Source organism: Acidocella sp. (assembly GCF_027352905.1).
GTDB lineage: Bacteria > Pseudomonadota > Alphaproteobacteria > Acetobacterales > Acetobacteraceae > Acidocella.
Window position 1 is genome coordinate 112782 of the sequence record NZ_DAIEIF010000029.1, and the last position, 55388, is coordinate 168169.

Genomic DNA, 55388 nt, shown 5'->3' on the forward strand with positions numbered 1-55388 from the left:
CTATGCTGCTCAGCTGAGCGAGCAGCGCCGCCGTGTCGAAATCCTCCGCCTGAACCGCTGTCAGCCGCATGGTCAGCCACCGGTGAAGGGGGGGAGAAACGTGAGGTCCCTGGCGGCGCCGAAGGGGGTGTCGAGGTCGTGGAAATCGTCGCCGATGACGCAGCGGATCAACGTTTCGTCGGCGAAGGCGTCGGCATGGGCTGCGCTCTGCCCGCGCAGCCAGGCGATGAGCTGGCGCGGCGTTGCCACCCCGGCGGGCGGTTCCACCTCCTCCGCGTTCAGCCCCACGCGCTCGCGCAGCCAGGCGAAGTAGCGCACGCGCATCGGCTAGCGGGCGTCGCCCGGCACGGCGAGCACGGGCTGGGGCGCGCCGTTCACGCTGGGGTAGAGATCCCCGCCCGCCGTAATGCCCTCCGCGCCATTAACCTGCGGCCCCTGGCCCGGCGGGTAGGGCGAGGGCAGGGAGGGGGTGTAGCCCTGGCCCAGCGGCAGGTCAGAATTCTTCTCCACCTCGCTCAGCGTCGGCATGGGCTGCACCGGCCCGGGCCAGACATTGCCGGGCTGCGGCTCCAATGGCGGTACTTGCGGATTCTTGCCCAAAGCGCGCTGCGCCGTCTCGCTGGTTCCTTGCGGCGTGTTGGGATTGCCGAAAGGCCACAGCGCATGATCGGCGAACTGGCCGCCTCCCGCGCAGCCGGTCAGGCAGAATGCCGTCATCACGGCCAGGGGGATGCGCAAGCTGTGGCTCCTTGATACGATAACCCGCCCCACGTTAGCGCAAGCGCCGCGTCCGGGAAACTGATTCGCTGCGGCGGGTCACTGGCCGGACCCGGCATGGCGCAGCCCGGCGGTGAGATAATCCCAGCCGGTGATCAAGGTGAGTCCGGCCGCCAGCCAGAGCAGGACGAAGCCGGCGCCGCTCGCGGGCACAAAGCCGAGGCCCAGCCAGCGCGCGCCGGAATTGCCCAGCAGCAGCAAAATGAGCGACACCATCTGCACGCCGGTCTTCCATTTCGCGAGCCGGGTCACCGGCAGGCCGACACGGATGCCGGCCAGATATTCCCGCAGGCCGGAGACCAGAATCTCCCGCAGCATGATGACGATGGCGGGGTAGATGCCATAGGCCGGCATATGGCCGAAGCCGACCAGGCACATCAGCGTGGCGCCGATCAGCAGCTTGTCGGCGATGGGGTCGAGCATGCGGCCGAAATCGGAAAGCTGGGACCATTCCCGCGCCAGCTTGCCGTCGAGATAATCGGTGATCGCCGCGAGGGTGAAGAGCAGCGCCGCGCCGAAACCCGCCCCTGGCGTGCCCACCGCCTCCAGCACCACCAGCAGCGGAATGGCGGCGATGCGCGAAAGCGTGAGGAGGTTGGGCAGGTCGGTGAGCATCGCGCCGGTTCTAGCCGGAATCGGGGCCGGGCGGAACCTTCAGGCGGCGCGGGTGAGGCGTTTGACCCAGGCGGAGAGATGGTGGCGGCGCAGCTCGGCCCGGGCCTTGGCGCTGGTGGTCATGTAGTTCATCTGCACCACATAGCGCTGGCCGATGAAGCGTTTATGGCCGTGCCAGCTGGTCGGGCCGTTGGGGAAGACCAGCAGCGTGCCCTCCACCGGCGGCACCTCCACCGCGTAGTTCTCAAGGTCATGGCCATCCCGCAGCAAACGCAGGCAGCCCTCCTGCCGGGCCCAGGCGGCGCCCTCCGCGGGGTTGAGATAAAGCAGGATGGTGACGCGCTTGGCGCTGCTATCGGTATGGATCTGCCCGTCCTGCGCGCCGGAATTGCCGCGCAGCGTCGTCATCAGTGGCGCGTCTTGAAGGTCGAGCCCGAGTTTTTCGGCGATGATGGCGCGGAATCGCGGACTTTCCAGCGCGGCGATCGCCTCCTTGGCCGCCGGGCCGAGCCGCAGCGCCCCGATGGGAAAGCTGCCCCGTCCCTTCATCGGGGGTAGATCAGCCACCACGCGGGGCAGGCTCTCAGGTTTGATGAAGCGTTCCAGCAGGAGATGGGGAAACGGCTCGGAGGAGACCGGGGCCGCCCCCAGCGCGGCGAAATCCGCGAGATCCATGACAAACCATTCCGCGTTGGGTTGAATATGGCGGCTAGGTAGGCGCTCCGCGTGGGCCATGCAAGCCGTCATGCGGGGCGGGCTTGTTGCGCCGCTCCGGCGCGGGGGCTATCCGCGCCGCATGGCAAGTCCTCAGGAACCGGGCGTGATGCCCGCCTATCGCGCCCGCCTCGCCTCGGGCCAGTTGAGATACGACGCCGCCCAGGCGGCGGCGGTGGAGCATCTGCAGGACCTTTGGGCCAAGCTGCGCGGGTATGACCCCAACCCCCAGCAGCCCCCCAATGGCTGGTTCGGCCGGCTGCTGCGGCGCAAGCCGGTGGATGAGGTCCAGGACCACCCCAGCGGGCTTTATATCGTCGGCGAGGTCGGGCGGGGCAAATCCATGCTGATGGATCTGTTCTTCGCCGCGGCCGAGGTGCCGCGCAAGAAGCGCATCCATTTCCACGATTTCATGCAGCAGGCCCACCGGCGCTTCCACCAGATCAAGCGCGAGCATCCGGAGGTGGACGACCCGATCCCGCCGCTCGCGGATATGATCGCCGGCGAGGCGGCGCTGCTCTGCTTCGATGAATTCCAGGTTCATGACATCGTCGACGCTATGATCCTGGGCCGGCTGTTCGAGGCGCTGTTCGCCCGCCAGGTCGTGGTCGTCGCCACCTCCAACACGCTGCCGGACGATCTTTATAAAGGCAAGCCGGGGCGGGACGCCTTTCTGCCCTTCATCGAGCTGCTCAAAAAAAATCTGGACGTGCTGGTGCTGGACGCCGAGCGGGATTACCGGCGCGGGCGCGAGCATGGGCTGAAAGCCTGGGTCGTGCCCGCCGATGGCCGGGCCGACGCCGCGCTCGACCGGGTGTTCGCCCATCTGACCCAAGGCCAGGCCGCGCGACCCGAAACGCTGCTGATCCAGGGGCGCAAGCTGACCGTGCCGTTGGCGGCGAACGGGGTGGCGCGGTTCGATTTCCATGCTCTGTGCGGGGTGCCGCTGGGGCCGGGCGATTATCTCGCCATCGCCACCCATTACCATACCCTGCTGATCGACGGGATTCCCCGCCTCTCGCCGGAGAATTTCGACGAGGCGCGCCGCTTCGTCACCCTCATCGACGCGCTGTACGAGCATCGCTGCAAGCTCTACGCCTCCGCCGCCGCCTATCCCGATGATCTCTACCGCTCCGGCGAGGGCTCGCGGATATTCGAGCGCACCGCCTCGCGGCTGGAGGAAATGCAGAGCGAGACCTATCTCGCCCTGCCGCATCTCACCTGAGGGGTGATGAGCGAGATGCAGGATATTGCCTTGCCGGAGAAGCGGAATGGGAGTAGCACCGCCGCCGGCGCCCCTCATAACTTTAGAGACAGGTAGGCTGAACCCGCATGAATATACATGAATATCAGGGCAAGGAATTGCTGAAAGCCTATGGCGTGGCGGTTCTGGACGGTTATGTGGCCTGGACGCCCGAGGAGGCGGTGGACGCCGCGAAGAAACTCCCCGGTCCGGTCTATGTGGTGAAATCCCAGATCCATGCGGGCGGGCGCGGCGCCGGCCGGTTCAAGGAGGACCCCAGCGGCAAGGGCGGCGTGCGCCTGGCCCGCTCCCTGGATGAGGTGCGCGAGGCCGCCGCGGCGATGATCGGCCACACGCTGGTGACCAAGCAGACCGGCCCGGCCGGGCGGCTGGTCCGGCGGGTCTATGTGGAGGCGGGCTGCGACATCAAGCGCGAGCTTTATCTCTCCCTGCTCATCGACCGCTCGGTTTCCGAGATCGTCATCGTCGCCTCGACCGAGGGCGGCATGGAGATCGAGGAGGTGGCGGAACAGCACCCTGAGAAAATTCTCCGCGCCCCGGTGGATCCGGCCTCCGGCGTCTCGCCCTTTCATGCCCGCAAGCTCGCCTTCGGGCTGGGGCTGGAGGGAAAGCAGGTCGCCACCTTCGTCAAATTCGTCACCGCCATCTATAACGCCTTCGCGGCGCTGGACGCGGCGATCATCGAGATCAACCCGCTGGTGGTCACCGGCCAGGGTGAGATCTACGCGCTCGACGCCAAGGTGAGCTTCGATGACAACGCCCTCTACCGCCATCCCGAGATCGAGAAGCTGCGCGACGAGGGCGAGGAGGACCCCAAGGAGCTGGAAGCGAATAAATACTCGCTTTCCTACGTGGCGCTGGACGGCAATATCGGCTGCATGGTCAACGGCGCTGGCCTCGCCATGGCGACGATGGACATCATCAAGCTGTACGGGGCCGAGCCCGCCAACTTCCTCGATGTCGGGGGGGGCGCCACCAAGGAGCGCGTCACCGCCGCCTTCAAGATCATCCTCTCCGACCCCAATGTCGAGGGCATTCTGGTCAATATCTTCGGCGGCATCATGCGCTGCGACGTGATCGCCGAGGGCGTGATCGCGGCGGCGCGGGAGGTTTCGCTCTCCGTGCCGCTGGTCGTCCGCCTGGAGGGGACGAATGTCCAGCTTGGCAAGGATATCCTGGCCAAGTCGGGCCTGCCGATCATCCCCGCCGACAATCTGGCCGACGCGGCCGAAAAAATCGTCAAAGCCGTGAAGGAAGCCGCCTGATGGCCATTCTCGTCAACAAGGAAACCAAGGTCATCACCCAGGGCTTCACCGGCGCCCAGGGCACCTTCCATTCCGAACAGGCGCTGGCCTACGGCACCAAGGTGGTGGGGGGCGTCACGCCGGGTAAAGGCGGCACCACCCATCTCGATCTGCCGGTGTTCAACACGGTGGGCGAGGCCGTGGCCAAGACCGGGGCCGATGCGTCCGCCATCTACGTGCCGCCGCCCTTCGCCGCGGATTCCATCCTGGAGGCGATCGACGCCGGGGTGGAGCTCATCGTCTGCATCACCGAGGGGATTCCGGTGCTGGACATGGTGAAGGTGAAACGCGCCCTGTCCGGCTCCAAGTCGCGGCTGATCGGGCCGAATTGCCCTGGCGTCATCACGCCCGATGAATGCAAGATCGGCATCATGCCCGGCCATATCCATAAGCGCGGCTCCATCGGCATCGTCTCCCGCTCCGGCACCCTCACCTATGAGGCGGTGGCCCAGACCACGGCCGCCGGGCTTGGCCAGTCGAGCTGCGTGGGCATTGGCGGCGACCCGGTGAAGGGCACGGATTTCATCGAGGTGCTGGACATGTTCCTGCATGACGACGAAACCCAGGCGATCATTATGATCGGCGAGATCGGCGGCCCTTCCGAGATCGACGCTGCGGATTTCCTCGCCCGTCACAAGATCAAGAAGCCGGTGGTGGGTTTCATCGCCGGGGTCACAGCCCCGCCCGGCCGCCGGATGGGCCATGCCGGGGCGGTGATTTCCGGCGGTAAGGACACCGCCGCCGCCAAGATCGCGGCGATGAAGGAGGCGGGAATTCTCGTGGCGGACAGCCCGGCCTCGCTCGGCAGTACGATGCTGAAGGCCCTGAACGGCTGAACGCGGCGGGCAATGTTCGTAAAAGGTTCAAAAAACCCGCAGGCGCGCCTGCGGGTTTTTTTCAAAAGGGGCGACCATGCACGCTTGGCAACCCAGCCCTGGCTTGGCAGGTAACGGTACGATAAGCAGTTGGGCCTATATGCGCCTGAGGCATAAAGGGTGGGGCGCGCGGCCTTGGGGCCTCATGCCGGGCTCGTGAGGGCCGGCTTTAAATAGAGGGGATTGAGTATGGCCAGTATGGACGTGGTTGCAACCGCGATGAACGGGGCGAATGCCCAGTTCATCGAGCAGCTCTATGCGAAATGGGTGGAGGCGCCCGATTCCGTCGATCCGGATTTCGCAGCCCTGTTCGCGGCGCTGGATGACGATACCCGCGCCATCCTGTCCGATGCTTCCGGAGCTTCCTGGGCGCCGCGCCCCTCGGTCTTCGAGACCGTTAGCGCCGATGCCGCCCCCAAGCCGGGCCAGCCCTCCCCCCGCGCCGCGGTGCCGGTGGAAACCCGCACGGCGACGCTCGATTCCATCCGCGCCCTCATGCTCATCCGCGCCTACCGGATGCGCGGCCATCTGGAAGCGGATCTCGACCCGCTGCATTTGAAGCCCAAGGGCTACCATTCCGAGCTGGACCCGGCCACTTACGGCTTTACCGAACCCGCCGATTTCGACCGTCCCATTTTTCTCGATGGCGTCCTGGGCTTTGAGACCGCGACCCTGCGCGAGGTGATGGCCGCGCTGCGCAAGAGCTATTGCGGGCATATCGGCGTCGAGTTCCTGCATATTCAGGACCCCGCCCAGAAAAGCTGGATTCAGCGGCGGATCGAGGGCGCGCCCTGGCTTGAGGCGTTCGACAAGACGGCCAAGTCCAAAATCCTCAACCAGTTGACCGAGGCCGATAGTTTCGAGACCTTCTGCCAGAAGCGTTTCGTCGGGACCAAGCGTTTCGGCCTAGAGGGCGGTGAGAGCTCGATCCCGGCTTTGCATACGATCATCGAGACCGCCGCGGGCCATGGCGTGCGCGAGGTCGCCATCGGCATGCCCCATCGCGGCCGGCTCAACACGCTGGTCAATATCGTCAAAAAACCGCTGGTGGCGCTGTTCTCGGAATTCGGCGGCGGCTCGCCCAACCCCGATGACGTGCAGGGCTCGGGCGATGTGAAATACCATCTCGGCACCTCGACCGACACGGTAATCAACGGCAACCAGGTTCATATCTCGCTCCAGCCTAACCCGTCCCATCTCGAAGCGGTGGACCCGGTGGTGGTCGGCAAGATCCGCTGCCGCCAGGACATGGCGGGGGACACCACCCGCCGCTCCGCCATGGCGATTCAGATGCATGGCGACGCCGCCTTTGCCGGGCAGGGTCTGGTTTATGAAACGCTGGCGATGAGCCAGCTCATCGGTTACCGCACCGGCGGCTCGGTGCATCTGGTCATCAATAATCAGATCGGTTTCACCACCGTTCCCGCTCACGCCTTCTCCGGCCTCTATTGCACCGATGTCGCCAAATCCGTGCAGGCGCCTATTTTTCACGTGAATGGCGACGACCCCGAGGCTGTCGCCTATGTGGCTCAGCTTGCCGCAGAGTTCCGCTGCGAGTTCGCCACCGATGTGGTGATCGATCTCGTTTGCTATCGCCGCCACGGGCATAACGAGATCGACGAGCCCTCCTTCACCCAGCCGATCATGTATAAGGCGATCAAGGCCCTGCCGACGACGCGCGCCCTTTACGCGGAACGGCTCGCCAAGGAGGGCTCGGTTTCGGAAGCCGAGGCGGCCGCCATGGTGGAGGCCTATACCAAAAAGCTGGAGGCCGCGTTTGAGGGGGCCAAGGATTACAAGGTCAACAAGGCGGACTGGCTGGAAGGTCATTGGGCCGGGCTGAAACAGGCCGGCGATGACGGCGAGAAACTGGATGGCATCACCGCCGCGCCACTCGACCAGCTGCAACTGGTGGGCCGGGCGCTGTATACCCCCCCGCAGGATTTCGATCTCAATCCCAAAATCGCCCGTCAGCTCGAAGCCAAGCAGCAAATGTTCGAGACCGGCGAGGGGGTGGATTGGGCGACGGGCGAGGCTCTGGCTTTCGGCACGTTGCAGCTCGATGGTCACCGCGTGCGGCTCTCGGGCGAGGATGTGCAGCGCGGCACCTTCTCCCAGCGCCACGCCGTGCTAGTGGACCAGACCAACCAGAACGAATACGTGCCGCTGAACAATATCAAGGAGGGGCAGGCGCGTATCGAGGTTTTCAATTCTCTGCTCTCCGAGGCGGGGGTTCTGGGCTTCGAATACGGCTTCAGCCTCGCCGATCCTTCCAACCTCGTGCTGTGGGAGGCGCAATTCGGTGATTTCGCCAATGGCGCCCAGGTGATCATCGACCAGTTCATCGCCTCGGGCGAGAGCAAATGGTTGCGTATGAGCGGCCTCGTGATGCTGTTGCCGCATGGCCAGGAGGGTCAGGGGCCGGAACATTCCTCCGCCCGGCTGGAACGCTACCTGCAACTTTGCGCGGAAAATAACCTCATAGTCGCCAATCTCTCGACCCCGGCCAATTATTTTCACGCCCTGCGCCGCCAACTTAAGCGGAACTACCGCAAGCCGCTGGTCCTGATGACGCCCAAATCCCTACTGCGGCACAAGCTGTGCGTCTCCCCCCTTGCCGATTTCGCGGAGGGCTCCAGCTTCAAATTCGTCATTTCTGAAATTGACGAGCTGGTTCCGGCGGAAACGGTCAAGCGCGTGGTGCTCTGCTCCGGCAAGGTCTATTACGACCTGCTGGCCGAGCGCCGCGAGCGGGGCGTCAAGGACGTCGCCATCGTCCGGCTAGAGCAAATCTATCCCTTTCCCGCCAAGGCGCTGAAAACGGTGATCGGGGCCTATAAAAATGCCGAGATCGTCTGGTGCCAGGAGGAGCCGGAAAATAACGGCGCCTGGTTCTTCGTGGATCGCCGGATCGAGGCCGTGCTCAACTGTCTGGATGGCGCGGCCAAGCGGGCGCGCTATGTCGGCCGTCCGGCCATGGCCTCTCCCGCCCCCGGCCTTGCTAAGATGTACGTCGCCCAGCAGGCCGCGCTGGTCAATGAGGCGCTCTCGGTTTAACCAATCCGTCTCCCGTGGCAACAAAAACAGGAGTTACCATGCCGGCCGAAATCAAGGTTCCCCCGCTGGGCGAGAGCGTCAGCTCCGCCACCGTCGCCCGCTGGATCAAGAAGGTAGGGGAGGCGGTGGCCGCTGACGAGCCCATCGTCGAGCTTGAGACCGATAAGGTCACGGTCGAGGTCAACGCGCCGGAAGCGGGGGTGATCGCCGATATCGCCGCCGATGAGGGCGCCGAGGTGGCCCCAGGCGACGTGCTGGGCCATGTGGACGCCAAGGGCGCGGCTGCGCCGAAAAAAGAGCCGGCCGAGGCCGCCGCGCCCCCTACCGGGGTGCGCGCCCAGCAGGAGCCGCCCGGCCCGGTGGCCCGGCCAGGCGTGGGCGCCTTGCCCGCCGCCGCCAAGATGATGGAGGAGAAGGGCGTCAACCCCGCCGAGGTGGAAGGCACAGCCAAGGGCGGCCGCATCTCGAAGGGTGATGTTCAGGCATTTCTGCAAAAATCCGAGAGTCCGGCCAGCCCGGCTCAGCCTGCGGCCGCCGCCAAGGCGCCGCGCCCCACCGGGCCGCGCGAGGAGCGGGTGAAGATGACCCGGCTGCGCAAGACCATCGCGGCGCGGCTGAAGGAGGCGCAGAACACCGCCGCCATGCTCACCACCTTCAACGAGGTGGATATGAGCGCGATCATCGCGCTGCGCGGCGCCTACCGGGACGCGTTCGAGAAGAAACACAATGGCGTGCGCCTTGGCTTCAATGGTTTCTTCGTCAAGGCGGTCTGCGCGGCGCTGGCAGAATTCCCGGCGGTCAATGCCGAGATCAGCGGCGATGACATCATCTATAAGCACTATGTGAATATGGGCATCGCCGTGGGCGGGGCGAACGGGCTGGTCGTGCCCGTTATCCGCGATGCCGACCAGAAGAGCATCGCCGAGATCGAGGCGGAGATCGCCGGCTTCGCCAAGCGCGCCAAGGAAGGCACGCTGAAGCTGGAAGAACTTACCGGGGGCTCGTTCTCGATCACCAATGGCGGCGTCTATGGTTCGCTGATGAGCACCCCCATCCTCAACCCGCCGCAATCCGGCATTCTCGGCATGCATAAAATTCAGGACCGCCCGGTGGCGGTGGAGGGCAGGGTGGAAATCCGCCCGATGATGTATCTGGCCGTCTCCTACGATCATCGCATCATCGATGGCCGTGAGGCGGTGTCCTTCCTGGTGCGGGTCAAGGAAAGCATCGAGGATCCGCGCCGTCTGCTGCTGGAAATCTGATCCCGCATAAAAAAGCCTTCAACCGCCCGGTTGAAGGCTTTTTGGTGGTGGTGGGGAGATGTCAGGCGGCGCGCTTCTCGACCTCTTCCGGGGCCATCTGCACCAGCGCCTCGTAATCGTCCTTGAGCGTCTCGGTCAGGCGGGAGGGCTCGAAATTCAGCTCGCCGATCTGACGGATGGGGGTAATCTCGGCGGCGGTGCCGGAGACAAAGGCCTCACTGAAATTCGCCATTTCCTCGGGCTTGATATGGCGTTCGATCACCTCGATCCCGCGCGACTTGGCCAACGCCATCACCGTGCGGCGGGTGATGCCATCCAGGAAGCAATCCGGAATTGGGGTATGCAGCTTGCCGTCCTGGACAAAGAACACGTTGGCGCCCGTCAACTCACCCACGAAGCCGTCCCAGGTGTACATCAGCGCGTCGTCGAACCCTAGATCCTCGGCCTTGTGCTTGGAGAGCGTGCCGATCATGTACAGCCCGGCGGCCTTGGCGGCGGTGGGTGCGGTTTGCGGATGCGGCCGCCGCCACTCGGCGATGTCCAGCCGCACTCCCTTCATCCGGTCGGCGCCGAACAAATTGGGCCATTCCCAGCAGGCGATGGCGAGATGGATCTTGGTGTGCTGGGCGGAAACCGCCAGCTGTTCCGAGCCGCGCCAGGCGATTGGCCGCACATAGGCGTCGGTGAGGTTGTTGGCCTTGATCACCTCCTGGCTGGCCTTATTGATCTGCTCACGGGTGAAGGGAATTTCATACCCCAGGACCCGGGCGGAGTTGAGCAGGCGCTCGCTATGCGCGTCGAGCTTGAAAATGTTGCCGCCATAGGAACGCTCGCCCTCGAACACGGCGGAACCGTAATGCAACCCATGGCTCAATACGTGCAGCTTCGCCTCACGCCAGGGGATCAGCTTGCCGTCCCACCAGATGAAGCCGTCGCGGTCATCGAAAGGCACGAGTGCCATGGTCAAAATACTCCGTTTGGGTTAACGTTCCGGTACAATGCCATCTTGCGAAATAGTCAGTGTCCTCACCATATCATTGCGGCCCATGACCGGTTCTTGAAATTGCCATGCCTGACGCGCCGACTCAACCCTATGTGACCAGCAAACGGGAAACCCTGCCCAGCGCCGGGTACGCGGCCGCGGGGGCCGGTCTGCTCTTTTTGCGCGAGGACGAGATCAGGACCGCCCAGGATCTGCTGTTCTTCGCCTTCCGTGACCTGAATGGCCGGTCGGATGCGATCCTGGAGGAGCTGGGATTCGGCCGGGCGCATCATCGTTGCCTGCATTGGATTGGCCGACGGCCCGGATTGAAAGTGGGCGAATTGCTGGCCATTCTCGGCATCACCAAGCAAAGCCTTACCCGGGTGCTGGGACCTTTGATCCGCGCGGGCTACGTGGCCCAGGTTCCCGGCACGCGGGACCGCAGGCAGCGCCTGCTCACCCTCACCGAGAGCGGAGCCGCGCTGGAACGGCGGCTGTTCGAGGCCCAGCGGGAACGGATGCTGGCAGCTTATCGCGAGGCGGGCGGACCGGCGGTGGAAGGATTCAAGCGTGTGATGCGCGGGCTTATCGGCGAGGCGGGCCGCCAGTGCCTCGAAGGCAAGGAGCTGGTCGGGCCCAAGCCCCGCCAGGGGTGAGGCGCGCATGGGGGCTGAGGCATTGCCGGCGGAGGATGCGCCGCACGTGCTGCTGGTGGATGACGACACGCGCCTCGCCGCTCTGGCGGGGCGCTATCTCGCCGAGCAGGGATTTCGCGTCACCCGCGCCGCCTCCGCCGCCGAAGCGCGGGCCCGGCTGCGCGCCATGGAATTCGATCTGTTGGTGCTGGATGTGATGATGCCGGGCGAGAACGGGCTGGAACTCACCCATAGCCTGCGGGGCGAGCGCGCCCCCACCACGCCCATATTGCTGCTCACGGCGCGCGACACGCCGGAGGATATTCTCGCCGGGTTCGAGGCCGGGGCGGATGACTATCTCGGCAAGCCCTTCGACCCGCGCGTGCTGGTGGCGCGGCTGCGCGCCATGCTGCGCCGTGCCCACCCGACCGCCGCCAGCGCCGCCCCCGTGCAGCTCGGCGAGGCGGTGTTCGACGCCGGGCGTGGCGAGCTGGCCGGCCCAGCCAGCCGGGTGCGCCTCACCGGGGCGGAGCTGGCCCTGCTTTCCGCCCTCGCCGCCCGCCCGCATGAAATTTTCTCCCGCGAGATGCTGGCGGCCGCGCTGGGGCTGGATGACGTGAATGAGCGCGCCATAGACGTGCAGGTGACACGTCTACGCCGCAAGATCGAGCCGGACCCGCGCGAGCCCCGCTTTCTCCAGACGGTGCGCGGCAAGGGCTATGTGCTAAAGCCCGGTCCGTGAGGCCGCGTTGAGGCTGCGCATGGGACCGCTGCAGCCGGAACGGCTGTTGCGCAAATTCCTGCCGCGCGGACTGTTCGGCCGCTCGCTGCTTATCGTGCTGGTACCGATGGTGGTGCTGCAGGGGGTGGCGCTGCAAATCTTCTACGGCTCGCATCTGGAGACGCTGTCGCGGCGGCTGGCCGGAGCAGTGGCGGGAGAGATCGCGTTCATGATCGACCAGATCGAGCGCGATCCCACCCGCCGGGGCCTGGTGATGCAGGAGGCCAACATTCACTTCACCTTCGGCACCGTCTTTCTCAGGAACGAGACGCTGCGCCATCTGCCGCCGCCGGACGCGCCCGGCCCGGTGGACACCGACCTCGCCGCCGCCCTCGCGCAGGATCTGCACCGCCCGTTCAACGTCGCCTGGCATACCCATCCCGGTCTGTTGCGCGTCAATATCCAGATGAGCGACGGCGTGCTCAGCATCGACGTGCCGCGCAAGCGCCTGTTCGTCGGCACGTTCTATATTTTCCTGGTCTGGCTCATTGGCTCGGCCCTGCTGCTATTCGTTCTCGCCGCCTTGTTTCTGCGCACCCAGGTGCGGGGAATCAAGCGGCTGGCGGAGGCGGCGGAGGCGTTCGGCATGGGGCGGGATAACGGGCCGATCCGTCCGGAAGGCGCCATCGAGGTGCGGCGCGCCGCCAGCGCCTTCAACCGCATGCAGGAGCGGCTGCTGCGTTTTCTCACCCAGCGCACCACCATGCTGGCCGGGGTGAGCCATGATTTACGCACGCCGCTGACCCGGCTGCGCCTCGCCCTGGCCATGCAGCCTGGCATTCCGCAGGAGGATATGCGGGACATGGAGGGCGATATCGCGGAGATGGAGCGGCTGATCGGCATCTATCTAAGTTTCGCCCGGGGGGAAGGAGAGGAGCAGGCCGTACCCACGGACCTCACGGAATTGCTGGAGGAGGTTTGCGCGGCGGCGCGGCGGGCGGGGGCGCGGGTCAGCCTCGCCGCGCCTCACGGCCTCACCGTGACCCTGCGGCCCGAGGCGATGCGCCGGGCACTCACCAATCTCATCGATAACAGCCGCCGCCATGCCGCGGAGATCATGGTCGGCGCCGCGCGGGCGGGGCGGAACGTGCAAATCTTCATCGATGATGACGGTCCTGGCATTCCCGCCGGCAAACGCGAAACCCTGCTGAAGCCGTTCGAGAGCGATGACCCCGGCGGGACCGGGCTGGGGCTTTCCATCGCGCGGGACATCATCATCGCCCATGGTGGCGCGATCCGCCTGCTCGACCGGCCGGGCGGCGGGCTGCGGGTGGCGATCGAGCTGCCATTGTAGCCACCCGCTAAAATTCAGGCGGCAGGGCGCTCCGCCGCCTCCAGCGCCGCCGCGGCCTCCAGCCAGGCGCTCTCGGCGGTCTCGACCTCATGCTTCAGCGCGCCCAGCCGCAGCGTTATCTTCGCGAGCTCCGCCGCCCGCGGCGGGGTGTAGAGGCTGGCATCCGTCAGCCGGGCTTCCAGCGCCGCCTTTTCCGCAAGCAGCCGGTCCAGCGCCGCTTCGGCCGCCTTGGCCGCCTTTTGCAACGGGGCCAGCCGGGCCCGCGCCTCGGCCCGCGCGGCCCTGCCGCCCTCCCGCTTCTCCGCGCCGTTCCTCACTGGCGGCGGGGCGGCGCGCTCGCCCAGGCTGGCGGCATAGGCGGCGAGGTCACCGGGATAGGGCGTCACTTTGCCCTCCGCCACCAGCAGCAGCCGGTCCGCCGCCAGCTCCACCAGATACGGGTCGTGCGAGATCAGGACCACCGCGCCCGTATAGTCGGTGAGCGCCCGGATCAGCGCGTCGCGCGCGTCGATGTCGAGATGATTGGTCGGCTCGTCGAGAATCAACAGATGCGGGGCGTCCCGCGTGGCCAAAGCGAGCAGCAGCCGCGCCTTCTCGCCCCCCGACATCTCTCCCACCGGCGTGTTGACGCGGTCCGCGTCCAGGCCGAACCGCGCCGCCTGGGCGCGGATCGCCGCCGGGCTGGCCTGGGACAGCGCCCGCGCCAGATGGTCGAAGGGCGTCTCGGTCAGCACCAGATCATCCTCCTGATGCTGGGCGAAATAGCCGACCCGCAGCCCTTTCGCCCGGAATTCCCGCCCGCGTAGCGGCGCCAAACGCCCGGCCAGCAGCTTGGCCAGGGTGGATTTGCCATTGCCGTTCTGGCCGAGCAGGGCGATGCGGTCTTCCATATCGATGCGCAGGCTCACGCCGGAGAGCACAACCCGGCCCTCATAGCCCGCCGCCACGCTCTCCAGTTGGAGCAGCGGCGGCGGCAGCTCCTCCGGCGAGGGAAAGGAGAAGGCGGCGGGCCGCGCCTCCACCACCGATTCGATCTGCGGCAGTTTTTCCAGGGCTTTCAGGCGGCTTTGCGCCTGGCGCGCCTTGGTGGCCTTGGCGCGGAAACGGTCCACGAAGGCCTGCATATGCGCCCGCTGCGCCGCGATGCGCTCCGCCGCCCGCGCCTGTTGCAAGGCGCGCTCCGTCTTGATGCGGATGAATTCCGAGAAGCCGCCCGGCGTGAGGGTGAGCTTGCCGTTCTCCAGCGCCGCGATGGCGTCCACCGTTTTGTCGAGCAGCTGGCGGTCATGGCTGACCAGCAGCATCGCGCCGGCGAATTTGCGCAGGAACCCTTCCAGCCAGAGCGTCGCTTCCAGGTCGAGATGATTGGTCGGCTCGTCCAGCAGCAGCAAATCGGGCGCGGAGAACAGCGCGGCGGCGAGAGCGACCCGCATGCGCCAGCCGCCGGAGAAAGAGGACATGGGGCGGGCCTGGGCGGCCTCGTCAAAACCAAGCCCGGCGAGGATGGCCGCGGCGCGGGCGGGGGCGGCATCGGCCTCGATGATGAGCAGGCGCTCGTGGATTTCTCCCAGCCTCTCGCCCGGCGTCGCCGGGTCCGCCGCCGCGGCCAGCAGGGCGGCGCGCTCGGCATCGGCGGCGAGCACCACCTCCAGCGGCGTGATCTCCCCGGCGGGCGCCTCCTGGGCGACATAGCCGAGCCGCACCCGCGGCCCGAGACTGATCCTGCCGCCATCGGGGCGGAGCTGGCCGGAGATGAGCCGCAGCAAGGTTGATTTACCAGCGCCGTTGCGCCCGATGAGGCCAACATGCCGCCCATCCTCCAGCACCAGATCAGCATGGTCCAGCAAGGGCCGCCCGGCGATGGAATAAGACAGCTCCTCCAGGCGCAGCGCACTCATGCGCCCTTCTCTATATAACCACCCGGCTCTTGCCCAGCCCGGGCGGCCCGGCTATGGCCCGCCAAACCCTGACAGGAGAGCTTGGACCATGGCCATCGAACGCACCCTCTCGATCATCAAACCGGACGCCACCCGCCGCAACCTCACCGGCAAGATCAACGCCAAATTCGAGGAAGCCGGGCTGACGATCGCCGCCACCAAGCGCCTGCATCTCACCCGCGCCCAGGCCGAGGCGTTTTATGCCGTGCATGCCGCGCGCCCCTTCTTCAACGACCTCGTCTCCTTCATGATCTCCGGCCCGGTGGTCGCGCAGGTTCTGGCGGGGGAGAACGCCATCGCCCGCAACCGGGAGATCATGGGGGCCACCAACCCCGCCAACGCCGCCCCCGGCACCATCCGGGCGGAATTCGCCGAATCGATCGAAGCCAATTCCGTGCACGGCTCCGACAGCCAAGAGGCCGCGCAAGCCGAGATCGCCTTCTTCTTCGCGGAGATCGAGATCGTCGCCTGATCCGGCGATAAATCCATGGTCAAACGCCCATTGATAATTATACTGCCTCCTACCCGCTCCGGACGCCCGCCAGGGAGACGCCATGCTGATTGATACCGAAGCCGAGGCCGAGGCGCTGCCGCTGGACGAGATCGACCGCAAGATCATCGCCGAGCTGCAAGCGGATGGACGGCTGACCAATGTCGAGCTGGCGCGCCGGGTCGGCATTTCCCCCCCGCCTTGCCTGCGGCGGGTGCGCCGGCTGGAGGAAACGGGCTATATCAATGGCTACCACGCCGATACGGACGGCCAGAAGCTCGGCTGGCAGATCATTTTTTTCGCCATTGTCGGGCTGGAGAGCCAGAAATTATCGGTGCTGGAGGCGTTCGAGGATCTGGTGGCCACCTGGCCGGAGGTGAGGGAATGCCATATGATTCGCGGCGGCGGCGATTTCCTGCTCAAGCTGGTGGCGCGCGACGCCGGGCATGAAAACCGCCTGACCCAGCGCCTTACCAATGCCCCCAACGTGGCCAGGGTGCAGACCTTGCAGACCATCCGCACCAGCCGCTGTCTCGCCGGGGTGCCGATAGACCGGCCGCATGGCTGAGGCCGGGCTCGTTCTTCTCACCCTCCTCGTCGGAGGGCTGTGTGGTTTCGTGCCCGCCCGCCTGCCTTTCATCTTTCCCTTCGTCTTCAATCCTGTCGTCTTTCTCGGCTGCCTGCTCTTCGCCCTCTGGTACTGGCGGGGATGCCGCCGGCTGGGCGCGGCGGGGCCGGGGCCGGTCCGGCGCGGCTTTTATTATACCGGCGTCGCCGCTCTCTGGTTCGTGCTGCAGACGCATTTCGAATATCTCGCCCAGCACATGTTCTTTCTCAACCGGGCGCAGGCGATGACCCTCGGCATGGTCACCCCTTTTTGCGCGGGCATTTCCTGGCCCGGCGCGGCGCTGGCGGCGGGCGCGCCCGGCTGGCTCGTCCGCGCGGCGGTGGGGGCGTGGCGGCCCTGGCGGTGGCTTACCCATCCGCTCGCCGCCATGGCGGTCTTTCTCGTCACCTCCGATATCTGGCTGTGGCCGCCGGTGCATTTCGCCGCGATGATCGACCCCGTGCTTTATGCGGTGATGAACCTCTCCTGCCTCGCGGGCGGGCTGCTGTTCTGGATGGTGGTGCTGGACCCCCGGCCCAAGCCGCCTTGCCGCTTCTCCTACCTCGCCCGGGCCGGAACCGGCTTTTTCGTGATGTTTCCGCAAATCGCCCTGGGCGCCTATATCGCCCTGACGGGACGGGATCTGTTTTCCTTCTACGCGCTTTGCGGACGGCTGTTTCCCAGCATCTCTCCAGCGGGGGATCAGCTTCTTGGCGGGTTGATCCAATGGATTCCCCCCGGAATGATGAATGTGGCGGCCCTGATCATCACCCTGAACGCGCTCCGCTTGGCCGAGGCGCAAGCGGATGCCGGCTTGGTGCCGCCACCCGGCGCCAAGGTGTATGAAGCGAAATGGACGGGGCGCTGACATCCCGCCCACCGGATGAAACGGCGCGTGCGGGGCTGGACGCCGCCCCGGGCCGGGTGGCCCTGCGGGGCGCCTTGACGGCGCGCACGCTGGGTCCCCTCTGGCCGCAAGCCCTGCGCGCCAGCGCGGCGCAAGGCGGCGCGCTCAGCCTCGATCTCTCGGGCGTGGAGCGGATGGACGGCTCCGGCGCGGCGCTGATTCTAGCGATGGAGCGCGCCCATGGCGGCCAGGTGGAGATCGCCGGCGCCGCTCCGGCCGTGCAGGCCTTGCTGAACCAGCTGCGCGCCGTTGCTCCGCCCAAGCCGACGCCGAAAAAAACCGCGCCGCCGCCCGCTTTGCCGTTTGCCGGATTATGGCAGGCGGCCCGCACGCGAACCGCCTTTCTTGGCGCGACGGTGCTGGCGGTGATCTCGCTGCCCGTGCGTTTACGCATGTTGCGGCGGTCGGATTTCGCCGCCATCGCCCACCGGGCGGGCGCGCAGGCGCTGGGGCTGGTGCTGATGCTCGGCTTTCTCATCGGCATGATTCTCGCGTTCCAATCAGCGGTGCCGATGCGCCAGTTCGGCGCTGATCTCTATGTCGCGGATCTGGTGACCATCGCCCTTTGCCGGGAGCTGGGGCCGCTTTTGGTGGCGGTGATCCTGGCCGGGCGCACCGGCTCCGCCTTCGCGGCGGAACTTGGCACCATGCAGGTGAATGACGAGATCTCCGCCCTCGTCACCATGGGCATCAGCCCGGCGGTGATGTTGGTGCTGCCGCGTATCGCCGCGGCGATGCTGGTGATGGCGCCGCTCACCGTCGCCATGGATGGGGCGGGCCTCGCGGGCATGGCCGCGGTGCTCAACGCCTTTGGCTACCCTTTCGCGGCGATCAAGGGCCATATCGCCTCGGGTTCGGCCGCGAAGGATTTTGTTGAGGGGCTGGTCAAGGGCGTGATCTTCGCCGCGGCGGTGGCGCTGATCGGCTGCCGGGCGGGGCTGACGGCCAAAGGCGGCCCGCGCGCTGTGGGCGAGGCCGCGACGGCGGCGGTGGTGGGCGGCATCGTCGCCGCCGTGGCGCTGGATGGGCTGTTCGCCGTCATGCTATACCGGCTGCGGCTGTGAGCGCGGTCATCGAGGTCAAGGGCGCTACCCAGAGCTTCGGCGCGCGGACCATTTTCCGCGATGTCAGCTTCGAGATCGCGGCGGGCGAGGTCTTCGTCATTCTCGGCGGCTCGGGCTGCGGTAAATCAACCTTGCTGAAACAGATGATCGCCCTGCTGCCGCCGAGCGGGGGAGATATCATCGTCGCCGGGCATAGCGTGCGGCGCGAGCCGGAGGCGGTGCGCAACGTGATCGGCGTGATGTTCCAGTCTGGCGCGCTGTTCGGCTCTATGACCCTTCTCGACAACGTCTCGCTGCCGCTGGCGGTGTTCACCGATCTGCCCGCCAGCGCCTGCGCCGAGATCGCCCGGCTCAAGCTGGGGCTGGTGGGGCTGGGAGATGCCAGCCTGCTTCTGCCCTCCGAGATCTCCGGAGGCATGAGCAAGCGCGCCGCCATTGCCCGCGCCCTGGCGCTCGACCCGCCGATTTTGATGCTGGATGAGCCCTCCGCCGGGCTGGACCCGGTGACCTCCGCCGGGCTGGACAAGCTGATTCTCAGCCTGCGCGACACGCTGGGCACCACTTGCGTGGTGGTGACGCATGAATTGCCCTCGATCATGGCGATCGCCGACCGCTGCGCCATGCTGGATGCCAAGGCGCAGGGGTTGATCGCGCTCGGCACCCCGCAGGACTTGGCGCGGGATGAGACGCATCCGATGGTTCACGCCTTTTTTCACCGGGAGACGCTCTGATGGAGATGAACCGCGCGAGCTTGCGGGTCGGCGTCTTTGTGCTGGCGGGCGCGGCCTGCGTAGTGGCGCTGTTTTTCTTCCTCTCCGGCGGGTTTTCCCAGAACGGGGTGATTTATGAAAGCTATTTCAGCGAATCTGTGCAGGGGCTCGATATCGGCACCGCGGTGAAATATCGCGGCGTGCCGGTGGGCAACGTCACCTATCTCGGGCTGGTGGCGATGGAGTATGGCGGCTCGTCCGAGGCGGTGGAGCGCCAAAAGCAATACCGGCAGATTCTCGTCCGCTACCGGCTGAATTTCAAGAAGGTCGGATCGGTGGATATAGGCAGGGCCGTGGCGGCGGGGCTGCGCGCCCAGATCAAGCCGCAAGGCATCACCGGCCTCTCCTACATCGATCTCAGTTTCGTGAACCCCAAAACCTACCCGCCCGAGACGATCCCCTGGAAACCGGCCTATCCTGTCATCCCCACCATTCCCAGCACGCTCACCCAGGTGCAGGACGCGGCGGAAAAATTCTTCAGTTCACTCGATCAGGTGGATCTCGCGCGGTTGAGCGAAAACGTCACCGAACTCCTGGCGACGCTGAACAAGCAGATGAGCTCGGGCGACGCGCATGAGGCGCTGGCCAATCTCAAGGCGCTTCTGGCCAATCTCAATGAGGCCGTGCGCCAGAGCGATCTGCCCGCCACGGCGGCCAGCATTCGCAACCTCGCGGGCGGGCCGCAGACGCAGCAGATCCTCGCCAGCCTGGATCGGACCTCGGCCCAGCTCGCCCAGGCCAGTGCCCAATTGCCGGCGCTGGTGGCGTCTTCCCAGGCCGCCATCACCCAGGCCAACGAGACCACGGCCGATGTGCAGGCGCAGCTCGGGCCGATTTTGCAATCCATGCAGGCGACGATGAACAATCTGCGGGATCTTTCGGCCAGCCTGGCCGCTAATCCTGGCCAAATTCTCGCCGCGCCGCCCCCGCCCAAGGAGAGCCCATGATGCGATCCCGCCGCCTCGTTCTCGCCGCGCCGCTCGGCCTGGCTGGTTGCTCCCTGCTGCCCGCCCAAAAATATATTCCCCGCGCCAACTGGCCCTTGCAGCCTCCGCCCCCCGCGTTTCGCCCAACCCCGCCCACCGGGCCCGTGCTGCTGGTGCGCGCCATCGCTCCCGCCCCGGGGCTGGAGGGGCGCGGCCTGCAAACCTTGGGCGCGGATGGCAGCCTGCATAGTGATTTTTACAATCTCTGGGCCGTGCCGCCGGCTGAGGCGGTGACCCAGGCGCTCATCTCCTGGGCGCAGGCGAGCGGGTTGTTCGCGGCGGTGGTGACGCCCGGCTCGCGCCTGAATCCGGATCTGATCGTCGAGGGTGAACTCACCCAGCTTCTCGCCGACCTCCCCGCCCGGACCGCCCGTGCCGCGCTGACCCTCACCATTATCAAACCCTCCGGCGCGGTGGGCGGCTATCCGCAGCCTTTGGCCCAGCTGACCCTGGCGGCCCAGGCGCCGCTGCCAGCCAGCGATCCGGCGGCGCAGGCGGCGGCGGAAAACCAGGCCCTCGCCAATTTGCTCACGCAAGGACTCGCGGCGCTGGCGCGTTACGCCCGCCCTTGAGGCGGGGTGGTCAAGAGCGCCAGGGTTCCTCCGGCCAGTCGTGTTTCGGGTAGCGGCCCCGCATGTCGCGCCGCGCATCGGCCCAGCCGCCGCGCCAGAATCCGGCGAGATCGGCCGTGATGGCGATGGGCCGCCCCGCGGGCGAGAGCAGGGCGATTTGCAGCGGGACCCGTCCGCCGGCCAGCGCCGGGATGGCGTCCGTGCCATAATACATGTGCGCCCGGGCCGCCGCGACGGGCACCGGGCCGGAATAGTCGATCCTCACCCGCCCTTTTTTCAAAGGCAGCTCGGCGGGGAGGTCACGGTCCAGCCGCGCCGCCTGGGCGGGGGTGAGCCGGGCGCGGAGGATCGGGTAGAGATCGAGCTGCTTCACGTCTTTGAGATTGGTCATGCCCGCGAGATAGGGGGCCAGCCAGTCCTGCACGGTCGCGGCCAGGGCCGCGCGTGAGAGATCGGGATAATCCTGGTCGAGGCCGCGCATCACCGCCACCCGCGCGCAAAGGGCTTCCGCCGCCTCGCTCCATTCGAGCTGGTCGAGCCGGGTGGAGAGCGCCCGGGCGAGGGTGGTCTGGATTTCCTCCGGCGCGGGCGGGGCGTGGCGGTCGCTTAGCACCAGAGTGCCGAGCCGTACCCGCTCGCGCACATGCACGGCGCCGCTCACCGGGTCGAAGCCCGTCTCGCGGGTGGTCTGGCAGCGGGCGCGCAGGAAACCGGGCAGGTTTTCCGCGTCCAGCGCCGCGCCGAGGCGGATTTGCGCGCCGCGCCCATCGAGCGAGGCGACGGCGAGAAGGCGGGAGCGGGCCAGCGGGTCGGCGGGCGAGAGATGGCCGGAGCCGCCGCCGGAGAGACGGTAGGAGCCGGGCTCGCCCCGTGCCTGAGCGATACGGTCGGGAAACCCGGCCGCCACCACTGGGCCGGGCGAGCCGGCGGCGGGCAGCGCGCCGAGGCCAAGACGCTGGCGGTAGAGCCGCGCCGCCTGACGCACCCGGGCGAGGACCGCGCGGTCGCCCGCGCTTTTGCCGGCCAAGGCATCCAGCCGCAACTGCAGCTCGGCCGAGGCGCCGGGCGGCAGCACGTCCCGGTCTTCCAGCAGGGCGGCGATGTCGGCGGCAAGGGCGCGCGTGGGCGCGTCCGGCGCCGCCAGCATCATCGCGGCGAGACGGGGCGCGGCCCGCAGCCGCGCCATTTCCCGGCCCAGCGGGGTGATGCGCCCCGCCATGTCCAGCGCTCCCAGCTCCCTCAGCAGGGCCTGCGCCGCTTTCAACGCCCCAGCGGGCGGCGGCTCGGGGAAGGGCAGGGCGGCGGGCTCCTCGCCCCAGGCGGCGCAGGCGAGGGCGAGGCCGGACAGCTCGTCGGCGGTGATTTCCGGCGGATCGAAGGGGGGCAGGCCGCGATGCAGCGCCTCCGTCCATAGCCGGATGGCGACACCCGGCCCCAGCCGTCCCGCGCGCCCGGCGCGCTGGGCGGCGGCGGCACGGGAGATGCGGCGGGTGACGAGGCGGGTGAGGCCTGAGGAAGGGTCCAGCGCCGGGGCGCGGCGATAACCGCCATCGATGACGATGCGCACGCCCGGCACCGTGAGCGAGGTTTCGGCGATGGAGGTGGAAAGCACCACCCGCCGCTCCCGATGCTCGCGCAACGCCAGGTCCTGCGCCTCGCGGGGGAGGTCTCCATGCAGCGGCAGAACCAAGCAGGGACAACTCGCCAGCGCCTGGGCGGTGCGGCGGATCTCGGCCATGCCGGGGAGAAAGACGAGAATGTCGCCCTCATGCGCGCTCACCGCCTCGCGCACCGCCTTGGCCGCCGTCTCGGGCAGGTCGCGCGGGGAGGCGATATCCCGCCGGGCATGGATCTGCTCGACAGGATGGACCCGCCCCTGGCTCTCCAAAACCGGCGCGGCGAGGAGGGAGGCGAAGACCCGCGTATCGGCGGTGGCGGACATGGCGAGGATACGCAATTCCGGCCTCAGGCCGCGTTGCAGGTCACGCGTGAGCGCCAAGGCGAGATCGGCTTCCAGGCTGCGCTCATGCACCTCGTCGAAGATGACGAGATTGATGCCGGTAAGACCCGGATCGGCGAGCAGCCGGGCCGTGAGCAGGCCCTCGGTGATCACCTCGATCCGGGTTTGAGGCCCGGCTGCGCTTTCCAGACGGGTACGGAAGCCGACGCGCCCGCCCACCGGCTCGCCCAAGAGTTCGGCCATGCGCATCGCCGCGGCGCGCGCGGCGAGGCGGCGAGGTTCCAATACCAGAATTTTACCGAGCCCGGCCTCCAGCGCCGCCAAGGGCACCAGGGTGGTCTTACCCGTTCCGGGCGGAGCCGCCAGCACCGCGTTTCCGCCCTCTTTTCGTAAGATGTCGAGAAGCTCAGGCAAAATTTCATGGACGGGGAGCTTGGTCATGCCGCGTCCGGATACCAGAACGCGCAATTTTGTGCGATAATTCTGGCCATGGGTAGGAACGTATTGCTTCTTTTGCTGCTGGCGCTTGCGCCACGCCTGTGCTGGGCCGCCGCCAGCCCGCCATTTTCCTCTCCGCGCGACGAGGTGCGGCTGATTTCCGCCACCAATGAAACCAAAGACGGCAAGATCAAGCTGGCGCTGGAATTCAATCTCAAACCCGGCTGGCATATTTACTGGCGCAACCCCGGTGATGCCGGCTTCCCGCCCACGGTCAGCGCGAAGCCGCCGGTTGTGCTTGGACCTATTGCGTTCCCACCCCCTGAGTTTTTGTCTCAGAACGGAGTGGGCGCTTACGTGCTTTCCGGCCATGTGGTGCTGCCCTTCACGGCCAGCCGCGTGGCTGAGAACGGGGTGGCGGTGGAGGCCCGCTGGCTCGCTTGCGCCGATGTCTGTGTGCCCGAACATGCGAGCTTCACCCTGGCGCTGAGCGGCGGCGCCTCGGCCGAGGCCGGGCTGTTCCCCACCGCGCCCGCGAGCATCCCCTCTCCTTATGCCGCGCATCTGGCCCCGGATGGCACGCTCACCCTCGCGGGGCTCACGCCCCGTCAGGTCAAAACCGCCCGCTTTTTCCCGGATGCCCCCACGGTGCTGGTGAATGACGCGCCGCAGAGGCTGAGCTTTGGCCCGGAGGGGATGAGGCTGCGCCTCAAGCTGGCCGGGACGCCACCGCCAACCCTTACCGGCATTTTGGAACTCACCGACCCAAGCGGGCAGACCCAGGCCCTCAACCTCACGGCTGCCCCGGCGGCGCCCGCCCATGTGCCCTGGTGGCTGCTGGCCCTGCTGGGCGGCCTCGTGCTGAATCTCATGCCCTGCGTGTTTCCCGTATTGGCGATGAAAGGGCTGGCCTTCGCCCGGCTGGGCGGCGCCGCCTATGGCTATATCAGGCGTGAGGCGCTGGGCTACGCGGCGGGGGTCATGGTCTCGATGGCGACGCTGGGAGGGCTGTTGCTGGGCCTGCGCCAGGCTGGAGAACAGGTGTTTTGGGGCTTCCAATTCCATTCGCCCATTTTTGTCGCGGCGGCGGGCTGGATGATGCTGGCCGCGGGGCTGAGCCTCGCGGGAGCGTTTCATGTCTCCGTGCCGGGCTTCATCGGTCGCCTGCCGGCCCAGCATAGTTTTTTCACCGGATTGCTGGCGGTGCTGGTCGCCACCCCCTGCACCGCGCCCTTTATGGGCGCGGCCTTGGCCGCCGCCTTCGCCTTGCCGTTTTTGCCCGCCTTTACCTTGTTTCTCGCTCTTGGGGCTGGTCTCGCCCTGCCCATTCTCATTTTGGCGTTTCTGCCGCAATTGGCGGCCTTGCTGCCCCGGCCCGGGCGCTGGATGGCGGTGGCGCAGAAAGTCCTGGCCATCCCCATGTTCGGCAGCTTCGCCTGGCTGGTCTGGGTGCTTTATCTCCAGGCTGGGCCGCAAGGGCTGATTTTGGCGTTGGTGGGCGCCGCGATTCTTACCCTGGCGGTGCCGCGCCGCCCGGCTTTCGCACTGGTGCTGGTGGCGCTGCTGCTGTTTCTCCGCCCGGGCGCGGCTGACCAGCCGGGGCTCAGCCTGCCGAACGCGCGGCCCTATAGCGCCAGCACGCTGGCCGATTTGCGCGCCGCGGGACGCCCTGTCTTCATCGACCTCACGGCCGCCTGGTGCATCACCTGCCAGGTCAATGAACGCACCACCCTATCCGCCGCTCCGGTCCAGACCCTGTTCCGGAACCAGCACGTGGCGGTTCTGGTGGGCGATTGGACGGATCGCAATCCGGACATCACCGCATTACTGGAGGAAAATCACCGCGCCGGCGTGCCGCTTTACCTTTATTATCCGCCTGGCGGGGCGCCCAAGCTGCTTCCGCAGATCCTCACCCCTGGTATCGTCGCGGCAGCGCTTTCCGGTTAAAAACCCGTAAGCCCCATTGCGCCCTGTCCGGTTACGCCGCAAGTTCTGTTGTTTTAAAATGACAGTTCTCTAAGGAATTTAGAATGCAAGATGGCTCCGGCGCGGCGCTGGGCGGACCGCGCGCGAAACTCGACGCGGATTCCATTCGCGCCACCTATTCACGATACGCCAAATCCTATGACAGCTGGTTCGGCATGGTCTCCCGCCCGGCCCGCAAACGGGCGGTGGCGGCGGTAAACGCCGCCGCGGGTGATACGGTGCTGGAAGTGGGAGTGGGAACCGGTCTCGCCCTGCCGCTCTACGCGCCGCAGAAACGCGTGACCGGTATCGACCTCTCGCGGGAAATGCTGGAGGTGGCGCGCCAGCGCGTCGCGGCGCTCGGCCTGCGCCACATCGAGGGGCTGATGGAAATGGACGCCCAGGCCACCAGCTTCGCGCCGGGCAGTTTCGACGTGGCGGTGGCGATGTTCGTCGCCTCCGTGGTGCCGGACCCACGCGCCCTGGTGCGCGAATTGCGCCGGGTGGTCAGGCCCGGCGGCACCATTTTGTTTGTCAACCATTTCGCCCGGGAATCCGGCCCGGTATGGTGGGTGGAGCGGGCGATGGCCCGCGCCTCGCAACGGCTGGGCTGGCACCCGGATTTCCGGCTGGAGCATATGTTCGGCCCTGGCGATTTAACCCGGGCCAGCATCCAGCCCACCCCGCCGCTCGGCCTCTTCCGGCTGGTCGTGCTGCCCAATTAAGGGCGGCAGTCTTCGCTTGACGAAGAGCGGGGTTTCGCGAAGATGAAAGAGAACCCGAGGGAACCGTAATGCGCTTTGAAGGAACCAGGAATTTTGTCGCCACCGAGGATCTCAAAGTCGCGGTCAACGCGGCGGTGGCGCTACAGCGCCCGCTGTTGATCAAAGGCGAGCCCGGCACGGGCAAGACGGTTCTCGCCCAGGAGATCGCGAACGCTTTCGGGCGGAAGCTGATCTCCTGGCACATCAAATCCACCACCAAGGCTCAGCAGGGGCTTTATGAATATGACGCTGTCTCTCGCTTGCGGGATTCGCAGCTTGGCGATGAGCGTGTGCATGACATTTCCAATTATATCGTCAAAGGCAAGCTCTGGGAGGCTTTCGAAGCCGAGACCGCTCCGGTTTTGCTGATCGATGAGGTGGATAAGGCGGATATCGAATTTCCCAACGATCTGCTGCTCGAACTCGACCGCATGGAATTCCATGTCTACGAGACGCGTCAGACGATCCGCGCCCGCCAGCGCCCGATCATCCTCATCACCTCGAACAATGAGAAGGAATTGCCGGACGCCTTCCTGCGCCGCTGTTTCTTCCATTACATCAAGTTCCCCGACCGCGAGACGCTGGCCCGTATCGTCGACGTGCATTATCCCGGTATTTCCCAGCATCTGCTGCATGAGGCGCTGACCAGCTTCTTCGCGCTGCGCGATCTGCCGGGGTTGAAAAAGCGGCCCAGCACCTCGGAGTTTCTCGACTGGCTGAAGCTGCTTCTCGCCGAGGATATCGGCCCGGAGGCGCTGCGCGAGAGCAACGCCGCCAAGGTAATCCCGCCGCTCTACGGGGCGCTGCTGAAGAACGAGCAGGATGTGCATCTGTTCGAGCGCGTCGCCTTTCTGGCCAAGCGCGGCGGCTGAGCCTTGTTTTTCGGGTTCTTCCTGGCGTTGCGCGCGGCGGGGGTAAAAGCCTCCTTGCGCGAATTCCTGCTTTTACAGGAGGCGATGCGGGAGAATCTGGCTGATTTCAGCCCGGAGCATTTCTATTATTTGGCCCGCGCCGTTCTGGTGAAGGATGAGCGATTTCTCGACCGGTTCGATACGGTGTTCGCCCAGCATTTCAAGGGAATTCTGGCGGAAACGGCGGAATTGCCCGGCGAGGTCGCGGTGCGGGAATTGCCGGAGGAATGGCTGCGGCGGCTCGCGGAGAAATATCTGACCGAAGAGGAAAAGGCCCAGGTGAAGGCGCTGGGCGGGCTGGATAAGCTGATGGAGACGCTGCGCCAGCGCCTGGCGGAGCAGAAGGGCCGCCACCAGGGCGGCAGCAAATGGATCGGCACCGCCGGCACCTCGCCTTTTGGCGCCTATGGGTACAATCCGGAGGGCGTGCGCATCGGCCAGGAGGGCACGCGCAGCAAATCCGCCGTTAAGGTATGGGACAAGCGGGAATTCAAGAACCTTGCCGGGGACGCGGAGCTGGGCACCCGCAACATGAAGATCGCGCTGCGCCGCCTGCGCCGCTTCGCGCGGGAGGGGGCGGCCTCCGAGCTTGATCTTTCCGGCACCATCGGCGCCACGGCGCGCAATGCCGGTTATCTCGATTTGCAGATGGTGCCGGAGCGCCATAACGCCGTGCGGCTATTGCTGCTGCTGGATATTGGCGGTTCGATGGATGAGCATGTCTATCTTTGCGAGCGGCTTTTCACGGCGGCGCGGGCGGAATTCAAGCACCTCAAGCAGCTTTACTTCCATAACTGTCCCTACGACTCGCTTTACAGCGATGCGCGCATGCGCCGCCAGGATGCCACTCCCACCGCCGAGATTCTCCACCGCTATGACCGGGGTTGGAAGCTGGTTCTGGTGGGTGACGCGGCGATGAGCCCGTATGAGCTGGTGACCCCTGGCGGCAGCAGTTCAAGCTGGAATGCCGAATCAGGGCAGGTCTGGCTGCAACGCTTGCTGGACACCTTTCCCAAGGCAGCCTGGATCAACCCTGTCGCGGAGCGCTATTGGGCTTCCACCCAGACGACGCGCATGATCCGCGAGATGATGGAGGGGCGGATGTATGGGCTGACGCTGGAAGGGCTGGACCAGGCGGCGAGGAAGTTAATGTAGCGTCAGCAGCGCGGCGGCATTATGCCAGCGCGGCGGTGAGATGATCTCCGTATGGCCGACACGGACGGAATGGAGCTTACCGTCCAGATGGCTGGTCCAGAAATCGAGAAATTTGTGCAAGGCGGGGAAGCGCGGCGCCAGGTCCAGCTCCTGCCAGATATAACTTTGCAGCAGACCGGGATGGTCTGGCATATGATAGAGGATTTCAGCGGTGGTCAGGCGGTAATCGCGCATCTGCAAGGCAAGGGACATGCTTGGCACACTCCATGTGGTTGTTTAATAAGCCCCGGGTTTAAAGAGTCTGCCACAATTTCCCCCTCGCGACGCAACCAAAAACTCAACGAATCCATAAACTTGGCACTCCCACGGGCAAAGTGCTGCCTGTTCTTGACTTTTCGGCAAGGAAACGCTAAGTCCCTGGCACTCTCAAGCCGGGAGTGCTAACAGCCGCGGCGCCACGTTCTGGGCCGGACGGGCTGGAAAGCTTTTAAGACAATAATGTTTAGGAGCGATCAAACATGGCGAATTTCCGCCCCCTGCACGACCGCGTTCTCGTCCGCCGCGTCACCGCCGAAGAGAAGACCGCCGGCGGTATCATCATTCCGGACACCGCCAAGGAGAAGCCTCAGGAAGGCGAGATCATCGCCGCTGGCCCTGGCGCCCGCAATGAAACCGGCGCGCTGGTGCCGCTGGACGTGAAAGCGGGGGACCGCGTGCTGTTCGGCAAATGGTCCGGCACCGAGGTCAGGGTCAACGGGGAGGACCTGCTGATCATGAAGGAATCCGACATTCTCGGCATTATTACCTGATAATCCCCCTGTCCTGACGATGGCCTCAGGGCGCGCTCAGGATATCCCCATTTGAAGGAGTCAAAGACATGGCTGCCAAAGACGTCCGTTTTGGTTCAGACGCGCGCGACCGTATGCTGCGCGGCGTCGATACCCTTGCCAATGCTGTTAAGGTGACGCTGGGCCCCAAGGGCCGTAACGTCGTCATCGAGAAATCCTTCGGCGCGCCGCGCATCACCAAGGATGGCGTGACCGTCGCCAAAGAGATCGAGCTTTCCGATAAATTCGAGAATCTGGGCGCCCAGCTGCTGCGCGAAGTCGCCTCCAAGACCAACGACCTCGCCGGTGACGGCACCACCACCGCCACCGTGCTGGCCCAGGCCATCGTCCGCGAGGGCGTGAAGGCCGTGGCCGCCGGGCTGAACCCGATGGATCTGCGCCGCGGCGTGGACAAGGCGGTGACCGCCGTGGTCGATGAGCTGAAGGCCCGCTCCAAGAAAATCACCAACCCCTCCGAGACGGCGCAGGTGGCCACCATCTCCGCCAATGGCGAGACGGAGATCGGCGAGATGATCTCCAAGGCCATGCAGAAAGTCGGCAATGAAGGCGTGATCACGGTCGAGGAAGCCAAGGGCATCCAGACCGAGCTCGACGTCGTCGAGGGCATGCAGTTCGACCGCGGCTATGTCTCTCCGTATTTCATCACCAATCCGGAGAAGATGATCGCCGATCTCGACAACCCCTACCTCCTGATTTTCGAGAAGAAGCTCTCCCAGTTGCAGCCGATGCTGCCGCTGCTTGAGGCCGTGGTGCAGTCCGGCAAGCCGCTGCTCATCATCGCCGAGGATGTGGAGGGCGAGGCCCTGGCCACGCTGGTCGTGAACAAGCTGCGCGGCGGGCTCAAGGTCGCCGCCGTCAAGGCGCCCGGCTTCGGTGACCGCCGCAAGGCGATGCTGGAGGATATCGCCATCCTCACCGGCGGCCAGGTCATCTCCGAGGATCTCGGCATCAAGCTGGAGAACGTGACGCTCGCCATGCTCGGCCGCGCCAAGAAGGTGCTGATCGAGAAAGAGAACACCACCATCATCGAGGGGGCCGGCTCCAAGGAGGAGATCAACGGCCGCGTCAAGCAGATTCGCGCTCAGATCGAGGAGACCACCTCCGATTATGACCGCGAGAAGCTGCAGGAGCGTCTGGCCAAGCTGGCTGGCGGCGTGGCGGTGATCCGCGTCGGCGGGGCCTCCGAGGTTGAGGTGAAGGAGCGCAAGGACCGTGTGGACGACGCGCTGCACGCGACCCGCGCCGCGGTGGAGGAAGGTATTGTTCCCGGCGGCGGCGTGGCTCTGGCCCGCGCCTCCAAGGTTCTCGACAATCTGAAGGCCGATAACACCGACCAGCATACCGGCATCGAGATCATCCGCCGCGCCATCCAGGTGCCGCTGCGGCAGATCGCCGAGAACGCGGGTGAGGATGGCGCCGTGATTGCCGGCAAGGTACTCGATAACAACGAGTACAACTATGGCTTCGACGCGCAGAGCGGCGCGTTCAAGGACATGGTCTCCGCCGGCATCATCGACCCGACCAAGGTTGTCCGCACCGCGTTGCAGGACGCCGCGTCCGTCGCCGCGCTGATCATCACCACCGAGGCCGGCGTGACGGAGCGCCCAGAGAAGAAGGCCGCGATGGGCGCCCCGGATATGGGCGGCATGGGTGGCATGGGCGGCATGGGCGGTATGGATTTCTAATCCGCCCGCTCCGGCTGAAACAGGAAACCCCCGGCATCACTGCCGGGGGTTTTGCGTTGGGGGTCGTCTTCCGCGTCAACTGGCGGGCTTGACCTCGATTTTCTTGGTGGCGGCGCTGGGCGCGACTTTCGGCAGGGTCACGGTCAGCACGCCTTTATCAACCGAGGCGGTGATGCCATCGCGGTCGATGCCCTCCGGCAGGGCGAAGCGGCGCTGGAAGGCGCCATAGCTGCGCTCCATGAGATAATAGTTTTTATCCTCCGTCTTGGTTTCATTCTTTTTTTCGCCTTTGATGACCAGGACATTCCCATCCAGGGACACGTCCACGTCCTGGGTGGAGAGGCCCGGCAATTCGGCGGTGATAGTGAAGGCTTTATCGGTCTCGGCAATATCGACCGAGGGCCATTTGGGCGCGTTATCCCCGGTGAGCAGGCTCCAGGGGACAAAATTCTGGTTGAAGCGCTCGAACACCCGGTCCAATTCGTCGCGGAAACTGCGCCAGGGGGCAGGAGTGTTACCGGGTCGGGTGCTCACATCCGTATTGGCCATGATTGTTTTTCTCCTTCTGGTTACAGTCTGGGACAGCGGTGGAAAGAGATAAGCCGATAGGCTCCTCATCCTTCCGTCCCGCTAGAGAGATATTTAGGAGGCGCCCGGCGGCGTGCCATGATCCTGATCAAATGGCCCTATCCGCCCGGCGAGATTGAAACCTGCTAGCTGAAACCTAGTTAAATCGATTATGCCAGGAAGACGCCCCGCTGTTGAAAAATTGATAAGCGGGGATAGTGCCGTTTGATTGGACGATGCCATTGCCAACCCGGCGGCCAGCGATCTTTATTAAAGGCGATACGTTTCTTTCATCCGCGGAGGACCAGGAGAATGCAACAACGGACACTTGGGCGCGGCCTCACCGTCTCGGCGATCGGCCTGGGCTGCATGGGCATGTCGGAATTTTACGGGGCGGGGGATGAGGCGGAATCCATCGCCACCATCCACCGCGCCCTCGATCTCGGCGTCACGTTTCTCGACACCGCGGATATGTACGGCGTGGGGCGCAATGAGGAGCTGGTCGGCCGCGCCATCAAGGGCAAGTGGGATGGTATCGTGCTTGCGACCAAGTTCGGCAATATGCGTGGCGCGGACGGCGCCTTCCTTGGCGTCAATGGCCGGCCGGAATACGTGCGCGCGGCGTGCGAGGCCAGCCTGCGCCGCCTCGGCGTCGAGACCATCGATCTTTACTATCAGCACCGTGTCGACCCCAACACGCCGATCGAGGAGACGGTGGGCGCGATGGCGGAGCTGGTGCGCCAGGGCAAGGTGCGCCATCTCGGTCTTTCCGAGGCCGCGCCGGAAACCATCCGCCGCGCGCACAAAACCCATCCGATCACGGCCCTGCAGACTGAATACTCGCTATGGAGCCGGGATGTGGAACAGGCGGTGCTGCCCACCGTGCGGGAGTTGGGGATCGGCTTTGTCGCCTATAGCCCGCTGGGCCGGGGCTTTCTGACCGGGCAGATCAAGCGGATCGAGGATTTGGCGCCGGATGATTATCGCCGCAACAACCCCCGCTTTCAGGGGGAAAACTTCCAGCGCAATCTCGACCTCGTGACCGCGGTGGAGACGATGGCGCGGGAAAAGAGCTGCACGCCCGCGCAGCTTGCCCTGGCCTGGGTGCTGGCGCGCGGCCAGGATATAGTGCCTATTCCCGGGACCAAGCGGCGCAAATATCTGGAGGAAAATCTCGGCGCGCTCAATGTCACGCTCAACCAGGAAGACCAGGCCCGGCTCGATAAGATACTCCCCCCGGGAGCCGCGGCGGGAGAGCGCTATGCCGCGCCGCAAATGCAAGCCCTGAATAAATGAGCGCTCCGGTCAGCCGCGCCGCAAATCTGAGGTCATTGCCGGCCGGGCGCGGCTCACTATAACGCGATCGTGACCCTCATCGCCTATATCGGCGCCGCCTTTGCCGAGATTGCCGGTTGCTACGCCTTCTGGGCTTGGCTGCGCCTCGGCAAAACCCCGCTTTGGCTCGTGCCGGGAGCGGCCTGCCTGGCCTTGTTCGCATGGGCGCTGACGCTGGTTGATGCCAGCCAGGCCGGGCGCGCCTACGCGGCTTACGGAGGCGTTTATGTTTCTGCGGCGATTCTCTGGCTCTGGTTTATCGAGGGCGCCAAGCCGGATCGCTGGGATCTCATCGGGGCCGCCGTCACCCTCTGCGGCACCGCCATCATCCTGTGCGGTCCCAGAGCGGCCTAGCCGCCCAGCGCGGTTTGAAATTATCTCCCTCCGCCTGTACACACGGCCTCGACATCACTCCGAAAGCACCGATCCGCGTGGATAAACCGACTTTCTCCGAGCGCATGGACATATTGGGCGCGGGGCTGCGCTTCGCCGCGAAGGCCATTTTCACCCGCTACACCCCTCTGCTCGCCCAGGTGGTGGTGACGCGGCGCTGTAACCTCGCCTGTGGCTATTGCAATGAATATGACGATGTGTCTGCCCCGGTGCCGCTGGCCGACCTGCTGGCGCGGGTGGACCATCTGGCCGCGCTCGGCACCGCCTCCATCACCTTCACCGGCGGTGAGACCCTGCTCCACCCCGAGCTGGACCAGGCGATCCGCCATGCCCGCCGCAAGGGCATGATCGTCACCATGATCACCAATGGCTTCAAGCTCTCCCGCAGCTGGATCGAGCGGCTGAACGCGGCGAGGCTCCAGGGCATGCAGATCAGCATCGATAACCTCGTGGCCGATGAGGTTTCCATGAAAAGCCTGGGCTCGGTGGAGGGTCGGCTCAAATTGCTGGCCGAGCATGCCCGCTTCAAGGTCAACATCAATTCCGTGCTCGGCGTGACCGGCGAGCGCACCCGGGATGTGGTGACGATCGCCGAGACGGCGGCGAAATACGGGTTCCAGCATTCCGTGGGGGTGCTGCACGATCATTCTGGCGCGCTGAAGCCGCTGAGCCCGGCGCAGATGGCCGCCTACCGGCAGGTGACGGAGATCTCCCCCTCCCTCGTGCACACGTTGAATTACCGGCTGTTCCAGAAAAACCTCATGCATGGGCGGCCGAATGATTGGAAATGCCGGGCCGGCGCGCGCTATCTTTATGTGACGGAGGATGGGCGGGTGCATTGGTGCTCCCAGCAGCGGGGCTACCCGGCGGCGCCGTTGCTGCAATACGGGCGGGACGATATCCGCCGCGAATATCATACCCGCAAGGGCTGCGCGCCCAACTGCACGCTGAGCTGTGTGCACCAGATGAGCCTGTTCGACGCATTTCGCGGCGCCCAGCGCGAGCCGGACCTCACCCCCGCCCCGGCGGAGTGAACCCAGCTTCAATTCGAGAATAATTGCTGTTTTTGCAGCGGGTGACGCATCATCGCGATATCGGCGAGCGGGGTGAAGCCGCCGATTTCCTCCACAGGCGGGACCGGCGCGGCGATGAGCTCCGCCAGGCGCGGCTGCAAAGCCTGCAGCGCCGCCTGCGCTTCTAGCGCGCCGATGAGACCCAGCCGCAGCGCGGCGGTGCCAAGCGCCTGGGCGGTGGCATGGGCGCTCACCGCCAGGCTTAACGGTAAGTCGAGGCCCGCCCCGGCCAGCGCCAGCCCCATCGCCACCGGCAGATGGCCGGGCGCTTTGCCCGCCGCGGCGAGGGCTTGGTAGGCGGCGGCGCCCGGCGTGTCCAGCCGGGCATGGGTGGCGAGAAGGGCCGCCCCGGCCCGGCGCGACCCCTCCCGCGCGGGGGCGGCCAGAGTGAGCGCCTCGGCGAGTTCATCCAGGGCCAGCAGCGCCGCCTCGTCCCCCGCCGCCAAGAAGGCGTGGGCGGTGAGCGGCCGGTCCTGCGGCGCCCAGCGATGCTCCATCTGGCCGCGCAGAAAATCCGGCCAATCCGCGCGGGCGAGCAAGCCGTCCGCCATCAGGCTCTCCACCCCCCACGAAAAAGCGAAGCCGCCGGCGGGGAATTGCCCATCCGCGAATTGCAGGGCGCGCAGCAAGGCGAGCCCGGCGCTCATGGCGGAAGCCGGGCTTTCCCCGCCTGCTCCAATTCCCGTAGCCGCGCGAGATAGGTCTCGCGCGGCTGATCGAGGGCGACCAGCAGGCAGCCTTCCGCGAAGCGCACCCGCCAATGCAGATTGCCGGCGAGATAGCCAAGCTCCAGGCCGCCATCGCCCAGCGGCTCCACCCGCAGCCACTCCTGCGCGCCGAGCCTCACCACCACGGCGCGGGCATCGCAAAGATGCAGCACGTCGCCATCCGCCAGGGCGGCCTCACGCGGCAAAGCGATGAAACAGGGCGTGCCGTGATCGGTTCTGGCGCGGAAGCGGCGGCGGGAGAGATCCTCGGCCCTTACCGCCAGCGTTTCCACCCGCCCGCCATGATGGCCGAGTTCATGCAGCCTCGCGGCCCAGCCAGGGTCGGCGCGGTTGCCGAGAATGCGGTCGAGAACCAGCTCCTCCATCTCAGCTTTCAAAGCCGCGCGCGAAGAGATCGAGCAGGCGCACGCCAAAGGCGGTGGCGCCCTTCGGCGTCAGCTCGCCATCCTTGGCGGCCCAGGCCATGCCGGCGATGTCCAGATGCGCCCAGGGCACCCCATTGACGAAGCGCTGAAGAAATTGCGCGGCGGTGACGGAGCCGGCGGCGCGGCCGCCGCCGATATTCTTCACGTCGGCGATGGCGGAGTCCAGCTCCTTGTCATAGGCCTCGCCCGGCTTGGCCAAGGGCATGCGCCAAAGTTTTTCGCCCACCGCCTCGCCCGCCTCGGCCAGCTTGGCGGCGAGTTCATCGTGGTTGGAGAATAGGCCCGCATATTCATGGCCGAGCCCGACGATGATGGCGCCGGTGAGGGTGGCTAGATCCACCATGTATTTCGGCGAAAAACGCTGCTGGGCGTAATAGAGCACATCGGCAAGGACGAGCCGGCCCTCGGCGTCGGTGTTGAGAATCTCGATCGTCTTGCCCGAATAGCTCTTCACGACGTCGCCAGGGCGGGTGGCGCTGCCGGAGGGCATGTTCTCGACGAGGCCAACGAGGCCGACCGCGTCGATGCGGGCCTTGCGCCCGGCCAGCGCCGCCATCAGCCCGGCGACGGTGCCCGCCCCGGCCATGTCCCATTTCATATCCTCCATGCCGGCGGCGGGCTTGAGTGAAATTCCGCCCGAATCGAAGGTGACGCCCTTGCCGACGAAAACCAGCGGGTCCTTGGGCTTGCGGCCCTCCTTCTTGCCATCCTCCTGGCCGGAGGCGCCCAGCCATTGCAGCACGGCCATGCGCGGCTCGCGCGCCGAGCCTTGCGCCACGGCGAGCAGGCTGCCGAAGCCGAGTTTTTCGAGATCCTTGCGGTCGAACACCTCAATTTTCAGGCCTAGTTTCTTCAATCCTTCCAGCCGCTCGGCAAACTCCGCCGGGTAGAGAACATTGGCGGGTTCGGTGACGAGACCGCGGGTGAATTCCACGCCCTCGGCCACGGCGGCGGCGGTTTTCCATTCGCTCTCCGCCTCCTTGGGCAAGGAGGCGAGAAGCTTGAGCTTCTTGAGTTTGGGTTTATCCTCCGGCTTTTCAGCGGTGCGATATTTGTTGAAGCGGTAGGCCCGCAGCCGCGCGCCCAGGGCTATGGCTGCCACTTGCCCGGAGGTGTAACCCCCCGCGATGATCACCGCCTCCGCCTCCTTGGCGAGAGCGGCGGCGATGGTTCCCCCCAGTGTCTCGGCCTGGCGCAGCGTTTCCGGCTTGCCCGCCCCCGCCAGCAACACCCGCCGGAACGGCCCAATGCCGTAGAGGTTGAGGCTTTGCCCGGCCTTGCCCTTGAACTCGGCCGCTGTCATCGCCTGGGTCAGCGCGCCGCCCAGGCTCGCATCCAGCGCCGCCGCCTCGCCGGTCAAATCCTGATCCTCGCCCACCGGCAGCGCCACCACGCCGTCCTTAGGCAGCGATAATTTTCCGAACGCGATCTCGATCATCGGCGGGTCTCCATGCTTTATCATTGGCCAAGTTTACCTTACCATTCCCGCGCCTGTTGGCCAGGAGGCGCTGCGAGGCTAGGAACACGCCATGCAGGATTTGCTCAGCCTCGCGGCGCGGCTGGCGGGCGAGGCCGCCGCGCTCATCAACGATATCCGTGAGGGCGGGTTCGCCGTGAGCCAAAAAACCGATCTTTCCCCGGTGACGGTGGCGGATCATCAGGCCGAGGCGCTCATCACATCCGGCTTGCGCGCGGCCACGCCCGATATTCCGGTGGTGGCCGAGGAGGAGGTGGCGGCGGGGCGGGTCACCCAGCCCGGCCCGCGCTTCTGGCTGGTGGACCCGCTGGATGGCACGCGCGAGTTCGCCGCCGGGCGGGACGAGTTCGCGGTGTGCATCGGGCTGATCATGGACGGCGCGCCGGTACTGGGGGCGGTGGCCGTGCCCGCCCAGGGGGCGCTGTATTTCGGCATGAAGGGGCAGGGGGCATGGCGCCGCCAGGGCGAGGCGGAACGCCGCATCGCCGCCCGGCGCGTCCCCGGAACGGGGCTGACCGTGTTCGCCTCCCGCCATTACCGGGACGCGCCAGAGCTGAAAGCTTGCCTGGCGCGGCATAAGGTGGCGCGCCTCGTCAATATCGGCTCGGCGTTGAAATTCCTAAGGCTAGCGGAAGGCGAAGGGGATTTCTATCCCCGGCTCGGCCCCACCATGGAATGGGATACTGCCGCCCCCCAGGCGGTGCTGGAGGCAGCGGGCGGGGTGGTGCTGACGAGCGAGCGCGCCCCCCTGCGCTACGGCAAGCCCGGCTGGATCAACCCGGATTTTTTCGCCTGGGGATTGCTTTGATTTTGCCGTTTTACCGCCACTGAACGCGTCCCATCTTGTCAACATGAAACGCTTACTGGTCCTGTCATTGCTCGCGGGCGGCTTGACCGGCTGTGTCTACGGTCCCGATTACGGCTATTCTTCCGGCTATTACGCGCCTAGCGGATATTATGATGGCGGCCCGGCCTATGATGGCGGCCCGGCCTATTATGGCGGCCCGGCCTATTATGGCGGCGGGGCCACCTATATTGGCGTGGATGGCGGCGGCTGGCATGGCCACGACCATGATCACCATGATCATGACGGCCCTCCCCCCGGCGGCTGGCATGGCGGCGGCCCGCCCCCTAGAGGACCACCTCCCGGCGGACCCCAGCCCGGTGGCTGGCATGGCGGTGGCGGCACCGTGCCCATCAGCAACGGCCATATCAAATAGCGCTCCGCGCAAATGCTTATGCCGCCGCGCGCGCGCCTCTCACCCCCGCCGCCAGCGCCCGCACCTCGCGCAGCACCGCCCCCGCCCCTTCCCGCACCAGGGTTTCGATCAGCGCCGAGGCGACGATGGCGGCATCCGCATGCGCTACCACGGTCGCGGCTTGTTCGGGCGTGCGCACGCCAAACCCCACCGCGATGGGCAAATCGGTGACCGCGCGGATGCGGGGAATGTCGCGTGCCAGATCCGCGGCGGAGGCGGTGCGCGTGCCGGTGATGCCGGTGATCGAGACGTAATAGACAAAGCCGGAGGACCCGGCGAGGACCTGCTGCAGCCGGGCGTCGGAGGTGGTGGGGGCGACCAACCGGATCAGATCCAAACCATGCGCGGCGGTATCCGGCAGGATGAGGTCGGCCTCCTCGGCGGGTAGATCGACGATGATCAGCCCGTCCACCCCCGCCGCCGCGGCATCCGCGCAAAATTCCGGCACGCCATAAGAGAGGATGGGGTTGAGATAGCCCATCAGCACCAGGGGCGTGTGCCCGTTCTGCTGGCGGAACTCCCGCACCAGCCCCAGCACCCCCTTCAGCGTCGCCCCGGCGAGCAATCCGCGTCGCCCGGCGGCCTGGATGGTGGGGCCGTCGGCCATCGGGTCCGTGAAGGGCATGCCGATCTCGATGATATCCGCGCCGCCCGCCGCCATGCCGCCCAGCAAGGCGAGCGAGGTGGCGCGGTCCGGATCATAAGCCTCGACGAAGGGAATCAGCGCGCCCCGGCCCTGCTGGCGCAGGGCGGCGAAGACGCCGGCGATCCGGCTCACAGCTCGGACCCCAGATGCTTGGCGACGGAGAAGATGTCCTTGTCCCCCCGCCCGGAAAGATTGAGGAGAATGATCTCATCCGCGCTCATGCGCGGGGCGATCTTCAGCACATGGGCGATGGCGTGGGCCGATTCCAGCGCCGGGATGATCCCCTCCAGCCGGGAGCAAAGCTGGAACGCGGCCAGCGCCTCCGCATCCGTGACGCCGACATATTCGACGCGCTCGATATCATGCAGCCAGCTATGCTCAGGGCCGATGCCGGGATAGTCCAGCCCGGCGGAGATGGAATGCGCTTCGAGGATCTGGCCATCCGCGTCCTGGAGCAGGTAGGTGCGGTTGCCGTGCAGCACGCCGGGCCGGCCACGGTTGAGGCTGGCGGCGTGCTCTTGCGTGTCCAGCCCCTTTCCCGCCGCCTCCACGCCGATGAGCCGCACCGAGGGCTCGTCGAGGAACGGATGAAACAGGCCGATGGCGTTGGAGCCGCCGCCGACCGCGGCGATGGCGACATCCGGCAAGCGGCCCTCCGCCGCCATGAGCTGGCCGCGAGCCTCGTTGCCGATCACGCATTGGAAGTCCCGCACCAGCTCGGGATAGGGGTGCGGCCCGGCGGCGGTGCCGATGATGTAAAATGTATCCCGCACATTCGCCACCCAATCGCGCAGGGCGTCGTTCATCGCGTCTTTCAGAGTCGCCGCGCCGGAGGAAACCGGCACCACCTCCGCCCCCAGCAGCTTCATGCGGAAGACGTTCGGTTTTTGCCGCTCGACATCGGTGGCGCCCATATACACGGTGCAGGGCAGGCCGAAGAGAGCGCAAACCGTGGCGGTGGCCACGCCGTGCTGGCCCGCGCCGGTCTCGGCGATGATGCGGGTCTTGCCCATGCGCCGGGCCAGGAGAATCTGGCCGATGCAATTATTGATCTTATGCGCGCCGGTGTGGTTGAGATCCTCGCGTTTGAAATAAATCTTCGCGCCGCCCAGATCCGCGCCGAGGCGCTCCGCCCGCCAGAGCGGGCTGGGCCGCCCGACATAATGTTCCAGATAATAATCGAGCTCTGCCTGAAAACCGGGGTCGGCCCGCGCGGCACGGTAGGCGGCTTCCAGTTCGAGGATTAACGGCATCAGCGTCTCGGCGACGAAGCGGCCGCCATATTCGCCGAAGCGGCCCCGCGCGTCGGGCCAGGCGCGCAGGCTGTTGGGAGAGAACTCGTTCATCACCCGCTTGTACCCCAGCGCCGCGCCAGGATAAAGCTGGAGAGCACCATTTCCCTTGATCCGCCGGCGCGGGCGCGCTACGAAAGACGCGGGTTATTGAGAACGATTCGCATTTAACGGAGGGCGGCATGTTCGAACAAGGCGCGGTCGGTGACAATCAGTTTCTCGCGGATGTGCAGGCTTTGCGCGCCTCGGCCCAAGCGTTGATTGCCGCCGGAGCCGCGCCGGCCGCCTTGCTGCAAACCGCCATGGCGGCCGAGATCGCTTGCGTGTTGCGTTACAGCCTCATCAGCGTATCAGCCGATGGGCTGGAGAATGAATGGGTGGCGACCGAATGCGCCGCCCAGGCGGCGGATGAACGCCAGCACATGACGCGGCTGGCGGAGCGGATCACGCAACTCGGCGGTAAACCCGATTATTTTGCCTCCGCCCTCTCCTTGCGCCGTCAAGCCCCGGAGGCCGCCCGGGGCTGCCTGCCGCGCCTGTTCGCGGAAAATCTCGCCGCCGAGCAATGCGTGATCGAACTCTACCGGGACTTATCCAGCCATTTCGCCGGACGCGGCGATGCCGGCACCCGGGCCTTGCTCGATGACATCCTCGCGGATGAGGAAACCCATACCAGCGATCTGGAAGATCTGCTGACGACGCAGCTGCTCTAAAGCCTCAGCCCTCGCCCTGGGGCCGCTCGAAGGCGTCCTTGCCGTCGAAGCGTTGCAGCTTCTCGATATGCATCCAGGTGAATTTCGCGCCGATGCGCTGCACGAGATAGGAGATCTCCGGCTGGCCCTCGCTGCTGCTGCCCGCCAGCGAAATGGGGTGCTTGAGCATGAAACGGGCGGCGAAATGATCAACCAGGAAGGTCTGCCCGCCCGTGGGCGGATAGACGGTCACACCCCGGTTGGAGATGCCCGTGAGGTTGAACGGGCTGTACTCGGCGATGGCGGTGAGCGTCTTGCCCAGCGCCTCGGCGTCGAGATCGGTCTCCAGGAACACGTCGATACCGACCAGCTCCCGCGTGGTGGGCTCCATATGGGCGGTCAGCTTCGGCCAGGCGGCGAGCTCCAGTTTTTTATACACGCGCGACTTCATCGCCGAGACGCGGCCGAGATTGGCGATGATCTGGTCCGTGAAGGCGGCGGTGCCGACGCCATGGCCGCGCGGGGCGAGGTCGCCGGTGAGGTTGCGCCCCTCCGCCAGCGTGACATAGAGCGCCTGCTCCACCGTTTCCGCCACCCCGAACGCGCCGATATGGCGCAGCAGCATGATGGCGGCGGAGAGCAGGGCGGTGGGGTTGGCGAGATCCTTGCCCGCGATATCCGGGGCGGAGCCGTGCACCGCCTCGAAAATCGCCACCTGATCGCCAAGATTGGAGGAAGGCGCGATGCCCAGCCCGCCCACGAGCCCCGCCGCGAGGTCGGAGATGATGTCGCCGTTCATGTTGGAGGTGACGATAACGTCATAGGCCTCCGGGCGGATGACGAGCTGATGGGCGCAATTATCGATGATGACTTGGCCGGCCTTGATGCCGGGATATTCGCGGGCGACCTTCTCACCCATGCGCTTCATCATGCCCTCGGTGAGCTTCATGATATTGGCCTTGTGGGCCACCGTCACGCTCTGCCGGTCCTCGGCCAGGGCCACGCCATAGGCGGCGCGGATGATGCGCTCGCAGCCCGGCGCGGTCATCAGCTTCAGGCATTGGGCGACGGTGGTGGTCTGCATGTGCTCGATGCCGGCATAAACGTCCTCGACATTCTCGCGGACGATCACCATGTCGATGCCCCGGCCGGAAAAGGGGGTCTGGATGCCAGGCAGTTCCCGCACGGGCCGGATATTCGCATAAAGCTCGAAATATTTGCGCATCGTCACGTTGGCGGATTTGCCGCCATAGCCGATGGGGGTTTCCAGGGGTGATTTGAGCGCCAGCTTATTGGCGGCGATGCTATCCAGCGTCTCGCGCGGCACGCCGGTCACCACCCCGCGCTCGAAGGCGCGCGCCCCGGCCTCGGCGAATTCCCATTCCACCGGCGCGCCCGCCGCCTCGAGAATCCGCATCGTTGCCTGCATGACCTCGGGGCCGATGCCGTCCCCCGGCAAAGCCGTGACTTTGGTTTTGGCGGTCTGCGTGGCATCAGCGGTCATGAGGGGCTCCGTGGGTCTGGATGGCCGCCTTATAGCCTGCCGCCGCCGCCCGGCCTATAGGCCGGGTCGTCAAACCGCCATCGCGCCGGCCGTTAGCCTGCCGAGCACCGAGGCGCAGGCAAAACCAATCAGATGAAGCTGGGCCGGATCGGACCGCAGGAGCTGACGGAGCTGGTACGCACCCGTCGTCTCGGCGCTGTGGAAATCGGTGACGTCGACATGTCACCTCCAAGCGTCCGTCGCGCTTCTCCAAGACGTTCCTGCAAGCTCTGAAGCAATATTACACGCCAACCCTGCGCACGGCGGAGATCGTCATCTGGGTGCCCGCCCCGATCAAGTCTTAGGAGCAAGAGGTGGCTATCTGTCCGCCCCTAGAGCGGTTCGCGGGTTTGACTGGAATCGTTATTGGGGATTCCGGGGCGGCGTGAAGTGTGCTTCATAGGTTTCCGGCAGGGGGCGGAGGCGAAGATGTTTTGGCGTCAAGGGCAGGCGTATTTTCAAGACCTGCGGGATCGCTTTTGGCGTTTGGGTTCCCCCAATAACGTGAGTGGGGCGCAGATGGAGCGGTTTGGCGAAACATCCGATTCGGCCGCACATTAATTTCTAGCACCGAACATAGGTCCTCGCACATCCAGCGACAGTTCACTGGCGAATGCCGCGTCCCATGGCCGTTTGAGAAAGCAGAAGCCGGCGAGGGAGCCCGAGAAGGTGATACCTTCATCCGCCATGTAGCGCGTCACGGCGTTGCGGGACCAATCATCCTCGCGGAAACAACCGCGTTTGTAGAAATCCGCGAAGTCCTCCAAACTATCCTTGTGGAACGCGCCGTTGGAGCAGAGCAGTAGCCGGACCGGGCCGCGCTCGCTCGCGTCTAGCAGCGCGACCTTGTGTTCGACCTCGACCGTCCGTTGGATGAAGGTCCAGCGCGCCTTGATCTCCTGGCCGGAAATCGCCGCGCCCGCCCCGGCGCGACTTACTACCAGGCGGGCATTGTCGGGGAAGTCCGTCGCCAGGCTTTGGACCGCCGCCATGAGGCGTCATCGTCCATCCATTTCGGGGCAACGGTTTTTACGTCGATCCAGGAGCGCGTCCCGTCCGGCCATTCCAGCCCGAAGTCGATTGACTTGTCGGTATTCTTCAAGGGCGGCTCGTACCGGATTGCGGCCTCGCTTGAATCGAGGCGCAACAGCGCCGCCGCCGCAGCCAGTTCATTGGCATCCTCGACAATCGGGCGCACCTGGCCGCCCGCGCGCCAGCGTGTGACAGCCGCCGAAAACCGCGCAGTAAGCTTTTCGGCGTTCTGGAAGCGCGGATCGGCACGCAGCGCCGGGAATACCTGCTGTTCAATATCCGCTATCAAGGGTTCAATGTAATCGAGGGCGTTCACGGTCTTCCGGCCATCAAGCGGTGGCGATCTCATGCGCCGCTCGCAAATGAAATTCGACCTGATATTCAAACAGGGAGACATTCGGTACGACCGACACCGCGTAGCGGAGATTTTGACTGATGGTCTTGGCGACGATGACGCCAGATACCATGCGCTCTCGGCCAATCGTTTGCTGCACCCAGCCCATGTAGCGGGCCAACTGGCCCACGGCGCGGTCAGGGCTGTTCGCCCGCTTCAATTCAAAGACGACAAAATCTCCATTCTGATCAAGTGCCAGAATATCAATCGGCCCAACGGCTGTCGGAAATTCGATGCCGTCGCGTCCGGTCGGATCGACGTAGAGTCGCAACCGCTTTTCCGGCACTTTGACCTTTTCCAGATTGGCAGCCAGAAAGTCTCGCAACTGGGATTCCAGCGTGAACGCTGCTTCGGAGGTTTCGGCCGACTCGAAATCATCTTCTTCGCCGACGCCGAAAACTTCCTCGACTTTAGCAAGATCGGACGCAGCCCCCGGCTTGATGAGCCGGATTTCGGATGGCGTTTCCTGCATCGTCCAGCCCTTGCGCTTGAGAGCGGCGCGTAGTTGATGGGACGTGCTGCTGCTGGGATCGAAGTCAGGCAAAACATCGGGGTTTTGTCGCAGATATTCCTTCAAGGGTTGAACCTCGAAACCACCATTGTCCTGCGGCAACACGACGATATGTCTTTGGATCATCTTTCCTCCGACTAAATCGAATGAAATAAGCCCCTACATAGTGAAAACGGCCACAATTTCCCACGGGTCGTATGGTTTAAGTTCTTACGCGGCTACGGGGACTGATTCAATTGCAGCGTAATGGGTGGCTTCAGCCCCAGCGGCGAGGTATTGCAGACGCTGCCAGGGACTGCCACGACGGCGGCTAATCTGCCAATATTAGGTCGCAACGCCAATAGCCAGGATAAAAAATAGAAAAAATGGCTGAAAACCTCGATCGTTACGCTAGTCTACCTTGGTTTCCTGGGGTTTTTAGGTAGTGGTGGCGGAGAGACAGGGATTCGAACCCTGGGTACGCTATTAACGTACACACGCTTTCCAAGCGTGCGCCTTAAGCCGCTCGGCCATCTCTCCTCCGGAGCTGCGGCTCTCATTACCCAAAGCCGGGCGCGCTGCCAAGTGCGGGCGGCGGCGGTCGCGGGCGCCGTTTTTATTGCCAAGCCGCCCTGCCCGGCGCAAAACCCTAGCATGGAGCATACAAGTCTGGCCAATGTCGTCCGCGCTACCCGGCGCATGTTCATCCGCGACCTCGTGCTTGCCGCGCGGATCGGCGTGTATGCGCAGGAGCATGGCCGCAGCCAGCGGATAAGGGTGAATGTCGATCTCGCGGTGGAGGATGATGGCGCCGCCAATTTGTCCCGGCCGGCAGTTGGGGCCGACGACCTCCGGCGCGTCGTGGACTATGGCTTGCTGGTGGAGGCGGTACGGCGTATCGCCACGGGAAGGCATATCCAGCTTGTTGAGACCTTCGCCGAGCGGGTCGCGGAGGCTTGCCTTGAGGATCAACGGGTGCGCGTGGTCCGGGTGACCGTGGAAAAGCTCGACGTATTTGCCGATGCGGCCAGTGTGGGTGTGGAAATCGAGCGGCGGAATATCTAAGTTTTCCACCGGCGAAACCATGGCGGATCAAAGGCTTTCCGGACACTCTGAAACTAATGACGAAATGATGACGTTTTGTTAAATTTAAGAAAATTCAAAAGCTTAACTGATAATAATGTCGACTCGCGCTCCCCTCATTCAAGGAGCCCTGCGGCGAGGATCAAGGACGCCGTTCACAAAATATCCCCAAGGTTATCCACAGGGAAGGATGGCCGGTTTGGCTAAGATAACCGCGGGGGTCACGGTGATCGAAGCCGCTCTCGAAACCATGCCGGGCAATCCGGGTGTGTATAGAATGCTGGATGAGAAGGGGGACGCGCTTTATGTGGGCAAGGCGCGTAACTTGAAAAAACGTGTCGCGGCCTATACCCAGTTGAGCCGCCTGCCCGAGCGGCTGCGGCGCATGGTCGCGGATACGGTGGCGATGGAGATCGTCACCACCCATACCGAGGCCGAGGCCCTGCTGCTTGAGGCCAACCTCATCAAGCGCCTGAAACCGCGTTACAATATCTTGCTACGGGACGATAAATCCTACCCATGGCTGATGCTGACGGCGGGGCAGGACTTCCCCCGCATTGCCAAGCATCGGGGGGCGCGGGACAAGACGAGCCTGTATTGGGGGCCGTTCGCCTCCGTCTGGGCCGTGAACCAGACGGTGCAGGCATTGCAACGGGTGTTTCTCCTGCGTACCTGCGCCGATACGGTGTTCGCCAACCGCACGCGCCCCTGCCTGCTCTACCAGATCAAACGATGTTCCGCTCCCTGCGTGGGGCGGGTGAGCCGGGAAGATTATCGGGCGCTGGTCGCGCAGGCCCAGGATTTCCTGGAAGGAAAAACCGACTCGGTGCAGAAGCAGCTCGCCGCCGCGATGCAACAAGCAGCGGAAAACCTGGAATTCGAGCGCGCGGCGGCGCTGCGTGACCGTATCCGGGGCTTGGCCCATATTCAAAGCAATGAGGTGGTCAACCCGGCCAGTCTGGGCGATGCGGACGTGATCGCCCTCTATCAGCAGGCCGGGCTCGCCTGTGTGCAGGTGTTTTTCATCCGGGGCGGACGTAACAACGGCAATCGCAGCTTTTTTCCCGCCAATGCGCGGGAGGACGGTCCGGCGGAGGTGCTGGCCGCCTTCGCCGCCCAGTTCTATGATGACAAGCCTCCCCCCCCCCGTATCCTTCTCAGCCATGCCCCCGCCGACCGCGCCTTGCTGGAAGAGGCGCTCAGCCTGAAGGCGGAGCGGCGGGTGCACCTGCTCGTGCCGCAGCGCGGAGAAAAATACGAGGTGGTGCGCCACGCCGCCACCAATGCGCGCGAGGCGCTGGAGCGCAAGCTGGCCGAGAGTGCCGGGCAGGCGCGGCTGCTGGCGGCGGTGGGTGAATTATTCGGTCTAGCGGAGCCGCCGCGCCGGATCGAGGTTTATGACAACTCCCACATCATGGGCAGCAATGCGTATGGCGTGATGGTCGTGGCCGGACCGGAAGGGCCGATGCGCTCCGCCTACCGGAAATTCGCGATTAAAAGCGTCCTCACCCCTGGCGATGATTTCGCGATGATGCGCGAGGTTTTGAGCCGCCGCTTCGCCCGCGCGCTGGAGGAGGACCCGGACCGCACGGGAGGTAATTGGCCGGATCTGGTGCTGGTCGATGGCGGCGCCGGCCAGCTTGCCGCGGCACGGGCGGTGATGGCGGATCTCGGCCTCGCTGACATTCCGCTCGCCGCCATTGCCAAGGGGCCGGACCGTGACGCCGGGCGGGAATGGTTTTACCTGGAAAACCGCGCGCCGTTTCAGCTGCCCCCGCGTGATCCGGTGCTATACTTTCTCCAGCGTCTGCGCGATGAGGCGCACCGTTTCGCCATCACTACCCACCGTGCCGCCCGCAGCCGCAAACTCACGGTTTCAGAGCTGGACGAGGTGCCGGGCATCGGCGCGGCGCGTAAAAAAGCGTTGCTGCTGCATTTCGGCTCGGCCAGAGGCGTGAGGGCGGCCGGGCTGAAGGATCTGGAGGCGGTGGATGGCATCAACCGCGCGACGGCGCGGGCGGTGTATGGATATTTCCATCCGGGCGTGCGGATGGAAGATTGAACTGAGCGTGAACCAAGCGGAGATCATATGACGGATGATTGGGCGAAGCTGAAGACATTGGCCTCGGACGCGCCGGATATGCGAACGCTTTTCGCCGCCGACCCGCAGCGCTTCGCCCGCTTTTCCGCCCAGGCGGCGGGGATTCTGCTCGATTTTTCCAAGACCTCGCTAACCGGGCAGAGCCTGGCCGCGCTGCTCGCTTTGGCGCGCGCCGCCGGGGTGGAGGCGCGGCGGGATGCGATGTTCGCCGGCGAGCCGATCAACATCACCGAGAACCGGGCGGCGCTCCACACCGCCTTGCGCGCCCCGGCGGAGGCCCGCATCCTTGTCAACGGCCGCAACATCGTGCCCGAGGTGCAGGAGACGCTGCGCCGGTTTCTCGATTTCGCCGAAGCCGTGCGGGCCGGGCGGACAGCCGCCACAGATGGCCGCCCCTTCAGCGATGTCGTCAATATCGGCATTGGCGGCTCGGATCTCGGCCCCGCCATGGTCACCGCCGCTCTGGCGCCCTATCATGACGGGCCGTGCCTGCACTTCGTCTCCAATGTGGATGGGGCGCATCTGGCCGATACGCTGCGCGGCCTCGACCCGGCGCGGACCTTGTTCATCATCGCCTCCAAGACCTTCACCACGGTCGAGACGATGACCAATGCCGGCTCAGCGCGGCGCTGGCTGGCGGCGGCGCTGGGGGAGGGGGCGGTGGGGGCGCATTTCTGCGCCGTTTCCACCGCGCTGGAAAAATGCGCCGCCTTCGGGATCGCCCCGGAGCGTATTTTCGGGTTCTGGGACTGGGTGGGCGGCCGCTACTCCGTCTGGTCCGCCGTCGGCCTGCCGGTGGCCATCGCCATCGGCGCCGCATCGTTCCGGGCGTTCCTCGCGGGGGGATGGGCGATGGATGAGCATTTCCGCGCCGCGCCGCTGGAGCGCAACCTGCCCGTATTGCTGGCCCTGGCGGGAGTGTGGCATCGTGACGCGCTGGGCTACCCCGCCCGCGCCATCCTGCCCTACGACCAGCGCCTGGCGCGGTTTCCCGCCTATCTCCAGCAACTGGACATGGAATCCAACGGCAAGCGCGTCACCCGGGGGGGGCAGCCGGTTTCCTGCCCCACCGGGCCGCTGGTATTCGGCGAGCCGGGCACCAACGGCCAGCATGCTTTCTACCAGCTTCTCCACCAGGGTACGGATGTGATTCCCTGCGAATTCTTCATCGCCGCGCGGGGGCATGAGGCGGAGATGGAGGCGCATCACAAGCTGCTCGTCGCCAACTGCCTCGCCCAGGCCCAGGCGCTGCTGCAGGGGCGGGACCTTGCGCAAGCCGGCGGCAATCCGCACCGGGTCTTTCCCGGCAACCGCCCCTCTCTCACCATCGCCTATGAGGTCTTGGACCCCGCCACTTTAGGCAAGCTGACCGCGCTCTACGAACACCGCATCTTCACCGAGGCGGCGCTATGGGATATCAATGCTTTCGACCAATGGGGGGTGGAGCTGGGCAAGGAACTCGCCACCAGGCTCTTGCCCGCCCTGAACGGCCAGTCCGGCCCGGCCCTAGACGGTTCCACCGCCGGGCTGCTCGCCTACCTTGCCGGCCTGGCTCACTCGGCGGCTTGACGCTGATGCAGCGCCTCAACCCGGCTCAGCAGTTCCGAAAACACGAAGGGCTTGACGATGTAGTCATCCCCGCCGGAATCGAGCCCCGCCATCCAGTCCGACAGATCGCCGAGGGCCGAGAGAAAAAGAACAGGAGTGGTCACCCGCTGCTCGCGCAATTGGCGCAGCAGCGTCGCGCCATCCACCCCTCCCGGCAATTGGCGGTCGAAGATCATCACATCGAAGCGCCCGTTCAGCGCCCGGGCGAGGCCGTTCTCTCCATCCAGGGCATGGATCACCTCATGCCGGGCTTCCGTCATTCCCGCCGTGACCACCCCGGCCACCGTCTCGTCATCCTCGATCAGCAAAATGCGCATTGAAACCGACTCCCTTGGCTCTTCATGGCTCTCATTTGCCCGATGTGACTATGCGGTTGATTGCGGGGCAAGTGAACTTACCGCATGATTGCTTTTGTTCAATCAGCGCCCATTTCTTCCAGGACACCATGAGGCAAACGGCACGGATGAAGGCAGGCGATGAGGACGAGCTGGAGCGGCTGGCCGCTCACCTCGCCCATGATTTCAGTAATTTGCTCACGGGGATTCTGGGCAACCTCGAATTGCTGGAGCGTCGCGCCGCCCGGACGGGCATCCAAGGGCTGGAAGCCTATACCAAGGGCGCCCGCCAGGCGGCGGAACGCGCGGCGGAGCTGACCCAGCGGCTGATGGTGCTCTCCGGCCGGCTCGCGCAGCCGCCCCAGGCGTTGCAGCTGGCGCCGCTCCTGCGCCAATTCGTGGCCTCGCCGGCAGGGCAGGGAATCGGGCTCGCGGCGCCGCCCCCTGAAACTATGGCCGTGCGGGCCGATCCGGATGAATTGCTGGCGGCGCTGGCCGAGCTGGCGTGCAACGCCCGCGAGGCGGCCGGAAGCGGCACGCTCGAAGTGATGACGGCGGCGCGCGAAGTGGTTATCACCCTGCGCGATGCAGGGCCGGGCATGACGCCCGATATGCTGGCGCGGGCGCGGCACCTTTTTTTTACCACCCACGCGAACGGTGCCGGGCGCGGGTTGGGTCTCGGCATCGCGGCGCGTATCGCCAAGCGCGCCGGCGGCTGGCTGGATTTGGAAAGCGCCCCCGGCCAGGGCTGCGCGGCTCGCCTCGTGCTGCCGCTGCCGGGGGCGGATTGAGTTATTCGGTTTCCAGCCTCGCCAGCATGGCGGCGCGGGCGGCGGCGGGCAGATCCGCCAGCGCCGCGTTCAGCCTGGCCGCCTTGCGCCGCAACTCGTAAAGCTGGTCCAGGAGGGATAGCACCACCGGCATGGCTGCCTCGTCTATCTCCAGCTCATGCCGCAAGGTGTGAATGAGGCGGATGCGGGCCACGTCCACCTCCTCGAACCGCCACGCGCCGGGACCGCCCCGCGCCCGTACCCAGGCGGCCTCGATCCATTGGGTGAGTTCCGCCTCGTCCAGCCCGGCGATAGGCAAGGCATCCAACGTGATCATCGCAGCCCCTCCCGCGGATTGAAGCCGGGCTGATCCCAGCTTGCCAGAAAGTCTTTCAGCCGGTCATCCACCGGGCCGATCACCACTTTCAGCTTGACATGCAAATCCCCCGCCGCGTGCCGGCCATGCGCTGGCACACCCCGCCCGCGCAGGCGCATTTCGGTGCCCGTTTCGGAACCAGGGCGCACCGTCATCGCCACCTCGCCCGACGGGGTGGGGATGATGATTTTGCCGCCGAGCACCGCTTCCTTGAGCGTTATCGGCACTTCCATATGGATGTTGCGGCCGATGCGGCGATAGAACGGGTGGGGCGCGACATGGATCTCGATGAGGGCGTCGCCGGCCGGGCCGCCATTGAAACCCGGCTCGCCCTTGCCGCGCAGCCTTAAAATATCGCCCTCCTCGGTGCCGGGCGGGATTTTCACGTCCAGCGTGCCGCCATCGGGCAGGGTTATCCGCCGCGTCGCGCCGCCCACCGCGTCGAGAAAGCTCACCTCCAGGCTGTAGTGATGATCAGGCCCCTTTGCCGGCCCGCGCGGGCGCTGATTGAAAATATTGGCGAAAAGGTCCTCGAAATCGGCCCCGCCCATGCCGCCGGTGGAATAGGCGTAACGCTCGCCCGCGCCGGTCTCGGCATATTGCCGCCAGGACGGGCCGGCCGCCTTCTCCGCGCCGGTGGCGTCGATCTCGCCGCGATCATACCGCGCGCGCTTGTCGGCGTCGCTCAGCAGATCGTAAGCGCCGGATATGGTCTTGAATTTTTCTTCCGCCTCCTTGTTACCAGGGTTGAGTTCGGGGTGATATTTTTTGGCGAGCTTGCGGTAGGCGGAGCGGATCTGCTCCGCGCTCGCCTCCTTTTTCACGCCCAGAGTTTTGTACGGATCGTCTGCCATGCTCATCCTAAATTATGGATATCATTCGTCCATGCCAAGATTGGGCGCGCAGGGTCGATTTAGCAACGGGGCGCCCACCGGTTACTAAAACGACACGGGATGCTCACTGGCATCTCCTGGCGGTCTTGCCTTTATAGCGGGGACATACCGGTTCCATTTCTCGAAGGAGACAGGCATGAACCAGGACCTCAAGGACAGCCAAGGCCGGCAAACCTCCGTCCAATCGCCGCGCGAGGAGCCGCCTTTTCCCCGTCAGCGCCAGCCTTGGCCGGGGCTGGCCAAGGATATGACGCCGCCGCCCGATCATGGCGAAAAATCCTATGTCGGGCGCGCGCGCCTCACCGGGCGGCGGGCGCTGATCACCGGCGGTGATTCCGGGATTGGCCGCGCCGCCGCCATCGCCTATGCCCGCGAGGGGGCGGATGTGGCGATTTCCTATCATCCCAACGAGCAGGCGGACGCCGATGAGGTGATCGATCTGATTCGCGCGGCGGGGCGCAACGCCGTGGCCCTGCCGGGCGATATCCGCGACGAGGCGTTCTGCCAGCAACTCGTGCGGAACGCGGCGGATAAACTGGGCGGGCTCGATGTGCTGGTCTCCAATGCCGGCAGGCAGCAGGTCCGCCAATCCATTCTCGACATATCGAGCGAGGATTTCGACGCGACGATGAAAACCAACCTCTATGCGATGTTCTGGATCACCAAGACGGCGATCCCGCTGATGAAACCCGGCGCCTCGATCATCTGCACCACCTCGGTTAATGCCTATAATCCGGCGGCGGATCTGCTGGACTACGCCATGACCAAGGGCGCCATCATGATCTTCGTCAAAGCCCTGGCCAAGCAGATGGTGGAGCGGGGCATCCGCGTGAACGGCGTCGCCCCTGGGCCGTTCTGGACGCCGCTTCAGATTTCGGGCGGACAGACCCAGGAGAAGCTGGAGCAATTCGGCGGCCAGACGCCGATGGGGCGCCCCGGCCAGCCCGCGGAATTGGCGCCGGTTTATGTTCTCCTGGCCTCGGAGGAGGCGAGCTATCTAACCGGCCAGATCATCGGTGCCTCCGGCGGCACCGGCATCCCCTGAGCCAGCCACAAAAAATCCGGCGAAGCCGTTGCGCCGCCGTTTCGCCGGCTTACATCTTCTCGATGGCGACGCAACGCAAAACCAAAGCCGCCGCCCCGGCGCAACCGGCGCAACCGGCGAAACCGGCGAAACCGGGGAGGACCGGCAGCCGGGCGGCCAGGCCGGCCGCCCGGCGCGAGACGGCGCGGGCGGCGGGCCGCAGCCTCTGGACCGGACAAATCCGGCTGGCGCTGGTGAATATTCCCGTGCAGCTCGTCGCCGCGCTCAACAGCAGCGCCAAGCTCACCTTTCATCAGGTAGATAAAAAATCCCACAAGCGAATCCGCTACGAAAAGGTGGCGCCCGGCATAGGCCCGGTGAAGGCGGAGGATATCGTCAAGGGTTATGAGATGAGCAAGGGCAATTATGTCCTGCTGACGGATGAGGACCTCGACCATATCAAGCTGGAGGCCAGGCGGACCATCGATCTCGTTCAGTTTGTCGATCATTGCGAAATCGATCCTATCTATTTCGATAAGCCCTATTACGTGCTGCCGGATGGAAACCTGGCCCTGGAAGCCTATGCGGTGGTGCGCGACGCGATGCGCGCCACCGGCAAGATGGGCATCGGGCAGTTCGTGATGCGCGGGCGCGAATATATCGCCGCGCTGAAGCCCTGCGGGCGGGGGTTGATGCTGGAGACGCTGCGTTTCGCCGATGAGGTGCGCCGGGCCGCCCCCTTCTTCGCCGATATCGGCGAGGTGGAGGCCGATCCCGAATTGATGGAGCTGGCCGAGGATCTGATCCGTAAAAAGACCAAGCCCTTCGATCCTGAAGCGTTCCGGGACGATTATACCGAGGCGCTGCGCGAATTGATCGAGGCCAAGGCCAAGAATAAGGTGAGCGTGGACGAGGCGCCGGAAAGCCAGCCGGAACGCGGCAATGTCGTGGATCTGGTGGAGGCGTTGCGCCGGAGCGTGCGCGCCAACGAGGCGGAGGCCAGCCCGCCGAAGCGGGGCCGGCGTGCCGGCTAAGGATCAGCTCGCCACCTACCGGGCCAAGCGGCGTTTCAGCGAAACCGCCGAGCCCAGCGGCGAGGCCCGGCTCAAGCCCGGGGCCCGTTATCTCATCCAGAAACACGCCGCCCGGCGGCTGCATTATGATTTCCGCCTGGAGTTGGATGGCGTGCTGCTCAGCTGGGCGGTGACGCGCGGGCCCAGCTACGACCCGCACGACAAGCGCCTCGCCGTTCGCACCGAGGATCATCCGCTGGATTACGGCGATTTCGAGGGCACGATCCCCAAGGGGCAATATGGCGGCGGCACGGTGATGCTGTGGGATACCGGCACATGGGAGCCGCTGGGCGACCCGCGTGAGGGGCTGAAAAACGGCAAGCTCGCCTTCGTCCTGCATGGGAAGCGCCTCCACGGCAAATGGGCGCTGGTGCGGATGCGCCCGCGCGAGAAGGAGACGCGGGAAAACTGGCTCCTCATCAAGGAGCACGACGAGTATGAGGGCAGCGAGCCGGATCTGCTCGAACGTGAGGTGACATCAGTCAAAACCGGGCGGACGATGGAACAGATCGCCGCGAACGCGCCGGTATGGCGGCGCTCCGACCCGCCCGCCTTTATCGCCCCCGCCTTGGCGACGCTGGTTGAAACGCCGCCCGCCGGCGATGGCTGGCTGTTCGAGATCAAATATGACGGATACCGCGCCATCATCGCCGCCGATGGGCAGGAGGTGCGGATTTATACCCGCTCCGGCCTGGATTGGACCGCCCGCTATCCCGCCATCGCCGAGGCGGTGGCGGCGCTCGCTTTGCCCGCGGCGCTGCTGGATGGGGAAATCGTTGTCATCGGCAAGGATGGGGTGACGGATTTCGGCATGCTGGTCGGCGCGCTCGAAGGGCGGATCAACGCGCCCATCTCATGCTTTCTTTTCGATGTGCTGGTTTATCAAGGCGAGGATGTGCGCCCCCAGCCCCTGCGCCAGCGGCGGGCGCTGCTGGAGCGCCTGCTGGGCCACCCGCCCCGCAACGCCCCGCTGCAATTGAGCGAGAGCTTCACCGGCGATGGCGCGACGCTGTTCAAGACCGCCTGCCAGCACGGGCTGGAAGGGCTGATCGCCAAGCGGGCGGAGGCGCCGTACCGCTCCGGCCGGCACATGGATTGGCTGAAACTGAAATGCCATCACGGCCAGGAATTCGTCATCATCGGCTTCGCACCCTCCGATAAACCCGCACGCCCGTTCTCATCGCTGCTGATGGCCGTGCGCGAGGGGAAGGAGTTGCGCTATGCCGGGCGGGTGGGGTCCGGTTTTTCCGATGAAACGTTGCGGCGCCTGGCGGCGTGGCGGGAACGGCATCGCCGCAAGCAACCGCCCTGCGAGGTGCCCGCACCCATGCGCCGCGGCGTGGTATGGGTGAAGCCGGAGCTGGTGGCCGAGATCGCCTTCGCGGATTGGACGCCGGACGGCATGATCCGCCATGGCCGGTTCGTCGGGCTGCGCGAGGACAAGCCGGAGGAGGAGATCGAACGCGAGATGCCCCAGCCGCCCAAACCCCAGCCCGCAGCCGAGCCCGCTTTGCGCATCACCCATCCCGAGCGGATCGTCTATCCCCAGGCGGGGCTTAGCAAAAAAGAGCTCGCCCTTTATATCCAACGCGCCGCCCCGCTGATGTGGCCGTTCGTCCGGGACCGCTTTCTCTCCCTGGTCCGCTGTCCGGAAGGCGTGGGCGAGACCTGCTTTTTTCAGCGTCACCGCGTGCCGGGTTTCGGCGAGGATTGGGGCGAGCAAGCCTATACCAGCGGCAAGGGCCATACGGAGCGTTATCTCTACCCTGTTTCACCCCAGGCCCTGCTGGTGGCGGTGCAGATGGGGGTGATGGAATTCCACCTCTGGGGTTCGCGCCGGGACAAGCCGGACGTGCCGGACCGGCTGGTCTTCGATCTCGATCCCGACCCCGGTCTTGCCTTTGCCGAGGTCCGCTCCGCCGCCGCCCGCTTGCGGGACGTGCTGTCGGCGCTGGGCCTCGCCAGCCTGCCCATGCTGAGCGGTGGGAAGGGCATTCATGTGATCGTGCCGCTCCGCCGCCAATATGATTTCGCTGTGGTCAAGGAGTTTTGCGGCAATGTCGCGCGGCGTCTGGCGGAGGACGCGCCAGCCCGCTTCACCGCCACCATGAGCAAGGCCCAGCGCCACGGCAAGATTTTCATCGATTTCTTCCGCAATGA

Annotated in this window: 56 protein-coding genes and 1 tRNA gene (2 of these 57 cut by a window edge); 34 read left to right on the forward strand and 23 right to left on the reverse strand. The window is 65.6% G+C overall.

Annotated features, from left to right (window positions below):
- The 5 genes from M7H45_RS04805 to M7H45_RS04825 form a co-directional block, all read right to left on the reverse strand.
- Positions 1–70: the 5' portion of a molybdenum cofactor biosynthesis protein MoaE gene (locus M7H45_RS04805; protein ID WP_408832481.1), read on the reverse strand. Its footprint begins 401 nt before the window's first position; 70 of the gene's 471 nt are visible here — the first part of the coding sequence; its start codon is at positions 68–70; its stop codon lies beyond the left edge, outside the window.
- A 2-nt stretch (positions 71–72) separates the two neighbouring features.
- Positions 73–324 (reverse strand): MoaD/ThiS family protein, encoded by a 252-nt coding sequence (locus M7H45_RS04810; protein WP_298215113.1) that lies wholly within the window; start codon positions 322–324, stop codon positions 73–75.
- A gap of 3 nt (positions 325–327) precedes the next feature.
- Positions 328–738, reverse strand: a complete 411-nt coding sequence (locus tag M7H45_RS04815; RefSeq protein ID WP_298215114.1) for a hypothetical protein — start codon at positions 736–738, stop codon at positions 328–330.
- Positions 739–816: 78 nt separating this feature from the next.
- A complete protein-coding gene (pgsA, locus tag M7H45_RS04820; protein WP_298215115.1) occupies positions 817–1392 on the reverse strand; it encodes a CDP-diacylglycerol--glycerol-3-phosphate 3-phosphatidyltransferase in 576 nt (191 codons plus the stop codon).
- Between the two features lie 39 nt (positions 1393–1431).
- Positions 1432–2067, reverse strand: coding sequence for a 2OG-Fe(II) oxygenase (locus M7H45_RS04825; protein ID WP_298215116.1), 636 nt, complete (start codon positions 2065–2067; stop codon positions 1432–1434).
- A gap of 148 nt (positions 2068–2215) precedes the next feature.
- Between M7H45_RS04825 and zapE the strand changes: the two genes are divergently transcribed.
- The 5 genes from zapE (at position 2216) to odhB (ending at position 9868) form a co-directional block, all read left to right on the forward strand.
- Positions 2216–3331, forward strand: a complete 1116-nt coding sequence (zapE, locus tag M7H45_RS04830; protein WP_298215206.1) for a cell division protein ZapE — start codon at positions 2216–2218, stop codon at positions 3329–3331.
- Positions 3332–3438: 107 nt separating this feature from the next.
- Positions 3439–4635 (forward strand): ADP-forming succinate--CoA ligase subunit beta, encoded by a 1197-nt coding sequence (gene sucC / locus M7H45_RS04835; RefSeq protein ID WP_298215117.1) that lies wholly within the window; start codon positions 3439–3441, stop codon positions 4633–4635.
- Positions 4635–5510 carry a succinate--CoA ligase subunit alpha gene (gene sucD, locus M7H45_RS04840; RefSeq protein WP_298215118.1) on the forward strand — a complete coding sequence of 292 codons (876 nt, stop codon included), beginning with the start codon at positions 4635–4637 and terminating at the stop codon, positions 5508–5510. The genes sucC and sucD overlap by 1 nt, the downstream gene beginning before the upstream one ends.
- A 228-nt stretch (positions 5511–5738) precedes the next feature.
- Positions 5739–8606, forward strand: coding sequence for a 2-oxoglutarate dehydrogenase E1 component (locus M7H45_RS04845; protein ID WP_298215119.1), 2868 nt, complete (start codon positions 5739–5741; stop codon positions 8604–8606).
- 38 nt (positions 8607–8644) lie between these two features.
- A complete protein-coding gene (gene odhB, locus M7H45_RS04850) occupies positions 8645–9868 on the forward strand; it encodes a 2-oxoglutarate dehydrogenase complex dihydrolipoyllysine-residue succinyltransferase (protein WP_298215120.1) in 1224 nt (407 codons plus the stop codon).
- 61 nt (positions 9869–9929) lie between these two features.
- On the opposite strand, the gene M7H45_RS04855 is transcribed toward odhB, so the two are convergent.
- Positions 9930–10829: a branched-chain amino acid aminotransferase gene (locus M7H45_RS04855; RefSeq protein WP_298215121.1), complete on the reverse strand. Its 900-nt coding sequence runs from the start codon at positions 10827–10829 to the stop codon at positions 9930–9932.
- Positions 10830–10936: 107 nt separating this feature from the next.
- On the opposite strand from M7H45_RS04855, the gene M7H45_RS04860 reads away from it, so the two are divergent.
- Genes M7H45_RS04860 through M7H45_RS04870 form a run of 3 tightly spaced genes read left to right on the forward strand, consistent with a single transcriptional unit; the run spans position 10937 to position 13560 of the window.
- Complete coding sequence (locus M7H45_RS04860) at positions 10937–11506, forward strand: MarR family winged helix-turn-helix transcriptional regulator (protein WP_298215122.1); 570 nt, start codon at positions 10937–10939, stop codon at positions 11504–11506.
- A 7-nt stretch (positions 11507–11513) separates the two neighbouring features.
- Positions 11514–12227: a response regulator gene (locus M7H45_RS04865; protein ID WP_298215123.1), complete on the forward strand. Its 714-nt coding sequence runs from the start codon at positions 11514–11516 to the stop codon at positions 12225–12227.
- Between the two features lie 19 nt (positions 12228–12246).
- On the forward strand, positions 12247–13560 hold the full coding sequence (locus M7H45_RS04870) for an ATP-binding protein (protein ID WP_298215124.1): 1314 nt from the start codon (positions 12247–12249) through the stop codon (positions 13558–13560).
- Between the two features lie 14 nt (positions 13561–13574).
- Here the strand turns inward: M7H45_RS04870 and M7H45_RS04875 are convergent, their stop codons facing one another.
- Positions 13575–15458: an ABC-F family ATP-binding cassette domain-containing protein gene (locus M7H45_RS04875; RefSeq protein ID WP_298215125.1), complete on the reverse strand. Its 1884-nt coding sequence runs from the start codon at positions 15456–15458 to the stop codon at positions 13575–13577.
- Between the two features lie 88 nt (positions 15459–15546).
- Between M7H45_RS04875 and ndk the strand changes: the two genes are divergently transcribed.
- From ndk to M7H45_RS04910, 7 genes are all read left to right on the forward strand, one after another.
- Positions 15547–15969: a nucleoside-diphosphate kinase gene (ndk, locus tag M7H45_RS04880; protein ID WP_298215126.1), complete on the forward strand. Its 423-nt coding sequence runs from the start codon at positions 15547–15549 to the stop codon at positions 15967–15969.
- Positions 15970–16051: 82 nt separating this feature from the next.
- Positions 16052–16555: an Lrp/AsnC family transcriptional regulator gene (locus tag M7H45_RS04885; RefSeq protein ID WP_298215127.1), complete on the forward strand. Its 504-nt coding sequence runs from the start codon at positions 16052–16054 to the stop codon at positions 16553–16555.
- The gene (locus M7H45_RS04890; RefSeq protein ID WP_298215128.1) at positions 16548–17462 is read left to right on the forward strand and encodes a cytochrome c oxidase assembly protein; all 915 of its coding nucleotides are present in this window, start codon (positions 16548–16550) and stop codon (positions 17460–17462) included. The genes M7H45_RS04885 and M7H45_RS04890 overlap by 8 nt, the downstream gene beginning before the upstream one ends.
- The gene (locus M7H45_RS04895) at positions 17447–18565 is read left to right on the forward strand and encodes an ABC transporter permease (RefSeq protein ID WP_298215129.1); all 1119 of its coding nucleotides are present in this window, start codon (positions 17447–17449) and stop codon (positions 18563–18565) included. Before M7H45_RS04890 ends, M7H45_RS04895 begins: the two co-directional genes overlap by 16 nt.
- Positions 18562–19296, forward strand: a complete 735-nt coding sequence (locus tag M7H45_RS04900) for an ABC transporter ATP-binding protein (protein ID WP_298215130.1) — start codon at positions 18562–18564, stop codon at positions 19294–19296. The genes M7H45_RS04895 and M7H45_RS04900 overlap by 4 nt, the downstream gene beginning before the upstream one ends.
- Positions 19296–20282: an MlaD family protein gene (locus M7H45_RS04905; RefSeq protein WP_298215131.1), complete on the forward strand. Its 987-nt coding sequence runs from the start codon at positions 19296–19298 to the stop codon at positions 20280–20282. The genes M7H45_RS04900 and M7H45_RS04905 overlap by 1 nt, the downstream gene beginning before the upstream one ends.
- Entirely contained in the window at positions 20279–20893 is a 615-nt protein-coding gene (locus M7H45_RS04910; protein WP_298215132.1) for an ABC-type transport auxiliary lipoprotein family protein, read from the forward strand. The genes M7H45_RS04905 and M7H45_RS04910 overlap by 4 nt, the downstream gene beginning before the upstream one ends.
- Before the next feature lie 10 nt (positions 20894–20903).
- On the opposite strand, the gene hrpB is transcribed toward M7H45_RS04910, so the two are convergent.
- The gene (gene hrpB, locus M7H45_RS04915) at positions 20904–23294 is read right to left on the reverse strand and encodes an ATP-dependent helicase HrpB (protein WP_298215133.1); all 2391 of its coding nucleotides are present in this window, start codon (positions 23292–23294) and stop codon (positions 20904–20906) included.
- Between the two features lie 48 nt (positions 23295–23342).
- On the opposite strand from hrpB, the gene M7H45_RS04920 reads away from it, so the two are divergent.
- The 4 genes from M7H45_RS04920 to M7H45_RS04935 all read left to right on the forward strand — a co-directional run bounded on the left by M7H45_RS04920 (position 23343) and on the right by M7H45_RS04935 (position 28086).
- A complete protein-coding gene (locus M7H45_RS04920) occupies positions 23343–25238 on the forward strand; it encodes a protein-disulfide reductase DsbD (RefSeq protein WP_298215134.1) in 1896 nt (631 codons plus the stop codon).
- A gap of 83 nt (positions 25239–25321) precedes the next feature.
- A complete protein-coding gene (locus M7H45_RS04925) occupies positions 25322–25981 on the forward strand; it encodes a class I SAM-dependent methyltransferase (protein ID WP_298215135.1) in 660 nt (219 codons plus the stop codon).
- Between the two features lie 68 nt (positions 25982–26049).
- Positions 26050–26892: a MoxR family ATPase gene (locus M7H45_RS04930; RefSeq protein ID WP_298215136.1), complete on the forward strand. Its 843-nt coding sequence runs from the start codon at positions 26050–26052 to the stop codon at positions 26890–26892.
- Between the two features lie 3 nt (positions 26893–26895).
- Entirely contained in the window at positions 26896–28086 is a 1191-nt protein-coding gene (locus M7H45_RS04935) for a VWA domain-containing protein (protein ID WP_298215137.1), read from the forward strand.
- Here M7H45_RS04935 and M7H45_RS04940 read toward each other — a convergent pair.
- Entirely contained in the window at positions 28078–28338 is a 261-nt protein-coding gene (locus M7H45_RS04940; protein ID WP_298215138.1) for an usg protein, read from the reverse strand. The genes M7H45_RS04935 and M7H45_RS04940 overlap by 9 nt on opposite strands.
- 266 nt (positions 28339–28604) lie before the next feature.
- On the opposite strand from M7H45_RS04940, the gene groES reads away from it, so the two are divergent.
- A complete protein-coding gene (gene groES, locus M7H45_RS04945) occupies positions 28605–28895 on the forward strand; it encodes a co-chaperone GroES (RefSeq protein ID WP_298215139.1) in 291 nt (96 codons plus the stop codon).
- A 68-nt stretch (positions 28896–28963) separates the two neighbouring features.
- Complete coding sequence (groL, locus tag M7H45_RS04950) at positions 28964–30619, forward strand: chaperonin GroEL (protein ID WP_298215140.1); 1656 nt, start codon at positions 28964–28966, stop codon at positions 30617–30619.
- 75 nt (positions 30620–30694) lie between these two features.
- Here groL and M7H45_RS04955 read toward each other — a convergent pair whose 3' ends face one another.
- Positions 30695–31168 carry an Hsp20/alpha crystallin family protein gene (locus M7H45_RS04955; RefSeq protein WP_298215141.1) on the reverse strand — a complete coding sequence of 158 codons (474 nt, stop codon included), beginning with the start codon at positions 31166–31168 and terminating at the stop codon, positions 30695–30697.
- Positions 31169–31498: 330 nt separating this feature from the next.
- Between M7H45_RS04955 and M7H45_RS04960 the strand changes: the two genes are divergently transcribed.
- The 3 genes from M7H45_RS04960 (at position 31499) to M7H45_RS04970 (ending at position 33948) form a co-directional block, all read left to right on the forward strand.
- Positions 31499–32482, forward strand: a complete 984-nt coding sequence (locus M7H45_RS04960) for an aldo/keto reductase (RefSeq protein WP_298215142.1) — start codon at positions 31499–31501, stop codon at positions 32480–32482.
- A 66-nt stretch (positions 32483–32548) separates the two neighbouring features.
- Positions 32549–32875 carry a YnfA family protein gene (locus M7H45_RS04965; protein ID WP_298215207.1) on the forward strand — a complete coding sequence of 109 codons (327 nt, stop codon included), beginning with the start codon at positions 32549–32551 and terminating at the stop codon, positions 32873–32875.
- 77 nt (positions 32876–32952) lie between these two features.
- The gene (locus M7H45_RS04970; RefSeq protein WP_298215143.1) at positions 32953–33948 is read left to right on the forward strand and encodes a radical SAM protein; all 996 of its coding nucleotides are present in this window, start codon (positions 32953–32955) and stop codon (positions 33946–33948) included.
- Between the two features lie 8 nt (positions 33949–33956).
- Here M7H45_RS04970 and M7H45_RS04975 read toward each other — a convergent pair whose 3' ends face one another.
- From M7H45_RS04975 to M7H45_RS04985, 3 genes are read right to left on the reverse strand one after another with little or no spacing between them, the layout of a single operon-like run.
- Complete coding sequence (locus M7H45_RS04975; protein ID WP_298215144.1) at positions 33957–34634, reverse strand: urease accessory protein UreF; 678 nt, start codon at positions 34632–34634, stop codon at positions 33957–33959.
- Positions 34631–35080 (reverse strand): urease accessory protein UreE, encoded by a 450-nt coding sequence (locus M7H45_RS04980; RefSeq protein ID WP_298215145.1) that lies wholly within the window; start codon positions 35078–35080, stop codon positions 34631–34633. Before M7H45_RS04980 ends, M7H45_RS04975 begins: the two co-directional genes overlap by 4 nt.
- Position 35081: 1 nt before the next feature.
- Positions 35082–36578: a leucyl aminopeptidase gene (locus tag M7H45_RS04985; protein WP_298215146.1), complete on the reverse strand. Its 1497-nt coding sequence runs from the start codon at positions 36576–36578 to the stop codon at positions 35082–35084.
- Between the two features lie 91 nt (positions 36579–36669).
- Here M7H45_RS04985 and cysQ point away from each other — a divergent pair, with 91 nt between their 5' ends.
- Positions 36670–37425 carry a 3'(2'),5'-bisphosphate nucleotidase CysQ gene (cysQ, locus tag M7H45_RS04990; protein WP_298215147.1) on the forward strand — a complete coding sequence of 252 codons (756 nt, stop codon included), beginning with the start codon at positions 36670–36672 and terminating at the stop codon, positions 37423–37425.
- Between the two features lie 43 nt (positions 37426–37468).
- Complete coding sequence (locus M7H45_RS04995; protein ID WP_298215148.1) at positions 37469–37837, forward strand: hypothetical protein; 369 nt, start codon at positions 37469–37471, stop codon at positions 37835–37837.
- Positions 37838–37853: 16 nt separating this feature from the next.
- Here M7H45_RS04995 and trpA read toward each other — a convergent pair whose 3' ends face one another.
- Complete coding sequence (gene trpA, locus M7H45_RS05000; RefSeq protein WP_298215149.1) at positions 37854–38654, reverse strand: tryptophan synthase subunit alpha; 801 nt, start codon at positions 38652–38654, stop codon at positions 37854–37856.
- Positions 38651–39868 (reverse strand): tryptophan synthase subunit beta, encoded by a 1218-nt coding sequence (gene trpB / locus M7H45_RS05005; RefSeq protein ID WP_298215150.1) that lies wholly within the window; start codon positions 39866–39868, stop codon positions 38651–38653. Before trpB ends, trpA begins: the two co-directional genes overlap by 4 nt.
- 128 nt (positions 39869–39996) lie before the next feature.
- On the opposite strand from trpB, the gene M7H45_RS05010 reads away from it, so the two are divergent.
- The gene (locus tag M7H45_RS05010; RefSeq protein ID WP_298215151.1) at positions 39997–40527 is read left to right on the forward strand and encodes a bacterioferritin; all 531 of its coding nucleotides are present in this window, start codon (positions 39997–39999) and stop codon (positions 40525–40527) included.
- 4 nt (positions 40528–40531) lie between these two features.
- Here M7H45_RS05010 and M7H45_RS05015 read toward each other — a convergent pair whose 3' ends face one another.
- From M7H45_RS05015 to M7H45_RS05035, 5 genes are all read right to left on the reverse strand, one after another.
- Positions 40532–42010 carry an NADP-dependent isocitrate dehydrogenase gene (locus M7H45_RS05015; protein WP_298215152.1) on the reverse strand — a complete coding sequence of 493 codons (1479 nt, stop codon included), beginning with the start codon at positions 42008–42010 and terminating at the stop codon, positions 40532–40534.
- Between the two features lie 596 nt (positions 42011–42606).
- The gene (locus M7H45_RS05020; RefSeq protein WP_298215153.1) at positions 42607–43041 is read right to left on the reverse strand and encodes a hypothetical protein; all 435 of its coding nucleotides are present in this window, start codon (positions 43039–43041) and stop codon (positions 42607–42609) included.
- Positions 42987–43397 carry a hypothetical protein gene (locus tag M7H45_RS05025; protein WP_298215154.1) on the reverse strand — a complete coding sequence of 137 codons (411 nt, stop codon included), beginning with the start codon at positions 43395–43397 and terminating at the stop codon, positions 42987–42989. The genes M7H45_RS05020 and M7H45_RS05025 overlap by 55 nt, the downstream gene beginning before the upstream one ends.
- Before the next feature lie 13 nt (positions 43398–43410).
- A complete protein-coding gene (locus M7H45_RS05030) occupies positions 43411–44112 on the reverse strand; it encodes an endonuclease NucS domain-containing protein (protein ID WP_298215155.1) in 702 nt (233 codons plus the stop codon).
- A 302-nt stretch (positions 44113–44414) separates the two neighbouring features.
- Positions 44415–44505, reverse strand: a tRNA-Ser gene (locus tag M7H45_RS05035).
- 114 nt (positions 44506–44619) lie between these two features.
- Between M7H45_RS05035 and folB the strand changes: the two genes are divergently transcribed.
- The 3 genes from folB (at position 44620) to pgi (ending at position 48718) form a co-directional block, all read left to right on the forward strand.
- The gene (gene folB / locus M7H45_RS05040; RefSeq protein WP_298215156.1) at positions 44620–45030 is read left to right on the forward strand and encodes a dihydroneopterin aldolase; all 411 of its coding nucleotides are present in this window, start codon (positions 44620–44622) and stop codon (positions 45028–45030) included.
- Between the two features lie 208 nt (positions 45031–45238).
- A complete protein-coding gene (gene uvrC / locus M7H45_RS05045) occupies positions 45239–47110 on the forward strand; it encodes an excinuclease ABC subunit UvrC (RefSeq protein WP_298215157.1) in 1872 nt (623 codons plus the stop codon).
- 27 nt (positions 47111–47137) lie between these two features.
- Entirely contained in the window at positions 47138–48718 is a 1581-nt protein-coding gene (gene pgi / locus M7H45_RS05050; protein ID WP_298215158.1) for a glucose-6-phosphate isomerase, read from the forward strand.
- On the opposite strand, the gene M7H45_RS05055 is transcribed toward pgi, so the two are convergent.
- Positions 48703–49074, reverse strand: coding sequence for a response regulator transcription factor (locus tag M7H45_RS05055; protein ID WP_298215159.1), 372 nt, complete (start codon positions 49072–49074; stop codon positions 48703–48705). The genes pgi and M7H45_RS05055 overlap by 16 nt on opposite strands.
- A 128-nt stretch (positions 49075–49202) precedes the next feature.
- Between M7H45_RS05055 and M7H45_RS05060 the strand changes: the two genes are divergently transcribed.
- A complete protein-coding gene (locus M7H45_RS05060; protein WP_298215160.1) occupies positions 49203–49883 on the forward strand; it encodes an ATP-binding protein in 681 nt (226 codons plus the stop codon).
- A 1-nt stretch (position 49884) separates the two neighbouring features.
- Here M7H45_RS05060 and M7H45_RS05065 read toward each other — a convergent pair whose 3' ends face one another.
- Positions 49885–50199, reverse strand: coding sequence for a chaperone modulator CbpM (locus M7H45_RS05065; protein WP_298215161.1), 315 nt, complete (start codon positions 50197–50199; stop codon positions 49885–49887).
- Positions 50196–51092 carry a DnaJ C-terminal domain-containing protein gene (locus tag M7H45_RS05070; protein ID WP_298215162.1) on the reverse strand — a complete coding sequence of 299 codons (897 nt, stop codon included), beginning with the start codon at positions 51090–51092 and terminating at the stop codon, positions 50196–50198. The genes M7H45_RS05065 and M7H45_RS05070 overlap by 4 nt, the downstream gene beginning before the upstream one ends.
- A gap of 175 nt (positions 51093–51267) precedes the next feature.
- On the opposite strand from M7H45_RS05070, the gene M7H45_RS05075 reads away from it, so the two are divergent.
- The 3 genes from M7H45_RS05075 to ligD all read left to right on the forward strand — a co-directional run.
- Positions 51268–52176 carry an SDR family oxidoreductase gene (locus M7H45_RS05075; protein ID WP_298215163.1) on the forward strand — a complete coding sequence of 303 codons (909 nt, stop codon included), beginning with the start codon at positions 51268–51270 and terminating at the stop codon, positions 52174–52176.
- Positions 52177–52238: 62 nt separating this feature from the next.
- Positions 52239–53189, forward strand: coding sequence for a Ku protein (locus tag M7H45_RS05080; RefSeq protein ID WP_298215164.1), 951 nt, complete (start codon positions 52239–52241; stop codon positions 53187–53189).
- Positions 53179–55388: the 5' portion of a DNA ligase D gene (gene ligD, locus M7H45_RS05085; protein WP_298215165.1), read on the forward strand. The gene runs 220 nt beyond the window's last position; only the first 2210 of its 2430 coding nucleotides appear in the window; its start codon is at positions 53179–53181; its stop codon lies off the right edge, out of view. Before M7H45_RS05080 ends, ligD begins: the two co-directional genes overlap by 11 nt.

Coding starts and splice junctions, on each gene's coding strand:
- M7H45_RS04810 (WP_298215113.1), bottom strand. CDS start 324: ATGCGCGTGCGCTACTTCGCCTGGCTGCGCGAGCGCGTGGGGCTGAAC.
- pgsA (WP_298215115.1), bottom strand. CDS start 1,392: ATGCTCACCGACCTGCCCAACCTCCTCACGCTTTCGCGCATCGCCGCC.
- M7H45_RS04825 (WP_298215116.1), bottom strand. CDS start 2,067: ATGGATCTCGCGGATTTCGCCGCGCTGGGGGCGGCCCCGGTCTCCTCC.
- zapE (WP_298215206.1), top strand. CDS start 2,216: ATGCCCGCCTATCGCGCCCGCCTCGCCTCGGGCCAGTTGAGATACGAC.
- sucC (WP_298215117.1), top strand. CDS start 3,439: ATGAATATACATGAATATCAGGGCAAGGAATTGCTGAAAGCCTATGGC.
- sucD (WP_298215118.1), top strand. CDS start 4,635: ATGGCCATTCTCGTCAACAAGGAAACCAAGGTCATCACCCAGGGCTTC.
- M7H45_RS04845 (WP_298215119.1), top strand. CDS start 5,739: ATGGCCAGTATGGACGTGGTTGCAACCGCGATGAACGGGGCGAATGCC.
- odhB (WP_298215120.1), top strand. CDS start 8,645: ATGCCGGCCGAAATCAAGGTTCCCCCGCTGGGCGAGAGCGTCAGCTCC.
- M7H45_RS04855 (WP_298215121.1), bottom strand. CDS start 10,829: ATGGCACTCGTGCCTTTCGATGACCGCGACGGCTTCATCTGGTGGGAC.
- M7H45_RS04860 (WP_298215122.1), top strand. CDS start 10,937: ATGCCTGACGCGCCGACTCAACCCTATGTGACCAGCAAACGGGAAACC.
- M7H45_RS04865 (WP_298215123.1), top strand. CDS start 11,514: ATGGGGGCTGAGGCATTGCCGGCGGAGGATGCGCCGCACGTGCTGCTG.
- M7H45_RS04870 (WP_298215124.1), top strand. CDS start 12,247: ATGGGACCGCTGCAGCCGGAACGGCTGTTGCGCAAATTCCTGCCGCGC.
- M7H45_RS04875 (WP_298215125.1), bottom strand. CDS start 15,458: ATGAGTGCGCTGCGCCTGGAGGAGCTGTCTTATTCCATCGCCGGGCGG.
- ndk (WP_298215126.1), top strand. CDS start 15,547: ATGGCCATCGAACGCACCCTCTCGATCATCAAACCGGACGCCACCCGC.
- M7H45_RS04885 (WP_298215127.1), top strand. CDS start 16,052: ATGCTGATTGATACCGAAGCCGAGGCCGAGGCGCTGCCGCTGGACGAG.
- M7H45_RS04890 (WP_298215128.1), top strand. CDS start 16,548: ATGGCTGAGGCCGGGCTCGTTCTTCTCACCCTCCTCGTCGGAGGGCTG.
- M7H45_RS04895 (WP_298215129.1), top strand. CDS start 17,447: ATGGACGGGGCGCTGACATCCCGCCCACCGGATGAAACGGCGCGTGCG.
- M7H45_RS04905 (WP_298215131.1), top strand. CDS start 19,296: ATGGAGATGAACCGCGCGAGCTTGCGGGTCGGCGTCTTTGTGCTGGCG.
- M7H45_RS04910 (WP_298215132.1), top strand. CDS start 20,279: ATGATGCGATCCCGCCGCCTCGTTCTCGCCGCGCCGCTCGGCCTGGCT.
- hrpB (WP_298215133.1), bottom strand. CDS start 23,294: ATGACCAAGCTCCCCGTCCATGAAATTTTGCCTGAGCTTCTCGACATC.
- M7H45_RS04920 (WP_298215134.1), top strand. CDS start 23,343: ATGGGTAGGAACGTATTGCTTCTTTTGCTGCTGGCGCTTGCGCCACGC.
- M7H45_RS04925 (WP_298215135.1), top strand. CDS start 25,322: ATGCAAGATGGCTCCGGCGCGGCGCTGGGCGGACCGCGCGCGAAACTC.
- M7H45_RS04930 (WP_298215136.1), top strand. CDS start 26,050: ATGCGCTTTGAAGGAACCAGGAATTTTGTCGCCACCGAGGATCTCAAA.
- M7H45_RS04940 (WP_298215138.1), bottom strand. CDS start 28,338: ATGTCCCTTGCCTTGCAGATGCGCGATTACCGCCTGACCACCGCTGAA.
- groES (WP_298215139.1), top strand. CDS start 28,605: ATGGCGAATTTCCGCCCCCTGCACGACCGCGTTCTCGTCCGCCGCGTC.
- groL (WP_298215140.1), top strand. CDS start 28,964: ATGGCTGCCAAAGACGTCCGTTTTGGTTCAGACGCGCGCGACCGTATG.
- M7H45_RS04955 (WP_298215141.1), bottom strand. CDS start 31,168: ATGGCCAATACGGATGTGAGCACCCGACCCGGTAACACTCCTGCCCCC.
- M7H45_RS04960 (WP_298215142.1), top strand. CDS start 31,499: ATGCAACAACGGACACTTGGGCGCGGCCTCACCGTCTCGGCGATCGGC.
- M7H45_RS04975 (WP_298215144.1), bottom strand. CDS start 34,634: ATGAGCGCCGGGCTCGCCTTGCTGCGCGCCCTGCAATTCGCGGATGGG.
- M7H45_RS04980 (WP_298215145.1), bottom strand. CDS start 35,080: ATGGAGGAGCTGGTTCTCGACCGCATTCTCGGCAACCGCGCCGACCCT.
- M7H45_RS04985 (WP_298215146.1), bottom strand. CDS start 36,578: ATGATCGAGATCGCGTTCGGAAAATTATCGCTGCCTAAGGACGGCGTG.
- cysQ (WP_298215147.1), top strand. CDS start 36,670: ATGCAGGATTTGCTCAGCCTCGCGGCGCGGCTGGCGGGCGAGGCCGCC.
- M7H45_RS04995 (WP_298215148.1), top strand. CDS start 37,469: ATGAAACGCTTACTGGTCCTGTCATTGCTCGCGGGCGGCTTGACCGGC.
- trpB (WP_298215150.1), bottom strand. CDS start 39,868: ATGAACGAGTTCTCTCCCAACAGCCTGCGCGCCTGGCCCGACGCGCGG.
- M7H45_RS05010 (WP_298215151.1), top strand. CDS start 39,997: ATGTTCGAACAAGGCGCGGTCGGTGACAATCAGTTTCTCGCGGATGTG.
- M7H45_RS05015 (WP_298215152.1), bottom strand. CDS start 42,010: ATGACCGCTGATGCCACGCAGACCGCCAAAACCAAAGTCACGGCTTTG.
- M7H45_RS05020 (WP_298215153.1), bottom strand. CDS start 43,041: ATGGCGGCGGTCCAAAGCCTGGCGACGGACTTCCCCGACAATGCCCGC.
- M7H45_RS05030 (WP_298215155.1), bottom strand. CDS start 44,112: ATGATCCAAAGACATATCGTCGTGTTGCCGCAGGACAATGGTGGTTTC.
- folB (WP_298215156.1), top strand. CDS start 44,620: ATGGAGCATACAAGTCTGGCCAATGTCGTCCGCGCTACCCGGCGCATG.
- uvrC (WP_298215157.1), top strand. CDS start 45,239: ATGGCCGGTTTGGCTAAGATAACCGCGGGGGTCACGGTGATCGAAGCC.
- pgi (WP_298215158.1), top strand. CDS start 47,138: ATGACGGATGATTGGGCGAAGCTGAAGACATTGGCCTCGGACGCGCCG.
- M7H45_RS05055 (WP_298215159.1), bottom strand. CDS start 49,074: ATGCGCATTTTGCTGATCGAGGATGACGAGACGGTGGCCGGGGTGGTC.
- M7H45_RS05060 (WP_298215160.1), top strand. CDS start 49,203: ATGAGGCAAACGGCACGGATGAAGGCAGGCGATGAGGACGAGCTGGAG.
- M7H45_RS05065 (WP_298215161.1), bottom strand. CDS start 50,199: ATGATCACGTTGGATGCCTTGCCTATCGCCGGGCTGGACGAGGCGGAA.
- M7H45_RS05070 (WP_298215162.1), bottom strand. CDS start 51,092: ATGGCAGACGATCCGTACAAAACTCTGGGCGTGAAAAAGGAGGCGAGC.
- M7H45_RS05075 (WP_298215163.1), top strand. CDS start 51,268: ATGAACCAGGACCTCAAGGACAGCCAAGGCCGGCAAACCTCCGTCCAA.
- M7H45_RS05080 (WP_298215164.1), top strand. CDS start 52,239: ATGGCGACGCAACGCAAAACCAAAGCCGCCGCCCCGGCGCAACCGGCG.